The sequence below is a fragment of the Streptomyces cadmiisoli genome (assembly GCF_003261055.1).
Taxonomy (GTDB): Bacteria; Actinomycetota; Actinomycetes; order Streptomycetales; family Streptomycetaceae; genus Streptomyces; species Streptomyces cadmiisoli.
Map to the genome: position 1 here is coordinate 4,361,469 of NZ_CP030073.1, position 56,751 is coordinate 4,418,219.

50 protein-coding genes and 1 pseudogene (1 of these 51 cut by a window edge) are annotated in these 56,751 nt (G+C 72.5%); 15 read left to right on the forward strand and 36 right to left on the reverse strand.

Annotated features, from left to right (window positions below):
* Together DN051_RS18740 and DN051_RS18745 are read left to right on the forward strand one after the other, a co-directional pair.
* Positions 1–1,522 carry the 3' portion of an NAD-binding protein gene (locus DN051_RS18740; RefSeq protein ID WP_053756672.1) on the forward strand. Its footprint begins 401 nt before the window's first position, so 1,522 of the gene's 1,923 nt are visible here — the last part of the coding sequence; its start codon lies off the left edge, out of view; it ends in the stop codon at positions 1,520–1,522.
* A gap of 70 nt (positions 1,523–1,592) precedes the next feature.
* Positions 1,593–1,961: a DUF6191 domain-containing protein gene (locus tag DN051_RS18745; RefSeq protein ID WP_112439119.1), complete on the forward strand. Its 369-nt coding sequence runs from the start codon at positions 1,593–1,595 to the stop codon at positions 1,959–1,961.
* Here the strand turns inward: DN051_RS18745 and DN051_RS18750 are convergent.
* The gene (locus DN051_RS18750; RefSeq protein ID WP_053756555.1) at positions 1,942–3,777 is read right to left on the reverse strand and encodes a S9 family peptidase; all 1,836 of its coding nucleotides are present in this window, start codon (positions 3,775–3,777) and stop codon (positions 1,942–1,944) included. The two genes, DN051_RS18745 and DN051_RS18750, sit on opposite strands and share 20 nt — an antisense overlap.
* A gap of 252 nt (positions 3,778–4,029) precedes the next feature.
* Here DN051_RS18750 and DN051_RS18755 point away from each other — a divergent pair, with 252 nt between their 5' ends.
* Complete coding sequence (locus DN051_RS18755; RefSeq protein WP_053756556.1) at positions 4,030–4,818, forward strand: SURF1 family protein; 789 nt, start codon at positions 4,030–4,032, stop codon at positions 4,816–4,818.
* Between the two features lie 16 nt (positions 4,819–4,834).
* On the opposite strand, the gene DN051_RS18760 is transcribed toward DN051_RS18755, so the two are convergent.
* The 5 genes from DN051_RS18760 to DN051_RS18780 all read right to left on the reverse strand — a co-directional run bounded on the left by DN051_RS18760 (position 4,835) and on the right by DN051_RS18780 (position 10,193).
* A complete protein-coding gene (locus tag DN051_RS18760) occupies positions 4,835–5,887 on the reverse strand; it encodes a hypothetical protein (protein ID WP_053756557.1) in 1,053 nt (350 codons plus the stop codon).
* Between the two features lie 170 nt (positions 5,888–6,057).
* Complete coding sequence (locus DN051_RS18765) at positions 6,058–6,660, reverse strand: SigE family RNA polymerase sigma factor (RefSeq protein WP_079000303.1); 603 nt, start codon at positions 6,658–6,660, stop codon at positions 6,058–6,060.
* Between the two features lie 449 nt (positions 6,661–7,109).
* A complete protein-coding gene (locus tag DN051_RS18770; RefSeq protein WP_053756558.1) occupies positions 7,110–8,162 on the reverse strand; it encodes an aspartate-semialdehyde dehydrogenase in 1,053 nt (350 codons plus the stop codon).
* A 34-nt stretch (positions 8,163–8,196) separates the two neighbouring features.
* Complete coding sequence (locus tag DN051_RS18775) at positions 8,197–9,474, reverse strand: aspartate kinase (RefSeq protein ID WP_053756559.1); 1,278 nt, start codon at positions 9,472–9,474, stop codon at positions 8,197–8,199.
* Positions 9,475–9,737: 263 nt separating this feature from the next.
* Positions 9,738–10,193, reverse strand: a complete 456-nt coding sequence (locus DN051_RS18780) for a hypothetical protein (protein WP_112439120.1) — start codon at positions 10,191–10,193, stop codon at positions 9,738–9,740.
* Here DN051_RS18780 and DN051_RS18785 point away from each other — a divergent pair.
* The gene (locus DN051_RS18785; protein ID WP_112439121.1) at positions 10,192–10,536 is read left to right on the forward strand and encodes a hypothetical protein; all 345 of its coding nucleotides are present in this window, start codon (positions 10,192–10,194) and stop codon (positions 10,534–10,536) included. The two genes, DN051_RS18780 and DN051_RS18785, sit on opposite strands and share 2 nt — an antisense overlap.
* Before the next feature lie 76 nt (positions 10,537–10,612).
* Here DN051_RS18785 and DN051_RS18790 read toward each other — a convergent pair whose 3' ends face one another.
* Genes DN051_RS18790 through DN051_RS18800 form a run of 3 tightly spaced genes read right to left on the reverse strand, consistent with a single transcriptional unit; the run spans position 10,613 to position 12,259 of the window.
* A complete protein-coding gene (locus tag DN051_RS18790) occupies positions 10,613–11,269 on the reverse strand; it encodes a DUF5063 domain-containing protein (RefSeq protein WP_053756562.1) in 657 nt (218 codons plus the stop codon).
* Positions 11,262–11,861, reverse strand: coding sequence for a recombination mediator RecR (recR, locus tag DN051_RS18795; protein WP_053756563.1), 600 nt, complete (start codon positions 11,859–11,861; stop codon positions 11,262–11,264). Before recR ends, DN051_RS18790 begins: the two co-directional genes overlap by 8 nt.
* Before the next feature lie 59 nt (positions 11,862–11,920).
* Positions 11,921–12,259, reverse strand: a complete 339-nt coding sequence (locus tag DN051_RS18800; protein ID WP_079000304.1) for a YbaB/EbfC family nucleoid-associated protein — start codon at positions 12,257–12,259, stop codon at positions 11,921–11,923.
* Between the two features lie 291 nt (positions 12,260–12,550).
* Here DN051_RS18800 and DN051_RS18805 point away from each other — a divergent pair, with 291 nt between their 5' ends.
* On the forward strand, positions 12,551–13,294 hold the full coding sequence (locus tag DN051_RS18805; protein WP_112439122.1) for an SLATT domain-containing protein: 744 nt from the start codon (positions 12,551–12,553) through the stop codon (positions 13,292–13,294).
* A 94-nt stretch (positions 13,295–13,388) separates the two neighbouring features.
* Here the strand turns inward: DN051_RS18805 and DN051_RS18810 are convergent, their stop codons facing one another.
* The 4 genes from DN051_RS18810 to DN051_RS18825 form a co-directional block, all read right to left on the reverse strand.
* On the reverse strand, positions 13,389–14,921 hold the full coding sequence (locus DN051_RS18810) for a substrate-binding domain-containing protein (protein ID WP_112439123.1): 1,533 nt from the start codon (positions 14,919–14,921) through the stop codon (positions 13,389–13,391).
* A 148-nt stretch (positions 14,922–15,069) separates the two neighbouring features.
* Entirely contained in the window at positions 15,070–16,986 is a 1,917-nt protein-coding gene (locus DN051_RS18815; protein WP_112439124.1) for a serine/threonine-protein kinase, read from the reverse strand.
* 104 nt (positions 16,987–17,090) lie between these two features.
* Complete coding sequence (locus DN051_RS18820) at positions 17,091–17,549, reverse strand: MarR family winged helix-turn-helix transcriptional regulator (RefSeq protein WP_053756568.1); 459 nt, start codon at positions 17,547–17,549, stop codon at positions 17,091–17,093.
* Positions 17,546–18,157 (reverse strand): type 1 glutamine amidotransferase family protein, encoded by a 612-nt coding sequence (locus tag DN051_RS18825; protein WP_112439125.1) that lies wholly within the window; start codon positions 18,155–18,157, stop codon positions 17,546–17,548. The genes DN051_RS18820 and DN051_RS18825 overlap by 4 nt, the downstream gene beginning before the upstream one ends.
* 174 nt (positions 18,158–18,331) lie before the next feature.
* On the opposite strand from DN051_RS18825, the gene DN051_RS18830 reads away from it, so the two are divergent.
* The 3 genes from DN051_RS18830 (at position 18,332) to DN051_RS18840 (ending at position 21,342) form a co-directional block, all read left to right on the forward strand.
* Positions 18,332–19,687, forward strand: a complete 1,356-nt coding sequence (locus tag DN051_RS18830; RefSeq protein ID WP_112439126.1) for an aspartate aminotransferase family protein — start codon at positions 18,332–18,334, stop codon at positions 19,685–19,687.
* 89 nt (positions 19,688–19,776) lie between these two features.
* Positions 19,777–20,478 (forward strand): GntR family transcriptional regulator, encoded by a 702-nt coding sequence (locus DN051_RS18835; protein WP_053756571.1) that lies wholly within the window; start codon positions 19,777–19,779, stop codon positions 20,476–20,478.
* A gap of 213 nt (positions 20,479–20,691) precedes the next feature.
* Positions 20,692–21,342, forward strand: coding sequence for a hypothetical protein (locus tag DN051_RS18840; RefSeq protein ID WP_053756572.1), 651 nt, complete (start codon positions 20,692–20,694; stop codon positions 21,340–21,342).
* 117 nt (positions 21,343–21,459) lie between these two features.
* On the opposite strand, the gene DN051_RS18845 is transcribed toward DN051_RS18840, so the two are convergent.
* Entirely contained in the window at positions 21,460–22,743 is a 1,284-nt protein-coding gene (locus DN051_RS18845; RefSeq protein ID WP_053756573.1) for an adenylosuccinate synthase, read from the reverse strand.
* A gap of 186 nt (positions 22,744–22,929) precedes the next feature.
* Between DN051_RS18845 and DN051_RS18850 the strand changes: the two genes are divergently transcribed.
* Positions 22,930–23,790, forward strand: a complete 861-nt coding sequence (locus tag DN051_RS18850) for a hypothetical protein (RefSeq protein WP_053756574.1) — start codon at positions 22,930–22,932, stop codon at positions 23,788–23,790.
* A 127-nt stretch (positions 23,791–23,917) separates the two neighbouring features.
* On the opposite strand, the gene DN051_RS18855 is transcribed toward DN051_RS18850, so the two are convergent.
* The gene (locus DN051_RS18855) at positions 23,918–24,418 is read right to left on the reverse strand and encodes a GbsR/MarR family transcriptional regulator (protein ID WP_053756575.1); all 501 of its coding nucleotides are present in this window, start codon (positions 24,416–24,418) and stop codon (positions 23,918–23,920) included.
* 104 nt (positions 24,419–24,522) lie between these two features.
* Between DN051_RS18855 and DN051_RS18860 the strand changes: the two genes are divergently transcribed.
* Together DN051_RS18860 and DN051_RS18865 are read left to right on the forward strand one after the other, a co-directional pair.
* On the forward strand, positions 24,523–25,428 hold the full coding sequence (locus tag DN051_RS18860; protein WP_053756576.1) for an ABC transporter ATP-binding protein: 906 nt from the start codon (positions 24,523–24,525) through the stop codon (positions 25,426–25,428).
* Positions 25,425–27,029 (forward strand): ABC transporter permease, encoded by a 1,605-nt coding sequence (locus DN051_RS18865; RefSeq protein WP_112439127.1) that lies wholly within the window; start codon positions 25,425–25,427, stop codon positions 27,027–27,029. The genes DN051_RS18860 and DN051_RS18865 overlap by 4 nt, the downstream gene beginning before the upstream one ends.
* Before the next feature lie 454 nt (positions 27,030–27,483).
* Here DN051_RS18865 and DN051_RS18870 read toward each other — a convergent pair whose 3' ends face one another.
* The 8 genes and pseudogenes from DN051_RS18870 to DN051_RS18905 all read right to left on the reverse strand — a co-directional run bounded on the left by DN051_RS18870 (position 27,484) and on the right by DN051_RS18905 (position 37,462).
* Positions 27,484–28,725, reverse strand: coding sequence for a cytochrome P450 (locus DN051_RS18870; protein WP_053756578.1), 1,242 nt, complete (start codon positions 28,723–28,725; stop codon positions 27,484–27,486).
* A gap of 216 nt (positions 28,726–28,941) precedes the next feature.
* A complete protein-coding gene (locus DN051_RS18875) occupies positions 28,942–29,661 on the reverse strand; it encodes a response regulator (RefSeq protein WP_053756579.1) in 720 nt (239 codons plus the stop codon).
* Positions 29,658–31,019 carry a sensor histidine kinase gene (locus DN051_RS18880; RefSeq protein WP_053756674.1) on the reverse strand — a complete coding sequence of 454 codons (1,362 nt, stop codon included), beginning with the start codon at positions 31,017–31,019 and terminating at the stop codon, positions 29,658–29,660. Before DN051_RS18880 ends, DN051_RS18875 begins: the two co-directional genes overlap by 4 nt.
* A 330-nt stretch (positions 31,020–31,349) precedes the next feature.
* The gene (locus DN051_RS18885; protein WP_053756580.1) at positions 31,350–32,024 is read right to left on the reverse strand and encodes a response regulator; all 675 of its coding nucleotides are present in this window, start codon (positions 32,022–32,024) and stop codon (positions 31,350–31,352) included.
* A 356-nt stretch (positions 32,025–32,380) separates the two neighbouring features.
* A pseudogene (locus tag DN051_RS18890) lies at positions 32,381–33,607 on the reverse strand (sensor histidine kinase); the annotation flags it as partial.
* A gap of 172 nt (positions 33,608–33,779) precedes the next feature.
* On the reverse strand, positions 33,780–35,072 hold the full coding sequence (locus DN051_RS18895; protein WP_420709098.1) for an acyltransferase family protein: 1,293 nt from the start codon (positions 35,070–35,072) through the stop codon (positions 33,780–33,782).
* A 40-nt stretch (positions 35,073–35,112) separates the two neighbouring features.
* Positions 35,113–36,096: an alpha/beta hydrolase gene (locus tag DN051_RS18900; RefSeq protein ID WP_112439128.1), complete on the reverse strand. Its 984-nt coding sequence runs from the start codon at positions 36,094–36,096 to the stop codon at positions 35,113–35,115.
* 388 nt (positions 36,097–36,484) lie between these two features.
* The gene (locus tag DN051_RS18905; RefSeq protein WP_053756582.1) at positions 36,485–37,462 is read right to left on the reverse strand and encodes an alpha/beta hydrolase family protein; all 978 of its coding nucleotides are present in this window, start codon (positions 37,460–37,462) and stop codon (positions 36,485–36,487) included.
* A 206-nt stretch (positions 37,463–37,668) separates the two neighbouring features.
* Here DN051_RS18905 and DN051_RS18910 point away from each other — a divergent pair, with 206 nt between their 5' ends.
* Positions 37,669–38,274 carry a TetR/AcrR family transcriptional regulator gene (locus DN051_RS18910; RefSeq protein ID WP_112439129.1) on the forward strand — a complete coding sequence of 202 codons (606 nt, stop codon included), beginning with the start codon at positions 37,669–37,671 and terminating at the stop codon, positions 38,272–38,274.
* Between the two features lie 111 nt (positions 38,275–38,385).
* Here the strand turns inward: DN051_RS18910 and kynU are convergent, their stop codons facing one another.
* The 10 genes from kynU to DN051_RS18960 form a co-directional block, all read right to left on the reverse strand.
* Positions 38,386–39,582 carry a kynureninase gene (kynU, locus tag DN051_RS18915; RefSeq protein WP_053756584.1) on the reverse strand — a complete coding sequence of 399 codons (1,197 nt, stop codon included), beginning with the start codon at positions 39,580–39,582 and terminating at the stop codon, positions 38,386–38,388.
* Entirely contained in the window at positions 39,575–40,405 is an 831-nt protein-coding gene (locus tag DN051_RS18920; RefSeq protein WP_053756585.1) for a tryptophan 2,3-dioxygenase family protein, read from the reverse strand. Before DN051_RS18920 ends, kynU begins: the two co-directional genes overlap by 8 nt.
* Positions 40,406–40,580: 175 nt before the next feature.
* Positions 40,581–40,994: a DUF3151 domain-containing protein gene (locus tag DN051_RS18925; RefSeq protein ID WP_053756586.1), complete on the reverse strand. Its 414-nt coding sequence runs from the start codon at positions 40,992–40,994 to the stop codon at positions 40,581–40,583.
* Between the two features lie 243 nt (positions 40,995–41,237).
* On the reverse strand, positions 41,238–42,734 hold the full coding sequence (locus tag DN051_RS18930; RefSeq protein ID WP_112439130.1) for an MFS transporter: 1,497 nt from the start codon (positions 42,732–42,734) through the stop codon (positions 41,238–41,240).
* A 95-nt stretch (positions 42,735–42,829) separates the two neighbouring features.
* A complete protein-coding gene (gene fbaA, locus DN051_RS18935; RefSeq protein WP_053756588.1) occupies positions 42,830–43,861 on the reverse strand; it encodes a class II fructose-bisphosphate aldolase in 1,032 nt (343 codons plus the stop codon).
* Between the two features lie 122 nt (positions 43,862–43,983).
* Positions 43,984–44,535: an orotate phosphoribosyltransferase gene (gene pyrE, locus DN051_RS18940; RefSeq protein WP_053756589.1), complete on the reverse strand. Its 552-nt coding sequence runs from the start codon at positions 44,533–44,535 to the stop codon at positions 43,984–43,986.
* Positions 44,536–44,545: 10 nt separating this feature from the next.
* Positions 44,546–45,334 (reverse strand): aldose epimerase family protein, encoded by a 789-nt coding sequence (locus DN051_RS18945; RefSeq protein WP_112439131.1) that lies wholly within the window; start codon positions 45,332–45,334, stop codon positions 44,546–44,548.
* A 79-nt stretch (positions 45,335–45,413) separates the two neighbouring features.
* On the reverse strand, positions 45,414–46,331 hold the full coding sequence (locus tag DN051_RS18950) for an SRPBCC family protein (RefSeq protein ID WP_112439132.1): 918 nt from the start codon (positions 46,329–46,331) through the stop codon (positions 45,414–45,416).
* 126 nt (positions 46,332–46,457) lie between these two features.
* Positions 46,458–48,011: a polyamine aminopropyltransferase gene (locus DN051_RS18955; RefSeq protein ID WP_112439133.1), complete on the reverse strand. Its 1,554-nt coding sequence runs from the start codon at positions 48,009–48,011 to the stop codon at positions 46,458–46,460.
* A gap of 155 nt (positions 48,012–48,166) precedes the next feature.
* A complete protein-coding gene (locus tag DN051_RS18960) occupies positions 48,167–48,703 on the reverse strand; it encodes a DUF2617 family protein (RefSeq protein WP_112439134.1) in 537 nt (178 codons plus the stop codon).
* Between the two features lie 803 nt (positions 48,704–49,506).
* Between DN051_RS18960 and DN051_RS18970 the strand changes: the two genes are divergently transcribed.
* Positions 49,507–50,706 carry a pyridoxal phosphate-dependent aminotransferase gene (locus DN051_RS18970; protein WP_053756611.1) on the forward strand — a complete coding sequence of 400 codons (1,200 nt, stop codon included), beginning with the start codon at positions 49,507–49,509 and terminating at the stop codon, positions 50,704–50,706.
* 281 nt (positions 50,707–50,987) lie between these two features.
* Here DN051_RS18970 and DN051_RS18975 read toward each other — a convergent pair whose 3' ends face one another.
* Together DN051_RS18975 and clpB are read right to left on the reverse strand one after the other, a co-directional pair.
* Positions 50,988–51,521 carry a type III secretion system chaperone family protein gene (locus tag DN051_RS18975; RefSeq protein ID WP_053756612.1) on the reverse strand — a complete coding sequence of 178 codons (534 nt, stop codon included), beginning with the start codon at positions 51,519–51,521 and terminating at the stop codon, positions 50,988–50,990.
* Positions 51,522–51,694: 173 nt separating this feature from the next.
* A complete protein-coding gene (clpB, locus tag DN051_RS18980; protein ID WP_112439135.1) occupies positions 51,695–54,301 on the reverse strand; it encodes an ATP-dependent chaperone ClpB in 2,607 nt (868 codons plus the stop codon).
* 142 nt (positions 54,302–54,443) lie between these two features.
* On the opposite strand from clpB, the gene DN051_RS18985 reads away from it, so the two are divergent.
* Positions 54,444–54,860 carry a pyridoxamine 5'-phosphate oxidase family protein gene (locus DN051_RS18985; RefSeq protein ID WP_053756614.1) on the forward strand — a complete coding sequence of 139 codons (417 nt, stop codon included), beginning with the start codon at positions 54,444–54,446 and terminating at the stop codon, positions 54,858–54,860.
* 133 nt (positions 54,861–54,993) lie between these two features.
* Here DN051_RS18985 and DN051_RS18990 read toward each other — a convergent pair whose 3' ends face one another.
* A complete protein-coding gene (locus tag DN051_RS18990) occupies positions 54,994–55,329 on the reverse strand; it encodes a Rieske (2Fe-2S) protein (RefSeq protein WP_053756677.1) in 336 nt (111 codons plus the stop codon).
* Between the two features lie 313 nt (positions 55,330–55,642).
* Between DN051_RS18990 and DN051_RS19000 the strand changes: the two genes are divergently transcribed.
* Positions 55,643–56,653 (forward strand): helix-turn-helix domain-containing protein, encoded by a 1,011-nt coding sequence (locus DN051_RS19000; RefSeq protein WP_112439136.1) that lies wholly within the window; start codon positions 55,643–55,645, stop codon positions 56,651–56,653.
* The last annotated feature ends 98 nt before the right edge of the window (positions 56,654–56,751 follow it).

Here is a 56,751-nt window from a genome sequence, read left to right on the forward strand (position 1 = left end):
GCGGTTGGGGCAGCACATCGAGGAACTCCTCGACCAGGCCGCCGCGTTGGCGCTCGGCGGTTCGGCGTCGGACCACGACGCGTCGACGACCGTGCTGTCCGACGCCGACACCGCCGCACCGGCCCTCGCGGCCACCGCGCTCGCCGAGACCAGCAAGGTCGTCCAGACGGACGGACTGCTGCTGCGGGCGGTGGAGCGGACGCCCCCGACGCCGGGTCAGGTCGCCGACCCCGGGCTGTGCACCCTCGCGCTGCTGTCGGCGACCAGCAGCGATCCGGCGGGCGCGGACGGGTCGGAGGGCAGCGGGGAGCGCGGACCGCGGCTGCTGCCGGACGAGGACGAGGTCGCCGCGGCGACCGGGCGCGGCACGGTCGTACTGGAGCAGGTGGCGTACAGCGGCACGACGCAGTCCACGCGGCGCGGCGTCGGGATCGTGCCGCCGTTCGCCTCGCTGTTCTCCCGGCGGCTGCGCTGGTCCCTCGCGGGACTGGTGGGCGCCGTCATCGCGCTCGCCGTCGCCCTGATGGTGGTCACCGGTGACCACCCGCTGCGCGCGACCTATGTGACGCTGCTCGACATCCTCGGCATCGACGACCCGGCCACCGACGCCGCGACCGGCCGCCAGGTGCTCCAACTCCTCTCCGCCGGAGTGGGGTTGCTGCTGCTGCCGGTGCTGCTGGCCGCCGTCCTGGAAGCGCTCGGCACGTTCCGGAGCGCCTCCGCGCTGCGCAGGCCGCCGCGCGGACTGGCCGGGCACGTCGTGCTGCTCGGGCTCGGCAAGATCGGCACCCGGGTGCTGAACCGGCTGCGGGAGCTGGACATCCCGGTGGTGTGCGTCGAGTCCGACCCCGAGGCGCGGGGCATGGCCACGGCCCGGCGGTTACGGGTGCCGGTGGTGCTCGGGGACGTCACCCAGGAGGGCGTCCTGGAAGCCGCCAAGATCCATCGGGCGCATGCCCTGCTCGCGCTGACCAGCGTGGACACGACGAACCTGGAAGCCGCCCTGACGGCCCGGTCCGTCCGGCCCGATCTGCGGGTCGTGCTCCGGCTGTACGACGACGACTTCGCCGCCGCCGTGTACCGCACGCTGCGGGCCGCGCATCCGCGTGCGCTCACCCGCAGCCGCAGTGTCACGCACCTCGCGGCGCCCTCCTTCGCCGGCGCCATGATGGGCCGGCAGGTGCTGGGGGCGATCCCGGTCGAACGGCGGGTGCTGCTGTTCGCCGCCCTCGACGTGCGCGGGATCCGGCAGTTGGAGGGCCGGACGATCGCCGACGCGTTCCGGGCGGGATCGTGGCGGGTGCTGGCCCTGGACGTGGCCGCGCCCGGGGAACGCCGGCCCGACCTGGCGGCGGACGGCTCCTCCGCGGGCCCCGCCGGCGGCCCGCCCGCCTCCGGCCTCGTGTGGGACCTGCCGCCGACCTACGTCCTGCGCGCCGAGGACCGCGTGGTGCTGGCCGCGACGCGACGAGGTCTCGCGGAGCTCCTCGGCAGGCGCCCGCGCGCCCGGGCGACCTCGTGACCCGAGCGGCGGGGGCGGTGGTGTGCGCGGAGCGGGGTCCTGCCGGGGCGTTCCGGGGGACACTGGCGGCATGCAGTTCGCCGTCTTCGTCACTCTCCCCGGCCTGGTCATCCTGCTGACCGTCGTCGCCTTCGTCGACCAGGCCCTGCTGCGCGCCGGCCGGGCCGGGTGGCTGCCGTGGCGCAATTCCGCCCGGGTCGGGCAGGTGTCCGCCACCGGGTTCGAGCAGTTGCACGGCGCGATCTCGCCGGGCAAGCAGCACGAACTCAAGGAGCGCCGGTCCGCGCTGCTGATGCGGGACGACGAGGAGGACGGCGCGCCGCCGCACCGGACCCGGGTGGATCTGGACGGCGGCGTCGCCGTGGTGCGCCTGCCCTCGGCCCCGGCCGCCGCCACCCGTGGTGACGGCGGCGCGGAGGTCAGTCCCGCGCGGTCTTGAGGTGTCTGTCCGCGAAGTCGAGCTCCAGCCGCACCTGCTTGATGCGCTCGTCGACCACCAGGGAGCCGTGCCCCGCGTCGTAGCGGTAGACCTCGTGGACCGCGCCGTTCGTCTCCAGGCGCTTGACGAAGTTCTCGATCTGGCGGATGGGGCAGCGCGGGTCGTTCACGCCCGCGGAGATGTAGACCGGGGCCTTGACCTGGTCGACGTAGGTCAGCGGGGACGACGCCTCGAAGCGCTCGGGGACCTCCTCCGGGGTGCCGCCCAGCAGCGTCCGGTCCATCGCCTTCAGCGCCTCCATCTCGTCGTGGTACGCGGTGACGTAGTCGGCCACCGGGACCGCCGCGATGCCCATGGTCCAGGCGTCCGGCTGGGTGCCGAGGCCGAGGAGGGTGAGGTACCCGCCCCAGGAGCCGCCGGTCAGGATCAGCCGGTCCGGGTCCGCGAGACCGGAGGAGATCGCCCACTCCCGGACCGCCGCGATGTCCTCCAGCTCGATCAGGCCGACCCGGTGCTTCAGCGCGTCCGTCCAGGCCCGGCCGTAGCCCGTGGAGCCGCGGTAGTTGACCCGCACCACCGCGTAGCCGTGGTCCACCCAGGCCGCCGGGCCCGCCGCGAACGAGTCGCTGTCGTGCCAGGTCGGACCGCCGTGGATGTCGAACACCGTCGGCAGCGGACCGACCGCACCGGCCGGCTTCTGCACCAGGGCGTGGATACGGCCGCCGGGACCCTCCACCCACACGTCCTCCACGGGCACCGAGCCCGGGGACTTCATGCCGGGCGGGTCCAGCACCACCCGGCCGGTCGTCGAGCGCACCGACGACGGCTGCGCCGCCGACGACCACAGGTACTCCACGCTGCCGTCCGGGCGGGCGGTGGCACCGGAGACCGTGCCGCGGGGGGTGGGCACCTTCACCAGCTCACGCGTGCCGAGGTCGAAGCGGAAGAGCTCGCCCCGGGCCTCGTGGCTGTGCCCGATCAGCAGGCCGGAGCCGTCCGGGTACCACTCGGCGCTGACGTCGCCCGGCAGTTCCAGCGCCAGGTCCGTCTCCTCGCCGGTGGCCACGTCCCACACCAGCGGCTCCCAGCGCCCGCGCCTCTGGTGGCCGATGAGCAGCCGGGTGTCGCCCTCGACCGGGGCGAAACCCAGCACCTCCAGGCCCAGCTCGACGGTGCCGCCCTTGGTGTCGTCGAGATCGGCGACCGGCGTGCCGTCGGGGCGCACCACGCGCAGCGCCGAGTGCATCGCGTCGCCGTGCTCGGTGTGCTCCACGGCGATCAGCGAACCGTCGTGGGAGAGGTCGCCGACGCCGGCCGACTCGCGGTGCCGGTAGATCTCCACCGGGGCCTCGCCGGCGCGCGCCACGTGGATCGTGGTGCCGTCCTCGTCCGTGGAGCGGCCCACCACCGCGGTGCGCCCGTCCCGGCCCAGGGCGAGGCCCGCCGGGTACGACGGATCGAGGCCGGGCACCGCCGGCTCGTCCTCGCCGCCGGTGAAGGGCTGGCGGCGCCACACGCCGAACTCGTCGCCGTCCTTGTCGTCGAACCACCAGATCCAGGCGCCGTCCGGGGAGAGCACTCCGTCCGTCGTGCCGTTGGGCCGGTCCGTGACCTGGCGCTGCTCGTCCGTCGACCGGTCCCAGGCGTACAGCTCGTACGTCCCGGTCGCGTTCGACACGAACAGGGCACGGTCCGGCGCGTCCTCCGCCCAGTCGGGCAGTGACACCCGCGGTGCCCGGAAGCGCCTCTCCCAGTCCGGCATGTTCTCGCGCTGATTCCGCTGGCCTCGCGCGGCGGACCCGTTGCTCTCAGTCATGGCCCCATAGTGCCTGGCCCGGGCGACAACGCGCTGCCGAGGCCCCCACAGCCTGTGGAAAACTTCCGGCGATCACGGATCGGGGACCGCCCCGGGCCGCACCCGGCCACCCCGGAGCCGCCCCCCGCACCCTGACACCGCCGCCCCACAGCCGCGCCCCGCACCCCGACACCGCCGCCCATTGCCGCAGCACGCACCCGGCACCACCACCCCGCGGCCGGGCTCCGCGGGGCAGCCCCGTACCGTTGAGGCGTGTACCGGTTTCTCCTGACGCCCCGTTGGTGGGGGATCAACGTCTTCGTACTGCTCGCCATCCCCTTCTGCATCTTCATGGGGTCCTGGCAGCTGAGCCGGTTCGAGTCGCGCATCGAGGACCACCGCGGCGCGCAGGAGCAGGTCACGTCCGACCAGGACCGGGCCGCCCGTCCACTGGCCGACCTGCTGCCCGTGGACAAGGAGACCTCCGGCGACCAGACCACCGCGACCGGTACGTACGGCGAGCAGCTGCTCGTCCCGAACCGTGAGCTGGACGGCAAGCGCGGCTACTACGTGCTGACCTTGCTGCGCACCGGCGAGAAGGCCCTCCCCGTGGTCCGGGGCTGGCTGCCCGGCGACGCCGATCCGGCGCGGGCCCCGGCCCCGCCCGCCGGCGAGGTCACGGTCACCGGGGCGCTCCAGGCCTCCGAGAACCCGGGCGAGAACGGCGTCACCGCGCGCGGCGGCCTGCCGTCCGGCCAGACCGCCGCGATCAGCGCGGCCACACTGGTCAACCTCGTGCCGTACGAGGTGCACGACGCGTGGGTCACCCTCAACCGGGGCGACTCCGGAATGACGGCCGTGCCGGTGATGGCGGCGCCGGACACCGGCCTCGACCTCAGGGCGTTCCAGAACCTCGGCTACACCGGCGAGTGGTTCGTCTTCGCCGGCTTCGTCGTCTTCATGTGGTTCCGGCTCTTCCGCCGCGAGGTCGAGTTCCTGCGCGACGCGGAGCTGGGTCTGGTCACGGAGGACGAGCGCACCCCCAGCCCGACCGGCGTCTGACACCGCGGCCGGGGGTCTACGGGGCGGACAGCACCCCGGTCCGGTAGACCGTGCCCGCGCAGGCGTTGGCCACCGTCACGGACACCGTGGGGGCTCCCGCCTCCGCCGTGTAGGCGACGGCCACGCTGCCGTCGGCCGTGCCGTCCTCGGTGAGCAGCTGGCTGGACATGCCGGTGTCGCTGCCGGTGGAGCTGCCCGCGGTCGTGGTGCCGGGGTCGCCGGAGGGCGAGGGGTCCGGTGACGGGTCGCCCGGTTCGCCACCGGGGCCGCCGCCCTCGACCGGACAGGTCTCCGAGGGCACCCAGGCGAACTTCACCTCGTACGCGGAGCCCGGCCGGAGCACCAGCTGCGGGACCTCGACGGACGGGTCGGGCAGCCCGGCGGCCGCGTCGCCCGCGGTGTGGGCCACCACCGTGATCTTGCTGGGGTCGGCCGCGCCCTGGGCGGTGGGGCCGACCGTGCCGGCGCCGCCGACGGTGCAGTCCGCGGCGGAGACGTTCATGATCCGGAAGGTGCCGTAGACCGTGCCGCCCGCGTCGGGGACGTCGGCCGTCGCGGTGGCCGAGCCGAGCTGGTCGGCCGTGCACACCGGGGCGCCTTCCACGCTGCTCGCCGACGGGTAGGCGTCGGGGTTGTCGGAGCCCGCGCCGGTCTCGGAACCGCGGCCGGGGCCCTTCTCGCCCTCGGCCGGGTCCTCGTTGCCGCCGCTGTTGTGGGCCTGGCCCGTGGACACCGAGCCGTTGTCGGCGCCGTCGGGGCTCTTGCCGGCGCCGACGCCGCCCTGTGCCTGCGAGCCGAGGCCGGCGATGGACGGGTTGGCATTCGGGCCGGTGGAGTTGGAGACGTGCACCAGGGCCGGGACGGCCGTGCACACGAACAGCGCCGCCGCCGCCATGCCGACGGCGGCCTGCCGCTTGCGCGCCCGCCGGGCGGGCACCGCCTGCCGCAGATGGTCCAGCGTGCCGTCGCGCGGCTCGATGTCCTCCACCGCGTGGTGCAGCAGCCGGCGCAGTGCCAGCTCGTCCGAGTCGAGCCGGTCGGGGCCCTGGTCGTCGGGGCCGTGGTTCACAGTTCGGTTCCCAGCGTGCGGTTGCTTCGGCTCTTGCTGATGTGCCTCGGTCGGCTCACGCGGTGTGTCGGGCGGGGCCTCGCCGGACGGGTGCCCCGTCCGGTCGGCCGTAGGCTCGCGTTCCTCGGGTTCGAGCGGCCCTCGGTGGGCCCGCCACCCGTTGTCGCCGGTCATGCGGGCGCCTCCATGGCGATCCGGAGGGCCGCGATGCCGCGCGAGCCGTAGGCCTTCACCGAGCCCAGCGATATCCCGAGCGTCTCGGCGACCTGGGCCTCGGTCATGTCCGCGAAGTAGCGCAGCACCAGCACCTCGCGCTGCCGGCGCTGGAGGCCCTTCATCGCCTTGATCAGGGAGTCGCGCTCCAGCTGGTCGTACGCGCCTTCCTCGGCGCTGGCCATGTCGGGCATGGGCTTCGACAGCAGCTTGAGGCCGAGGATGCGGCGGCGCAGCGCCGAACGCGAGAGGTTCACCACGGTCTGGCGCAGGTACGCGAGGGTCTTCTCCGGGTCGCGGACCCGTTTGCGGGCCGAGTGGACGCGGATGAAGGCCTCCTGCACCACGTCCTCGCAGGAGGCGGTGTCGTCGAGGAGGAGGGCGGCGAGACCCAGCAGAGACCGGTAGTGCGTGCGGTAGGTCTCGGTGAGGTGGTCGACGGTGGTGCCGGCTGCCGCCGTGTCGAGGGCCTCGGCGCCGTCGCGCTGGTTCGGAATGCGGGCGGGCCGCGCTGCGGGCATGGGGGCGATCACCGGCATGCCGCCGGGCGCCCCGGGCATGCGGGTGCGGACGGGTCGCCGGGGCGGCCGAAGGGCCGTACCGCGGGCCGTCGCAGGAAAGTCGAGTACCTCTGCCACGCCAGTTGGACACGTCTGCCCCCGGCAGGGTTGTACGTGCCGGGCGTCACTTTCGCTCTCGCGTCAGGCAGCACGACCGGTTGTGCCCCATATGCCCTCATGCGTCCCGCTCTTCCCCTAGATCAAAACAACGGGCGTCCCCACGCACCGTCATGCGGCGTCCCCACGCCTGGATCACGCGTCTCCACGCCCGGAAGGGCGACCGCATAGACGCTCCCCGCCCTGCACGCAGTTGCGGAGGACGGGGAGGAAATCTTCGAACGCCGGAAGGGCACGGACAAGTGGTCCGGACCACTTGTCCGTCTCACTCGACTTCCACAGCTTCCATGGATCCTACAAACACTTCCGCCCGGCGTCGCGTTTCTTTATCGTCACGACATCTCCGCCGCGACGAGCTCGGCGATCTGTGCGGTATTGAGCGCCGCCCCCTTGCGCAGGTTGTCGCCGCAGACGAACATCTCGAGCGCCGTGGGGTCGTCCAGGGCCCGGCGCAGACGCCCCACCCAGGTCGGATCGGTGCCCACCACGTCGGCGGGGGTGGGGAACTCCCCCGCGGCCGGATCGTCGCAGAGGACCACACCGGGCGCCGTCGCGAGAATCTCCCGCGCCCCGGCCACGGTCACCTCGTCCTCGAAGCGGGCGTGCACCGTCAACGAGTGCGCGGTCACCACCGGCACCCGGACACAGGTCACCGCGACCGGCAGCCGCGGCAGCCCGAGGATCTTGCGGGACTCGTCCCGCACCTTCATCTCCTCGGACGACCAGCCGTCCTCGCGCACGGATCCGGCCCACGGCACCACGTTCAGCGCGACCGGCTCCGGGAACGGCCCGGTGTCGTCCCCCACGGCGCGCCGCACGTCACCGGGGTGCGTCCCCAGCTCCGTACCGGCGACCAGGGACAGCTGCCGGCGCAGGGTCTCCACCCCGGCCCGCCCGGCCCCGCTCACCGCCTGGTACGAGGAGACGACCAGTTCACGCAACCCGAACTCGGCGTGCAGCGCGCCCAGGGCGACGATCATGGACAGGGTGGTGCAGTTGGGATTGGCGATGATCCCGCGGGGGCGTGCCCGGACGGCGTGCGGGTTGACCTCCGGCACGACCAGCGGCACGTCCGGGTCCATCCGGAAGGCACCGGAGTTGTCGACGACCACCGCGCCCTTGGCGGCGGCGATCGGCGCCCACCGCGCGGCCACCTCGTCCGGTACGTCGAACATGGCGACGTCGACCCCGTCGAACGCCTCCTCGGTGAGGGCGGCCACCTCGACCTCCTCACCGCGCACGGTCAGCTTGCGGCCGGCCGAGCGCGGCGAGGCGATCAGGCGGATCTCGCCCCAGATGTCCGCGTGCTGGGACAGGATCTGGAGCATCACCGTGCCGACGGCTCCGGTCGCTCCCACGACCGCGAGCGTCGGTCGGGCGGTCATCGTCGTACGCCTCCGTGCGGGCGGGCGGTCACCGTCACCGTCCGGTGCCGCCGTAGACGACGGCCTCGTCGGTGTCCGAGTCCAGGCCGAAGGCGGTGTGCACGGCGCGGACCGCCTCGTTGACGTCGTCGGCGCGGGTGACGACCGAGATGCGGATCTCGGAGGTGGAGATCAGCTCGATGTTCACGCCCGCGTCGCTCAGCGCCTCGAAGAACGAGGCGGTGACGCCCGGGTTGGTCTTCATGCCGGCGCCGACCAGGGAGATCTTGCCGATCTGGTCGTCGTAGCGCAGTGAGTCGAAGCCGATGCCGCCCTTGTTCTTCTCCAGGGCGTCGATGGCCTTGCGGCCCTCGGTCTTCGGCAGGGTGAACGAGATGTCGGTCAGACCCGTGGAAGCGGCCGACACGTTCTGCACGACCATGTCGATGTTGATCTCGGCATCGGCGATCGTGCGGAAGATGGCGGCGGCCTCGCCGGGCTTGTCCGGCACGCCGACGACCGTGATCTTGGCCTCGGAGGTGTCGTGTGCGACACCCGAGATGATGGCCTGCTCCACCTGCTTGTCCCCTTGCTGAATCGGCTCGCTGCTGACCCACGTGCCCTGGAGTCCGCTGAACGAGGAGCGGACGTGGATCGGGATGTTGTACCGGCGGGCGTACTCCACACAGCGGTGGAGCAACACCTTGGAGCCCGAGGCAGCGAGCTCCAGCATGTCCTCGAAGGAGATCCAGTCGATCTTCCGGGCCTTCTTCACCACCCGCGGGTCGGCGGTGAACACGCCGTCGACGTCGGTGTAGATCTCGCAGACCTCGGCGTCGAGGGCGGCGGCCAGCGCGACGGCCGTCGTGTCGGAGCCACCGCGTCCGAGGGTGGTGATGTCCTTGGTGTCCTGGCTGACGCCCTGGAAACCGGCGACGATGGCGATGTTGCCCTCGTCCAGCGAGTCCCGGATCCGGCCCGGTGTGACATCGATGATCCGGGCTTTGTTGTGGACCGAGTCGGTGATGACACCTGCCTGGCTGCCGGTGAAGGACTGGGCCTGGTGGCCCAGGTTTTTGATCGCCATGGCCAGCAGGGCCATGGAGATCCGCTCTCCGGCGGTCAGCAGCATGTCGAGCTCGCGCCCGGCAGGAATCGGGGAAACCTGCTCGGCGAGATCGATCAGCTCGTCCGTCGTGTCGCCCATCGCGGAAACCACGGCCACCACCTGGTGACCGTTCTTCTTGGCTTCCACGATCCGCTTGGCGACGCGCTTGATGCCCTCGGCATCGGCTACGGAGGAGCCTCCGTACTTCTGCACGACAAGGCCCACGTGCGCTCCTCGCTCAGTCAGTGGTGATGTCCACGGTCCACACATACGCATATGCACCGCGGTCGGCTCAGTCTATCGAGCGGCCGAATTCCACCTTCGCGATATCGCATCGTGAGATGTCGGCCGCCCGTTCCGCAGGAGCACATGCCCGCGCTCACCCGGCAGCACTCGGAAAAGTGCCCCGCATCACAAATGCGACCCGGGAGGCGGGTGCGGACCGGCTTTCGAACCTCGGAACGCCGATCGGGCACAGGACCCGGATCTCAGCCGCGCCCGGCGTTCACCGTGACCATGAGCGAGGCGGTGCGGGGTACGGCCAGGTCCGTGCCGGCGTCCTCGGGGGCGCTCGTGTCGACGAGCTGGACCAGGAGCGGCTGGGAGCCGGCCGGGCCGTCGGCGAGGGCGCGCAGCCGGTAGCGCTCGACCCGGGAGGCCTCCCGGGCCAGCGGGGTGCCGTCCGGGTACAGGTGGTGGGGGTACATGTCGTTGGCCACGCGCAGCTCGGCGCGCCGCCAGGCGCCGGTGGCCGGGTCCCGGCGCTCCAGGACAAGTCCGTTGGCGGCCGGGGCGGCCGCGGTCTGCGCCATCGTCTCCATCTGGAGAACCACCCGCAGCCCGGTGTACGCGCGCGTGTTGCCGTTGTGCACGTCGACCGTGAACTCCTGGGCCGCGCCGCCCCGGTCCAGAGCGATCCGGCCGCCCGCGGTGGAGGCGAACATGCTGATCACGGTGGGCGTGACCGGCTTGACCGGTGACGCGGGAGCGTTCGTCGGCGACGAAGGCGCCGAGGCGGGTGTCCGCGAGGGGGCTGGGGCCGAGCGGGTCGGGCTCGCGTCCGGTGGCTCCGTGCCCGGCCGTGACTCCCGTGCCGACACCGAGGCGGTGACCGGGTCCGTCGCCCCGGCGGGCCGCGCGCCCGTGTCGGCGTCGGCCTCCTTCGGACCGCAGGCCGTGAGCAGTGCCGTCAGGGCGACCGCCGCCGCGGCCGCCGTCGCCCTCGCGGCCCGTCCGCGTACGTGCTCCATCGCCGGTCGCCCCCCGTTGTCGTCCGTGCCGGAATGATCAAGCGCACGTCACGGTAGGGGGCGCACAGCGCGGAACGGCAACACCGGGGTGTCGCTCGGGACACGCCGGTCGGTCACCGGGGGCGCAGCCCCAGCGGCCGGGCGATCTCCTGCTGCATCACCTTGCCGGCCTCGATCTCGAGGGTGTCGTCACCCAGGCCCTGGTCGGTGTCCAGGCCGTCCAGCTCCTCCAGCGGCTGGTTGAGCCGGACGTGCGCGACGACGGACTGCAGGGCGCGCAGCGTCGCCGAGGCCGTCGCCCCCCAGTTCGAGAAGTAGGAGAACTGCCACCACCACAGGGCCTCCGTCGTACGGCCGGCCCGGTAGTGCGCCATGCCGTGGCGCAGGTCGGTGATGACGTCCGCGAGGTCGTCGGAGATCCGGGCCGGGACGGGGGCCTTGCGGGGCTCGTACGGGTCGAAGACCTCGGAGTAGACGTCGATCGGCTCCAGGAGCCGGGCGAGGTTCTCACGCAGTCCGTCGACATCCGGCTCGGGACCGGGGTCGGGCTCGTACCGCTCGTCCGGGACGATGTCCTCGTGCGCGCCCAAGCGACCCCCGGCCAGCAGGAGTTGGGAGACCTCCAGGAGGAGGAAGGGGACGGCCGAGTCCGGCTCGTCGCCCTTTGCGACCTCCGTGACGGCGACCAGGAAACTCTCGACCTGGTCCGCGATCTGGACCGCGAAATCGTCCGGGTCCTGCGTCGTGGAGTGCAGCGTGGCGTCAGACATCTAGGAGTCGTCTCCCCTCGAAGGCGCGGCCGAGAGTCACCTCGTCCGCGTATTCCAGGTCGCCACCCACCGGGAGGCCGCTGGCCAGGCGGGTGACCTTGAGGCCCATGGGCTTGATCATCCGGGCGAGGTACGTCGCCGTCGCCTCGCCCTCGAGGTTCGGGTCCGTGGCCAGGATCAGCTCGGTGACCACACCGTCGGCGAGACGGGCCAGCAGCTCCCTGATGCGCAGGTCGTCGGGGCCGACGCCCTCGATGGGGCTGATCGCGCCACCGAGCACGTGGTAGCGGCCGCGGAACTCGCGGGTGCGCTCGACGGCGACGACGTCCTTGGGCTCCTCCACCACGCAGATGACCGCCGGATCGCGGCGGCTGTCGCGGCAGATGTTGCACAGCTCCTCCTGCGCGACATTGCCGCAGGTCGCGCAGAAGCGGACCTTCGCTTTGACCTCCAGGAGGGCGTGCGCGAGCCGCCGCACGTCGGCGGGTTCCGCCTGAAGCACATGGAAGGCGATCCGCTGCGCGCTCTTGGGACCGACGCCGGGCAGCCGCCCCAACTCGTCGATGAGGTCCTGGACCACGCCTTCGTACAACGGACTGCCGCCCTTCCTGAGTGTCGTGCAGTACGTACGGTAGTTTCCCGCGGCCGGTCTTAGAAGGGCAGGCCGGGGATGCCACCGCCCAGGCCCTGGGCGAGCGGGCCGAGCTTCTGCTGCTGGAGGGTCTGGGCGTTCTCGTTGGCCGCGTGCACGGCCGCGACGATCAGATCGGCGAGGGTCTCGGTGTCGTCCGGGTCCACCGCCTTCGGGTCGATCCGCAGCGCGCGCAGCTCGCCGGAGCCCGTGACGGTGGCCTTGACCAGGCCGCCGCCCGCCTGCCCGTCGACCTCAGTCCGGGCGAGTTCCTCCTGCGCGTTCGCCAGGTCCTGCTGCATCTTCTGGGCCTGCTGCAGCAGCTGCTGCATGTTGGGCTGGCCACCACCGGGGATCACGATCAGCTCCTCTTCCGGGGCTCTGCGGCACGGGGTTTCCCGTTCAGCACGAGCCTACGTGCTCCACGCGGCCGTCGCTCCGGCACTCTTTCGAGTGATACGACCGGATGTCCTATACCTGATCAAGACCCACTTCCGGGCGGAAAAGAGGCGAAACCCGGGGCTTCGCCACCCATTGGGGGGTAGGAAGGGGGCCGGCGCGCCGGCATCGGGCGTCACGTACGACTTGTGGCCGTGCGGCGTACGACATGTCACGCACCGTGATCATCTGTGATCGGTAGGGAGTGCCGGGTGGGTCAGCCGGAGATGCAGCCCGAAGGGCCGCCTCAGGACGGGCGTGGCGAGGGCGGGGCCGGACTGCGGCCGGGTGATCTGACCGGGCGGGCGTTTCCGCTCGGTGACTGGGCCGAACCCGCGGAGCGGCTGGACGAGCTGTACCGCTGGGTGGAGCGCGGGGCGCTGGAGACGGCGGTCTGGTATCTGGCCGACCGGGTGTGGCGGCGGCGGGCGGCGCGGGTGCTGCGGTGCGGGACGGCGCTGGGGGCGGTGACCGGGGCCGCGCTGCCGTTGCTGGACCTGACCCGGGTGCTGGACGGGGCGGCGCCGTGGGGATATCTGGCGCTGCTGATCGCGGTGTCGTGCCTGGCCGTGGACCGGTTCTTCGGGGTGACGTCCGGGTGGATGAGGGACGTCGCCACCGCGCAGGCCGTACAGCGCAGGCTGCTGGCGTTGCAGTTCGACTGGGCGTCGGAGAGCGTGCGGGAGGTGCTGGGGCCGACCGAGGGCACGGCGGGTGAGGCGGCCGAGCGGTGCCTGTCGGTGCTGCGCCGGTTCACCGAGGACGTGACGGAGCTGGTGCGGGCGGAGACGGCCGACTGGATGGTGGAGTTCCGTACCGGGGCCGCTCCGCTGGGGATCCAGTCGGCGATGGCCGTCGGGGGGCGGCCGGACGTGGTGGGGCCGGGGCGGCTGCCCCTCCAGCCGGGCGCGGCACGGCCGAACATGCCGCGCCAGCGCCCGCCGGAGCCGAGGTGAGCGGCGTGCGCCGCCCTGTCGAGCCCGCTCCCGGCGGACGCGCCCGCACCTGACCGGTGACCTCAGCTGTGCCACACGCACAGCCCGCGCCGTGTCACACGCACAGCTCCGGCTCCCGCAGGCAGGGCAGATGCCCCTTGTCCCGGATCACGTGCTGGCTGGTGGACTCGTCGAGGTAGGCGAGGAAACTGGCGGCGAGGGAGCCCGGCCGGGGCGTTCCGTAGGTATAGGCGTACTCGACGTCCTTGTACGGATAGCGGCTGCCGCCCAGCTCGATCTGCCGGTCGTCGGGCCGGTCGCCGCCCAGTGGCACCCTGCGCACGTCGCTCCCGCGCGCCTCGGCGAGGGTGAGTTCGCTGTAGCCGATGGCGCCGGGCGTTTCCGCGACCTTGTCCAGCACCGCCGAGGTGCCGCCCAGTTCGCAGCGGGTCACCGTGCCGCCGGCGGGCTCGGCCGGCTCGCAGTCCAGCGAGGTGCTCGGCGCCCGCTCCCACCCTTCGAGCACCCGGTCCTGGAAGATCTGCCGCGTGCCCGACTCGTCCCCCCGGCTCACCAGGACGATGGGCAGGTCGGCGAGCTCCGCCATCCCGGGGACGACCTCCCCCCAACGCTGGTACCGGCCGGCGTAGATGTCCCGCACCTCGCGCAGGGACAGTCCGTGCGAGCCGAGTTCGACGCCCCGGTGGACGACGAGGGTGAAGACGGACAGCGCGACCCGCTTGCCCTCCAGGCTCCAGCGCTCGCCCATCGGGCCGTCCGAGAACGCGATCACGGAGCGGGCCGCGTTCTGCGACTGCCCGCCCAGGGCGGCGAGTTCGGCGACGCCGTCCTCGCTGCCGCGGGTCTGCACGGAGATGTCGGCGCCCTCGCACTTGTTCTCGTACTGCCTCGCCAGCGTCTCGACGACGGGCTCGAAGGCGGTGGAGCCGGTCACGGTCAGCTCGCCCTGCTCGCACTCGATCGGGTTGCCGTCGCGCAGCAGGATGATCCCGGCCAGGCCCAGCACGGCGAGCGTGAGCACCACGCTGACCAGCCGCGCCGGGAGGCTGAACGTGCGCAGTTTGTCGTCCGGCCGGGGAGCGCTGTTGCGGTGCACCCGGCCGTCCCGCAGGCCTCCGATCAGCTTGACCTCGCCCTCCGCGGGACCGCCGGAGAGCAGTACGAGCAGTTTGAAGTGGTCGCCCGGATTGAGCGGCACCCGCGGGATGTACACCTTGCCGCGCTCGTACTCGAACCCGTTGACGTCCGTGAAGTGGCTGGTGAGGTGCTCGATTCCGGACGGCTGGGTGACCGACACGGCCTGCACCGTGCGCCGGGTGAACTCGGCGGTCAGACCGTGCACTTCGGACGCGGTGTAGTCGCCGCCCGCGATGCTCTGCGCCCCGTCGTTCTCGATGCGCAGCAGGACGAGCGACGCGTCGGCCATGTTCGGGACGTCGAACTCGCCGAGGCGCGGGTTGGGATCGGAGGACGCGCCGTCGCCTATGGGGCTGTCCATCTGCACGCGGTAGCCGATCAGCTTGCGGCGCGGCACCCGGCGGTCGTACAGCAGCATCCCGAGGGACGCGAGGATGCCGAGGGCGGATGTGCCCACGGCGACGACGTTCTCGATGCTCAGCCACTCCACCGGTGGTCCCCCGCCGCTCCAGAGCCGGATGGTGGGGTCACCGTACGTCCGCCCGAACGCCCCGTCAGGCCCGGGACCGGGAAGTTCGCCGACCGTTCAACCGCCGCACGGCTGCGGCCTTCTCACCCTCACACGCGGGTACGCCACCTCACTGCTTGCGGTAGGTCAGTTTCTCCCCGGTGCTCGTGTTCACGCGTTGCAGCGTGCCGTCCGGCAGCAGGGTGATCTCGGTCGCCGCGCCGGGTGTGCAGGCGGTCGCCGGTTCGCCGACGGTGACCGTGGACGGGCCGATCCGCATCGGGCCTTCGTCGCCGGGCCGCCCGGTGAGTTCGGCGGCGAAGACGCAGTGGTAGTCGCTGCCGCCCGCGACGGGGCCGTCCGCGGTCAGGGACAGGACGGTGTCGCCGACCTCGCCCTGCCGGAGGGTGAGCTGCCGGGTGTGCCGTCCCGCCGTGTTGTCGATCGTGGTCGCCCAAGTGCCCAGGTACGCGGCCGGGACCGCCCCGTCGGCGGGCGTGGACGCGGCCGTGTCCGACGGTGTCGGGGACGGGGGGTCGGAGGTGGTCGGCTGCGACGGGGCGGAGGCCGTGGGACCGGCGGCGGTGCCGGCGATCGTCGGGTCGGGGTCGGGGCTGCTGCCGCCGCCGTCCAGGAGCGCGTACACCGACCCTCCGGCGGCGAGCGCCACGACCACCGCCACCGCGACGAGCGCCGCGGTGGTGCGCCCGCTGCGCCGCGCAGGCGGTCCGGGCGGGCCGTAGGGCGGGGTCGCGGTGGAACCCGGCGGGTACGGGCCGTAGGGCGGGGTGGCGCCGAGCCCGGGGTGGGCGCCGCCGTGCGCCGGGGCGCCGTACGCAGCGGGTCCGGCGGGGACGCCGTACGGGTGGGGGCCCGCCGGGGTGGCGTACGGGTTGGCGGCGGCCGGGGTGCCGGGGTGCGCCCCGGGTGGCGGCTGGGGATGCCCGTGTCCCTGCTGCGGGTAGCCGTACGCCGGATGTGCCGGGGCGGGCGGCGGACCGGCGGCCACCGTGGGGAGGCGGTCCGGCGGGGTGGGGGCCGGGTCGTTCGCCGGGGCCGTCTCGTCGGCGGCCGGCGCGTGCTCGGGTGAGCCGTCGGCGCGCCCGTCGCCCTCGGCGGCCGGCCCCTCGGGGTCCTCCGTGTCCAGCAACCGCACCGCGTGCCGCCCGAGTTGGGCCACCAGCGCGCCGGGCAGCCACGGATCCCGGGACCGCCCGCCGGTGACGGTGTCCTCCGCCCCGGTCCGCTCCAGGACGCCGTCCAGCGACGGCCGGGCGCCGGGGTCCTTCCTCAGGCAGTCGCGCACGAGGTCGGCGAGGCCCTCGGGCACGCCCTCCAGGTCGGGCTCCTCCTGCGCGATGCGGAACATCAGGGCGTGCACGCCGCTGTCGGCGCCGCCGAAGGGCAGCCGGCCGGTGGCGGCGTAGGCGAGCACCGAGCCGAGGCAGAACACGTCGCAGGCGGGGGTGATGCGGTCGCCGCGCACCTGCTCGGGTGCCATGAACCCGGGCGAGCCGACGAGGGCGCCGGTCCGGGTCAGCCCGCCGTCGGTGACGGTCTCCAGCGCCCGGGCGATCCCGAAGTCGATGACCTTGGGTCCGTCGATCGTCACGAGCACGTTGGACGGCTTCAGGTCCCGGTGGACGATACCGGCGGCGTGGATCTCCCGGAGCGCGTGCGCGAGCCCGGCGCCGAGGATCCGCACCGAACGCTCGGGCAGCGCCCCGTGGTCGTGTCCGACGACCTGCTGGAGGCTGGGCCCGGCGACGTAACCGGTGGCCACCCACGGCACCGCCGCCTCCGTGTCGGCGTCGAGCACGGGCGCCGTCCAGTGCCCGCCGACCCGCCGGGCGGCCTGCACCTCCTGCCGGAACCGGGCGCGGAACTCCTCCTGCGCGGCCAGTTCCGCGCGGACCAGTTTCACGGCGACGGTCCGGCCCCGGTCCGACCGGGCGAGGTACACCTGCCCCATACCGCCGGCGCCGAGCCGCGCGACCAGCCGGTACGCGCCGATCCGGGGTGGGTCCCCGGGCCCCAGTTTCTGCATGGCCGCGCCCGCCCCTCCCCCAGGTACGCAAGTACACGCCAGTGCGACGGACCGAGAATAGTGCGGGGCCGGCCACCGCGGGCGGCACGGCCCACACGGTTCCTCTACGGTTCCGTAACGGGCGGTCCCACCTGTTCCAGGGCCACGGACAGTCGCTCCAGCACCCGTACGACCTCCGCGAGACCGTCGTCCCCGAGGGCCTCGGCGAGCCGGTCGGCACGGGCGGCGTGGCCGGGGTCGATCCGGGAGACGGCGGCCAGTCCGTCGGCCGTGGGCGCGAGCAGCTTGGCCCGCCGGTGGGCAGGGTTGGTCCGGTACTCGGCGAGGCCGCGCGCGACCAGCAGATCGGCGATGCGCTGCACGCTCTGCCGGGTGATGCCCATGGCGCGGGCGACGGCGGAGACGGGCAGCGGCTCGCGCAGCACCGCGCCGAGGACCTGCCACCAGGCCGCCGTCAGACCCGCGGGCCGGGCCAGTTCGTCGGCCACCGCAAGGAGTTGGCCGTTCAGCCGGAACACGCCGAGCGCGGTACGGCTGAACAGGTCCTGGCGTTCCCGGCTCACTGCGCTCCCGCCGCTTCCAGGACGGCGAACGCCTCGGCGTCGGAGTCGTGGAACAGCCGGTACCAGGCGTCGAGCACCTCGCCCTCGTACACCCCGAGCAGCCGCAGGATCTCCCGGGCAAAGGCGACCGGTTCGGTGGGTCCGGCCGTGATCAGACCGCGGTCGGTGATCGCGTCGGCCTCGACGTAGCGGTCGCCGCCCTGGTAGCCGGTGACCGCCAGATAGAAGCAGACCGCGCTGGTGTGCCCGCGGTCGTCGAGCAGCCCCTCGCGGGCGAGTCCGGCGGTGGCCCCGCAGATCGCGGCGACGGGGATCCCGGCGGCCAGGAACGCGCGCGCCGTGCGGGCGAACGGCGCGAGGTCCTCGCCCGCGTCCCACAGGTCGGCGCCCGGCAGGATCAGCAGGGAGCTGTCCTCGGGGCGCAGGTCCGCCAGCGCGAGGTCGGGCTGGACGCGCAGTCCGCCGATGCTGGTGACCGGGTCGGTGGTGGGGCCGACCGTGCGGATCGGGTACCCGGCGCGGGCGAGGTGCGCCGTGGCGTGGCCGGTCTCCCAGTCGGCGAAGGTGTCGTAGACGGCGAGGTGGACGGGCTTGCGGCCGGCGTTCATGGCTCCTCCACGGGTCGGGCGGGCTCCCTATGACAGAATCCTGTCATCACGACAGCATGCTGTCAACAATCGGGCGGTCTCTTCCCCCGCGTCGACAACCTGTCGTGGAATGCGCCGGACCGCAGACAGGACGCCGATGTCGCGCCCGTGTCCCGGACACCTACCCTCGGCCGCATGACCCCTCAGCCCAACCCCCAGGCCGGCGCCGCCGTGAAGGCCGCGGACCGTGCGCACGTCTTCCACTCGTGGTCCGCGCAGGAGCTCATCGACCCGCTCGCCGTCGCCGGCGCCGAGGGGTCGTACTTCTGGGACTACGACGGCAAGCGCTACCTCGACCTCACGAGCGGGCTCGTCTACACCAACATCGGCTACCAGCACCCGAAGGTCGTCGCCGCGATCCAGGAGCAGGCCGCGACCCTGACCACGTTCGCACCGGCCTTCGCCGTCGAGGCCCGCTCCGAAGCCGCCCGGCTGATAGCCGAGCGCACGCCCGGCGACCTGGACAAGATCTTCTTCACCAACGGCGGCGCCGACGCCGTGGAGCACGCGGTGCGCATGGCGCGGCTGCACACCGGCCGCCCCAAGGTGCTCTCCGCCTACCGCTCCTACCACGGCGGCACCCAGCAGGCCGTGAACCTCACCGGCGACCCGCGCCGCTGGGCCTCCGACCACGCCTCGGCCGGTGTCGTGCACTTCTGGGCCCCCTTCCTGTACCGCTCCCGCTTCTACGCGGAGACCGAGGAGCAGGAGTGCGCGCGGGCGCTGGAGCACCTGGAGACGACGATCGTCTTCGAGGGGCCGGCGACGATCGCCGCGATCGTCCTGGAGACCGTCCCGGGCACCGCGGGAATCATGGTGCCGCCGCCGGGCTATCTGGCCGGGGTCCGTGAGCTGTGCGACCAGTACGGCATCGTCTTCGTGCTGGACGAGGTCATGGCCGGCTTCGGGCGGACCGGCGAGTGGTTCGCGGCGGACCTGTCCGGCGTCGTACCGGACCTGATGACCTTCGCCAAGGGCGTGAACTCCGGGTATGTGCCGCTGGGCGGGGTCGCCATCTCCGGGCGCATCGCGGAGACCTTCGGCAAGCGGCCCTACCCCGGCGGGCTCACCTACTCCGGACACCCGCTGGCCTGCGCCGCCACCGTCGCGACGATCGGCGTGATGGCCGAGGAGGGCATCGTCGACAACGCCGCCCGGCTCGGCGCCTCCGTGCTGGAGCCCGGCCTGCGCGAGCTGGCCGACCGGCACCCCAGCGTCGGCGACGTACGCGGCGTCGGCATGTTCTGGGCGCTGGAACTGGTGCGGGACAGGGAGACCCGCGAGCCCCTCGTGCCCTACAACGCGGCCGGGGAGGCGAACGCCCCGATGGCCGCGTTCGGCGCCGCCGCCAAGGCGCACGGCGTCTGGCCCTTCATCAACATGAACCGCACCCATGTCGTGCCGCCGTGCAACGTGACCGAGGCGGAACTGAAGGAAGGACTGGCGGCCCTGGACGCCGCCCTGTCCGTGGCCGACGAGTACACGGCGTAAAAACGGCCCGGCTTCCGAACGCGTAAGGTGGCGTGCTCGTAGAACTGTACGAGCACGCCACTTCCGTACCGAGAGGAAGCCCCCCGCCCATGCCCGGCACCAGCGGCAACGGCGCCGTGACCCGTAGCACCCTGCGGCAGCAGATCGCGGACGCGCTGCGCGACGAGGTGCTGTCCGGGCGGCTGCAACCGGGACAGGCCTTCACGGTGAAGGAGATCGCCGACCAGTACGGCGTCTCGGCGACACCGGTGCGCGAGGCTCTGGTCGATCTGTCCGCGCAGGGCCTGCTGGAGGCCGACCAGCACCGCGGCTTCCACGTCCGCGAGTACTCCGTCGCCGACTTCCGCGGCCTCGTCGAGGCCCGCAGCCTGGTCATCGACGGGATGTTCCACGCTCTCGACCACGGCCGCCCGGCCTTCCGCGACCCCACGGAGCCGCGCACCGCCGCCGCGCTCGCGGGCGTACGCCGACGCGGCGAGGAGGCCCGGCGGGCCGCCAACGCCGGCGACCTCACCGTCCTGATCGGCTACGACCTGCGCTTCTGGCGCGAGCTCAGCAGCCTGTTCGGCAACCCCTACCTCGTGGACTTCCTGCACCGGCTGCGGGTGCAGACCTGGGTGTGCACCGTGCAGCATCTGCGCCGGGTGACCGATCTGCGCGGCCACCTCTGGGCCGACCACACCGAACTCATCGACGCCCTGGTGCGCCGCGACACCGTCGAGGCCCGTTCGATCGTCGCCGCCCACCACGCGCACTCCCTCTCGCTGATCGAGAACCTCACCACCGGTTGACCGGCCTCCGCCGCGGACGGGTACCGCGGTGCACGGCCGCCTCGGTGGACTGATGGCTCGGTGGACTGATGCCGCGCTGAGCGAAAGCCACGGTGGGCGGGTGCCCGGCCCGGGTATGGGACTCGCACGGGAGGGGACCCGTGCGGCCCCCACGCATTACGCTTCCCTGACACCGTGCAACGTCGTGCTACGCGCTTTGCGAGGAGCCCTCTTTTGGCCTGTGACCTGTGGCTGGTACCGCTCGTCGACGTGTTGTGCCACACCCCCGACAACCCCTTCGCCGAGGAACTCGCGCAATACAACAAGGTGCTCGCCGAGGCCGGCCTGCCACCGGTGCCGGTGTACCAGTACATGCCGGGACTCTCCGGCGAGGTCGCCCCGGTGGCCGGCTTCGACTACGACGCGCTGCACTTCCTGCGCCGCGCCCATCTGCTCCAGACGTGCGGGCTGCCGGTGACACCGGTCGACGAGCTCGGCGGCGACTACGAACAGCTCCTGGAGATGTTCGACACGACGGCCCGCCAGTCGCACCTCGTATGGCACTACGACCACGCCGGGGCGTACGTCCCCGTCGACTTCCCGCACCCCCTCTCCGACGACGAACTCCTCGCCGGCGGCGGCCCGTTGGGATCCTCCCAGGCACTCCTGCGGGAGCTGGAGTCCGTCGCCCCGGCGATCGGCATCGACCCGGCCAACCCCCCGGCGACGCCCCGACCGCCGCTCGCCCCCACGGAGTTGGAGGAGCCGGCCGTGCCCGCGCCGTACGACCCCAGCCCGTTCGCCCGGGAGCGGCACGTCTGGCTCGGCCTGCACGCGGCGGCCACCCGGAGCCTCGCCCAGGGCTCCATGATCGTCTTCAGCTGAGCGGGCCGTCCGGCCCACCCGGCTCCCCCGCCGCCCCTCACCGCACACGGCGGCGCCCCGGCCCGCGAAGGCGGACCGGGGCGCCGGCGAAGGTGCGCGAACCCGGGGATCAGGGGATCAGAGGAACGAGTTGATCTCGATCGTCTCGTCCCGGCCCGGTCCCACGCCGATCGCGGAGATCGGGGCGCCGGACATCTCCTCCAGCGCCTTGACGTACGCCTGCGCGTTCTTGGGCAGCTCGGAGAAGGACTTCGCCCTGCTGATGTCCTCGCTCCAGCCGGGCAGCATCTCGTACACCGGCTTCGCGTGGTGGAAGTCCGACTGGGAGTACGGAAGCTCCTCGACCCGCTTGCCGTCGATCTCGTAGGCGACGCAGACCGGGATCTGCTCCCAGCCGGTCAGCACGTCCAGCTTGGTGAGGAAGAAGTCGGTCAGGCCGTTCACGCGGGTGGCGTACCGCGCGATCACCGCGTCGAACCAGCCGCAGCGCCGGTCACGGCCGGTGGTGACGCCCCGCTCGCCGCCGATGCGGCGCAGCGCCGCGCCGTCCTCGTCGAACAGCTCCGTCGGGAACGGTCCGGCACCGACCCGGGTCGTGTAGGCCTTGAGGATGCCGATGACCCGGCTGATCTTCGTCGGGCCCACGCCGGAGCCGGTGCACGCGCCGCCCGCGGTCGGGTTGGAGGACGTGACGAAGGGGTACGTGCCGTGGTCGATGTCCAGCAGCGTGCCCTGGCCGCCCTCGAAGAGGACCACCTTGTCGTCCTCGAGCGCCTGGTTGAGGACCAGGACCGTGTCGGTGACGAACGGCTCGAGCTTCTCCGCGTAGCCCACCAGTTCCTCGACCACCTGCTCCGCCGTGATGGCGCGGCGGTTGTAGAGCTTGGTGAGGATCTGGTTCTTGACGTCGAGGGCCGCCTCGACCTTCTGGGTCAGGATCGACTCGTCGTACAGGTCCTGGACCCGGATGCCGACGCGGTTGATCTTGTCGGCGTAGGTCGGGCCGATGCCGCGGCCGGTCGTCCCGATCTTGCGCTTGCCGAGGAAGCGTTCCGTCACCTTGTCGACGGTGACGTTGTACGGCGTGATGATGTGCGCGTTGCCGCTGATCAGGAGCTTCGACGTGTCGACGCCGCGCTCGTTGAGCCCGCTCAGCTCGGAGAGCAGGACCGAGGGGTCGATGACCACGCCGTTGCCGATGACCGGCGTGCAACCGGGAGAAAGGATTCCGGAAGGGAGCAGGTGCAGTGCATACTTCTGGTCACCCACGATGACCGTGTGACCGGCGTTGTTGCCGCCCTGGTAACGCACCACATAGTCGACGGATCCGCCAAGCAGGTCAGTCGCCTTTCCCTTGCCTTCGTCACCCCACTGAGCACCGAGCAGCACAAGTGCGGGCACGCGCGTACACCCCTTCCGGGCGGGGCATGTCCAAGGTCAGGGGCGCACGCGACACGGCTGTGCCTCGTACACCGGCGGACTGCGTCGGCCGCGACTCGTAGGACCGGATGCCCCGGAATAGACGAAGCCCCTGGCGCAATAGCGCAAGGGGCTCTTGCACAAAGATGCTACCCGAGGAAGCGAGGCATGACCGAGGTGGCGACTTCTCCGACGTCCGATCACCTGCTGGTGATCATCGATCCGGTCGCCCGGCGGACGGACGGGGAGTCCGCACGGATCGCGAAAGACGTGCTCAGCGCGGGTGCGTCGACGAAGGTGTGCCTGCCGGACGGGCCGGAGGAATTCGCCCGGGCGCTGCGGCGCAGGGGCTCGCGGCGGCCCGTCCTGGTCGGCGACGACCGTGCCCTGGTGCGGGCCGTGTCCCTGCTGCACCGGCAGCGGGAGCTGGCCGGATGTGTGCTGTCGGTCGTCCCGGTGGGGCCCGCCGTCGGGCTCGCCGCCGCGCTCGGCGTGCCGACCGGGGCGGTGGCGGCGGCGCGGGCCGTGCTGGAGGGTGTCGAGCGGCGGCGGGATCTGCTCGTCGACGACAGCGACGGGGTGGTGCTGGGCACGCTGCGGATTCCCCCGGTCTCCGCGCGGGAGGCCGACGCGGAGACGGGGGCGGGTGCCCGGCCCTGGCTGCGGACGTGCCAGTCGCTGGTCCGGACGCTGGTGCCGGCCCGGTCCTCCCGGCCGGCGGTGCCGGAGCCGGGCGACGTCGCCAGGCCCTCCCGGCTGCGGGTCGAGGTCGACGGCGTGACGCTGGTGGACGTCGGCCAGCCGCTGGAGGCGGTGTCCGTGACACCGAACGGCTCGGGCGCGGCGGACGTGGAGGTGCGGCCGGTGTCGGTGGGCGCCGAGGCGGCCCCGCTGTGGGTGGCGGGGCGGAGCGTGACGGTGTCCGGCGCGGACTTCCGCTACCGGGCGGACGCGGTGGTCTCCGGTCCGGTGCGCCGCCGGACGTGGACGGTGTGGGAAGCGGCACTGGGTCTGACACTCCCGGGCTGAGCCCCGTACGGACCGCCGGGGTCGGGAATCGCACGGCCCCGCTGGGCCACGACCACGACCAGCGAGGTCAGGCCGTACGGACCACCGGGGCACGACTGCCGGGAGAGCCCGCGTACGGATCGATCGCCTACGCGCCGTCGCCGAACATCCTGGCCCGGTGCGCGCGCCAGCGTTCCATCATCGTCTCCAGCTCGCCCTCGATGAACTCGAAGAAGGCGAGGGTCTCGGCGAGGCGCCGGCCCGCGGGGGTGTCGGGACCGAGCGTGGTGACGCCCTCGCGCAGGGCGTCCTCCCAGCGCTTGATGATCGTCTCGCGGTTCGTGAGGGCCTCGTACCACTGGTCGCTGTGCACCCGGTAACGCTCGCGGCGCGAGCCGGGCTCCCGTTCGCGTGAGACCAGGTGGACCTGCGCCAGATAGCGCACGGCACCGGAGACGGCGGCGGGGCTGATCCTCAGCTGGTCGCCCAGCTCCGCCGAGGTCAGCATGCCCGTGTCGGAGGCGAGGAGCGCGGCGAAGACCCGGGCCGGCATGCGGGGCACGCCCGCCTCCACCAGCTGCGCCGCGAAGTGCTCCACGAACCGGGAGACCGTCTCCGGATCCCGCTCCTCCGCCGACCGTTCCGTCATCCCTGGATCATCTCCCCTGGTCGGACACCGTTCCGAAGTGTACTCGCGGTTTATACACTTCCTTAACTTCACAAATTTCTGAAGTAAGCGTACGTTCTGAAACCATGACTCAGGCAATCACCGTCTCCGGACTGCACAAGTCGTTCGGCCGGACCCATGCGCTCGACGGCCTCGACCTGGACGTCGAAGCCGGTGAGGTCCACGGATTCCTCGGCCCGAACGGCGCCGGCAAGTCCACCACCATCCGGGTCCTCCTCGGCCTGCTGCGCGCCGACTCCGGCGCCGCGCAGGTGCTCGGCCGCGACCCCTGGGCGGACGCGGTCGAACTGCACCGCCGGGTCGCCTACGTCCCCGGTGACGTGACCCTGTGGCGCAACCTCTCCGGCGGCGAGGTCATCGACCTCTACGGACGGCTGCGCGGCGGACTCGACCAGCGGCGGCGGGCGGACCTGATCGAGCGGTTCGAACTCGACCCGACGAAGAAGGGCCGGACCTACTCCAAGGGCAACCGGCAGAAGGTCGCCCTCGTCGCCGCCTTCGCCGCTGACGTCGATCTGCTCATCCTGGACGAGCCGACCTCGGGACTCGACCCGCTGATGGAGGAGGTCTTCCAGCGCTGTGTGGCCGAGGAACGCGACCGCGGCCGGACGGTCCTGCTGTCCTCGCACATCCTCAGCGAGGTCGAGGAACTCTGCGACCGCGTCAGCATCATCCGCAAGGGCGTCACCGTCGAGACCGGTTCACTCGCCGAACTGCGCCATCTGACCCGCACCAGCGTCACCGCCGAACTCGTCGGACCGCCCAACGGGCTGTCCCGCCTGCCCGGTGTGCACGGCCTCGACGTCCAGGGCCGGCACGTACGCCTCCAGGTGGACACGGACAAGCTGGACGCCGTCCTGAGATCGCTCAGCGAGTCCGGTGTCCGGTCCCTGACGTCGACGCCGCCCACCCTGGAGGAACTGTTCCTGCGTCACTACCAGGACGAGACCGGCGAGGTGGCCGCACGATGACCACCGCGACCTTCGCCGCACGGTCCGGCGGCTCCCGCCCGCTCGCCGGCACCGGCACCCTGCTGCGCTTCGCGTTGCGCCGCGACCGAACCCTGATCCCGATCTGGGTCGGCGTGAACGCGCTGATGGTGCTGTCCATGCCGAACACCCTCACCAGCCTGTACGGCACCGCCGAGGCCCGCGCCGACCTGATCCGGCAGATGGAGACCAACTCCTCCCTGCGCGCCCTCATCGGCCCGGTCTTCGACGACTCGCTCGGCGCGCTGACGGCCTGGCGCATCGGTGTGTACGCCAGTGTGCTCGCCGCCGTGATGAGCCTGCTCGTCATCGTCCGCCACACCCGCGACGAGGAGGAGAGCGGCCGGCAGGAGATGATCTCGTCCGCCATGGTGGGCCGCCGCGCCCCGCTGACCTCCGCGCTGCTCGCCGCGGCGGTGGCCAACGCGCTGCTCGCGTTGCTGGTCGCGGGGGGTCTCGCCGGTCAGGGCGTGTCCGGGGCCCTCGCTCTCGGGCTCGGTCTGGCGGGCCTCGGCATGGTGTTCGCGACGATGGCGGCGATCGTCGCCCAGTTCACGGAGAGCGCGCGGCTGGCCCGCGGACTGACGGCCGCGCTGCTCGGCGCCGCGTTCGTGCTGCGCGCGGCGGGCGACTCCGGGACCAGCGACGGCTCCTCGGTCCTGACCTGGGTGTCGCCGATCGGCTGGCTGGAGAACCTGCGGCCCTTCGCGGGCGAACGCTGGTGGGTGCTGCTGCTGTTCGCGGCCGCCGCCGTCGTCCAGGGAGCCGTCGCATACGAGCTCGCCGGGCGCCGTGACGTCGGGATGAGCTTCCTGCCGAGCCGCCCCGGACCCGCGCACGGCAGGCTGGGCACCGCCGCCGCGCTGGCCTGGCGGCTGCAACGGGGCAACGTCCTCGGCTGGAGCACCGGCTTCCTGCTCGCCGGGGTCGTCTTCGGCGGCATGACCGAGGGCGCGGCCGATGTGGTCGCCGACAACGAACGGGCCCGCGAGATCTTCCAGCGCATGGGCGGCGAGTCCGCCCTCACGGACTCCTTCCTCGCGTCGATGGTCGGCATCCTCGGACTGGTCGCCGCCCTGTACGTCGTCGGGTCCGTACTGCGGCTGCACGGCGAGGAGACCTCCGGGCGGGCCGAACCGGTGCTGGCGGGCGCGGTCGGGCGACTGCGCTGGGCCGGCGGGCATCTGGCCGTCGCCTTCGGCGGCAGCGCGCTGATCATGCTGCTCGCCGGGCTCGGCCTCGCCGCCGGCTACGGCAGGCACACCGGGCCGGTGCTCGGCGCCGCCCTGGTGCAACTGCCCGCGATCTGGCTGATCGGCGGGCTCGCCGTACTGCTCCATGGACTGTCGCCCCGGTTCGCGGCGACCGCCTGGGGTGTTGCCGGGGCGGTGCTGCTCATCGGCTGGATCGGGCCCGCGCTGGATGTTCCGCAGGCGGTGCTGGACGTGTCGCCGTTCGCGCATCTGCCGAAACTTCCGGGCGGGGAGATGGAGTGGGCGCCGGTGCTGGCCCTGACCGCGCTCGCCGCGCTGCTCACGGCCGCCGGTCTGACGGCACTGCGGCGCCGGGACATCACGACGTGAACGAGTCTGTGTAACGCGTCGGCCGGCACACCGCCCTGACGAGGCCCCGCGGCCGGCACACCGCACCACCGAAGCCCTACGGCCGACACCACCCCACACGACCGGAAGCCCCACGGCCGACACCACCCCACACGACCAGAAGCCCCACGGCCGACACCACCCCACACGACCAGAAGCCCTACGACCGACACCACCCCACACGACCAGAAGCCCCACGGCCGACACCATCAGCCCTACGGCCGGCACACCGCATCCACCGGGGCTCTACGGCGGTCAGGACACCCGCCGGGGTGGCCCTTCGGCCGGGGCCGCCGCCCCGGCGGGTGGGGTGGCCCTTCGGCCGGGGGCCGTTCGGTGTCGGCCCGGTCGCGAAGGGCGCACGACCACGTGGCGCGCCGCCGGGTCCGACGACGTGCCGGCCCCGATGCCGCGCAGAAGACCGGCCGACGACTGGTCAGCCCACCTCCACGCTCAGCCCTTGCAACCCGCGGATCACGAAGTTCGGCTTGCGTTCCGGCCGGCCCGCCGGCCGCAGGCCCGGGGCCTTCTCCAGCAGCGCCCTCATCGACGCGGCGAGCTCCACACGGGCCAGCGGCGCGCCGATGCAGTAGTGGATGCCGGCGCTGAAGGAGATATGGGGGTTGTCCCGGCGGGTCAGGTCCAGCGTCCCGGGGTCGGAGAACACCGCCGGGTCATGGTTCGCGGAGCCGAACAGCATCGCGATCTCCGCGCCCCTCGGGATCACCGTGCCGTCCACCTCGATCTCGTCCAGCACCCAGCGCTCGAACAACTGGAGCGGGGTGTCGTACCGCATCAGCTCCTCCACCGCGGACGGGACGAGCGAGTGGTCGGCACGCAGCGCCGCCAGCTGTCCGGGGTTGCGGAACAGCGCCCACCAGCCGTTGACCGTGGCGTTGACCGTCGCCTCGTGACCCGCGTTCAGCAGCAGGACACAGGTGGAGATCATCTCCTGTTCGGTCAGCCGGTCGCCCTCGTCGTGCGCCGCGATCAGTCCGGAGATCAGGTCCTCGCCGGGCTCCTTGCGCCGCTGGGCGATCAGCTCACGCAGGTAGTCGGAGAATTCGACCGACGCCCGCACCGCCTTCGCCGCCGTCTCCTCGGACGGGTTCAGCTCGTACATCCCGCAGATGTCCGCCGACCAGGGCCGCAGCGGGCCGCGGTCCGACTCGGGGATCCCCAGCATCTCGGCGATCACCGCCACCGGCAGCGGCTCCGCGACATCCGTCAGCAGATCCCCGCCCCCCGCCTCGACCAGCGCGGACACCAGGTCGTCGGCCAGACCGTCCACATACGGCTTCAGCCGCTCCACCGTGCGCGGGGTGAACGCCTTCGACACCAGCCGCCTGATCCGCGTGTGGTCCGGCGGCTCCAGGTCCAGCATCCCGTGATCGTTGAGCGTGTGGAACGGCTCGTGCTCGGGCGGGGGCGGTGTGCGCCCGAAGTCCTCGTGGCTGAACCGGTGCTGATACGTCCGGCCCAGACGCCGGTCCCGCAGCAGGGCCGAGACGTCCGCGTGGTGCGGGATCAGCCACTGGTCGGTGCGCTCGTAGTAGAGCACCCGGCCCCTGGCCCGCAGCTCGGCGTAGGCCGGGTACGGGTCGGCGAGGAACGCCGGGTCCCACGGATCGAACGCCGACGGGGGCTGCGCCACGTGCGCGGAGTCGTTGACTGCCATGGGCCGGACGCTAGCCCGGCATCCCCCACTCTGACCAGGGTCGTCCCCACACCCCGGCCACCTGCCCTCCACGGCCCCCACCCCCGAGTCCCCGGCCCCGCTGGTCTCCGGGCCCCGCTGGTCCCCAGGTCTCCGCTCACCTCGGCCTCGGCCTCGGCCTCGGTTCGGTCCGGCCTCGGGTCTCAGCCCGGGCGCCTGCTCCTGCCCGGCCTCGGCTCAGCCCGGCGTCACCAGTCGTGCCTCGTAGGCGAACACCGCCGCCTGTGTACGGTCCCGCAGGCCCAGTTTCACCAGGATCCTGCTCACATGCGTCTTGATCGTCGACTCGGCGACCACGAGCCGCTGCGCGATCTCCGCGTTCGACAGGCCCTGGGCGATCAGCACCAGCACCTCCGTCTCCCGTTCGGTCAGATCCCCGTAGGCCGCCTGCGCGGTGGCCGTGATCCGCGGCCCGTCGGACAGCTTCGAGAACTCGGTGATCAGCCGCTTGGTGACGGACGGAGCCAGCAGCGCCTCTCCCGACGCCACCACCCGCACTCCGTCGGCCAGTTGCCGAGCCGAGGCGTCCTTGAGCAGGAACCCGGAGGCTCCGGCCCGCAGCGCCTGGTACACGTACTCGTCCAGGTCGAAGGTGGTGAGCACCAGCACCTTGGCCGCGCCGTCCGCGGCGACGATCTCCCGGGTCGCCTCGATGCCGTTCAGCTCCGGCATGCGGATGTCCATCAGCACCACGTCGGGGGCGAGCTCGCGCACCCGGTCCACCGCCTCGCGGCCGTTGACGGCCTCGCCGACGACCTCGATGTCCGGCATCGCGTTGAGCAGGACCGAGAAGCCCTCACGCACCATCATCTGGTCGTCCGCGACCAGCACCCGGATCGGCCGCCCGGCCCCGGTGTCCTCACTCGTCCCGGCAGCGCCGGTCGGACCTGTGGTCATGCCTCACCCCCGCGGTCCTCGTCGGGCTCGACCACCGAGGCCACCGGCAGGAACACGGTCACCTCGTAGCCGCTGTCGTCCGTGCGGCCCGCCGTCATCTCGCCGTTCAGCATGGAGACGCGCTCCCGCATCCCGGTGATGCCGTGCCCCGCGCCCGGGGAGGGCTTGACCAGGGCGGGATGCGGCGGCGGGCCGTTGACTATGCGCAGGCCCAGACCGCCCAGGACGTACCCGATCTCGACCCGGGCGTCCGCGCCGGGCGCGTGCCGCAGCGTGTTGCTCAGCGCCTCCTGCACGATCCGGTACGCCGACAGCTCCACGCCCTGCGGCAGTTCGCGCACCGCGCCGGTCACCGCCTTCTCCACGGTCAGGCCCGCGTCCCGCACATTGGCCAGGAGCGCGTCGAGGTCGGCGAGCGTGGGCTGCGGCGCTTCCGGCGCCTCGTAGTCCTCGGCGCGGACGACACCCAGGACGCGGCGCAGCTCGGTGAGCGCGGCGACCGCGTTCTCCCGGATCGTGGCGAAGGCCCGCTCCAGCTCCGGCGGCGGGTTCTCCACGCGGTACGGCGCGGCTTCCGCCTGGATCGCGACGACCGACATGTGGTGGGCGACGACGTCGTGCAGCTCACGGGCGATCGTCGTGCGCTCCTCCAGCAGCGTGCGGCGCGAGCGCTCGTGCTCGGTGACCGTCTGCTGGGCCGTCACCACCTGCTCGGCGTCCCGTCTGATGTGCCAGACGGTCACCAGGAGCAGGATCAGCGCGGAGACGACCAGCATCGGAGCGGTGTTGTTGTAGTAGTGGCCCCCGCCGAAGAGGGTGTCGGAGAACGCACCGTACGCCCCGGTCAGCAGCCACATCCATGCCGCCGTGCGCGGCCGGGTCCGCAGGGCGACGACGGTCAGCACGATCAGGTGGGAGAAGAAGCTGCCGGGCAGCCACGGCCAGTCGTCCCAGGAACTGCCGAAAATGGCGGCGACCGGGGTCGCCGCGAGCGAGACCCAGAACGCTCCGACCGGCCTGATCAGCGTCAGCAGCACCGGGATCATGCACAGGAGACCGCACAGCAGGGCCTCCAGGCCCAGCGCTCCGTCGCTGAAGAATCCCATCAGCATGGCCAGCACGGCGGCGCCGACCACCACGGCGTGCGGCAGCAGGCCCGCGTACTCCCGCGGCCGGCCGCGCAGCCGCCGCGTCACCCGGCCGTCCGTGCTCCGACGGGACAGCGGCCGGTAGGCGAACGCGTCGTGGAAGAGGTCCTGCCGCAGCCCCTGCAAGGCGTTCATGGCCAGCCGGAACTCGGGGCTGCGCTCCTTGGCTCCGCCCGGCGGCGTGGTGTGGGTCTGGGTCGTCTCGGTCACAAGAAGACGGTATGCCTCGACCGGTGTCGCGGTCGTCACCAGTGAGGGGGGTGCTCGGGGGTCCCTCTCAGGTACTACGGGGTACTTCAGGGCATCGGCGCAGGCGTCGGGGGCGGGAGACGGGTATGCCGGATTCCGGGTGCTCCGGGTGTTTCGGGTGCTCAAGTGCCCAGGGTTTCGGGTGCTCCGAGCGGCGGGTGCCCCGAACGGTGGGCGCTCCGGGTTCCGGGTGCTTTGGGCTTCGAGTGCTGGGTGCTCCGGGTTCCGGGTGCTGGGTGTTCCGAGCGGCGGGCTCCGGGCTTCGGGTGGTTGCGGCTCGTGCCGCGCCGGTCAGTATCCGGACGGGCGGACCAGCCCCGACTCGTACGCGAACACCGCGGCCTGTGTGCGGTCGCGCAGGCCCAGCTTGACCAGGATGCGGCCGACATGGGTCTTCACGGTCTGCTCCGCCACGACCAGTTGCCGGGCGATCTCCGCGTTCGACAGGCCCCGGGCGATGAGGGCCAGTACCTCCGTCTCCCGCTCGGTCAGATCCCCCACCCGCTGCTTGAGCGGGGCGCGGGGCGCACCGTCCAGCCGGGAGAACTCGGCGATCAGCCGCCTGGTGATGCCCGGCGCGAGCAGCGCGTCGCCGGCCGCCACCACCCGGACCGCCTCGGCCAGTTGCTCCGCGGACGCGTCCTTCAGCAGGAACCCGGACGCGCCCGCGCGCAGCGCCTCGTACACGTACTCGTCGAGATCGAAGGTGGTCAGCACCAGCACCCTGATCTCCGGCGTCGCCTCGGTGATCCGCCGGGTCGCCTCGATGCCGCCGAGTTCGGGCATGCGGATGTCCATGAGCACGACGTCGGGCGCCAGCTCGGCGACCTTGGCGACCGCGTCCAGGCCGTCGACCGCCTGCCCGATCACCTCGATGTCCGGCTGGGTGTTGAGCAGCACGGTGAATCCCTGCCGGACCATCTGCTGGTCGTCGGCGATGAGTACGCGGATGGCGCCGCTCGTCATGGCGTTCCTTCTCCTGGCGCGTCGGTGGGTGGGGGTTCGGCGGGGGCGGCGGAGTCGCCCATGTGATCGCGGCGGTCAGGGCCGTCGGAGCGGTCGGAGTGGTCGGAGCGGTCCGGGCCGTCGGAGCGCTCGGAGTGATGAGGGCCGTCGAAGCGCTCGGAGCGATGGGGACCGTCGGGGTGGTCGGGGCCGTCGGAATTCCGCTGGACGGCGGGAGTCTCGGAGGAATCCGGGGACTCATCCGGGCATGCCACGAGCAGGGCGTCCGGCTCCGAGCCAGGGGGCGGGAAGTGCAGCTCCGGTACGGGGTGCCGGGCATCGGCAGTGGTGCCGTCGCCCGCTCTCCGAAAGCCTTCCGGCGGTCGGCGGCCGTCTCGTGGGAGGAACGCCGACACCGCGAAGCCGCCGTGCAGGGTTCTGGCCGCCGTGACGTGGCCGCCGAGCATGCCCGCGCGTTCGCGCATGCCGAGCAGGCCGTGGCCGGCGCCGGGCGAGGGCTGGACCGGGTGCCGGGGACGGGAGTTGATCACCCCGAGGTACAGGCCCTCGGTGAAGTGGGTGAGCTCGACCCGTACATCGGAGCCCGGAGCGTGCCGCAGGGCGTTGCTCAGAGCTTCCTGGACTATCCGGTACGCCGACAGCTCGACACCCGGCGAATAGGGCGGCTCGGGCTCGCCGCGGATGTCGGTGACGACGTGCAGTCCGGCGGCGCGGGTGTTCTCGATGAGGGCGTCGAGCCGGTCGAGCGTGGGCTGCGGGGCGTTGGGGGCGAAGCCGGTGCCGGCCGCGCCCAGCCCGTAGGGGTCCTCGGGGTTCTCGGAGCGCAGGACGCCGAGGACGCGGCGCAGTTCGGTGAGGGCGTCCAGCGCGTTCTGCCGGATACCCGCGAGGTTGTCCTTCAACTCCTCGGGCGGGTCCTTCACCAGGTGCGGGGCGACCTGGGCCTGGATGGAGATCACCGACATGTGGTGCGCGACCACGTCGTGCAGTTCGCGCGCGATCCGGTTGCGCTCCTCCAGCAGCGTGCGGCGGGCGCGTTCGTCCGCGGTGATGCCGGCCTGCTCCACGAGTTGGTTCCTGGCAACCCTGCGGCCCCTGATCGCGGTACCGAGCAGGACGACACCGGTGAACAGCGCCACGGCGAGTGTGCCCGTCGGCGTGTACTCGGCGGCCCCGACGACCCCCTGGAGCACCCAGGTCACCAGAGCCGTCAGGGCCAGCGCGGTGGCGGACGCGCGGGTGGGCACGCGCAGCGCGAGCAGGAACAGCACCGCGCAGTGCGCGATCATGCTGGTCACGCCCCACGGCCACTCCGGTTCGGTCGGGAGGTCACCGGCGAGCAGATGCATCCGGCCGCCCATCGCCGCGACGGCCGTGACCCACAGGGACAGCCACCAGGCGGGAACCGGCCACCACGCCGCCAGCGCCACCGCCAGGCCCTGGCCCGCCGCGCAGAGCAGACCGAAGTCCGTACCCAGTCCGTAGCCGGTGGCCATCTGCTCCGCGTTGACGAGCAGACTTCCGACGCCGCCGAGGACGAACAGGCTGTGCGGCAGCCAGCGCAGCCACACCGACGGCGGCATGGGATCGGGCGTGGTGGTCCACAACTCGTCGCGCAGTCCGCGCAGCCAGTGCGGGACGCCGCGCGTCAGAAAGCGGCGGAGCGTGGTTCGGTCCGTGGATCCCGGTGAACCCACCGCCCCTCGCCGCCACTTCGGCTCCTCCGGTGCGCCCCTGCCCTTCATGCCGCTCACCCTAGACAGAGGGTGTCGCCGGCCGGGCACGGTGCGGCTCCTCGGTGGTGGGGTGATCGGGACGGCCACGGTTCAGACGGATCACCCGGGAGCGGGTGGCTCGTCCGGTTCGAGTGCCGCGTACGGAGCGCGTGCCGCGTACGGGTCGAGTCGCTCTTCCGGGTCGGGCGGGGTCCGGTCCGCGGGAGCGGAACGCTCCCTGGCACAGCACGAGGGCGAGTACGAAGACCGGGAGCCAGACGAGGCGGGCCGCGACCCAGGTCAGGTCGTCGGGGAGGGTGTGCAGGCCGGGCAGGCGGCCGGCGAGCAGTCCCGTCGCCGTGGTCGCCATCAGGGCGGTCTGGTGCCACAGGAACACCGTCATCGCGGAGAGGTTGAGCAGGGCGACCGCGGCCCAGGCCGACGGCCGGCACATCACCCGGCGCAGCCGCTCGCGCAGCAGCAGGGCGAGACCGCACTGGGCCAGCCCGAAGGCGACGGCTGCCAGGGTCGGCGGGTTGAGGTTGGAGACCGCTTCGCCCGGCACTCCGACCATCGACGCGGGATACCCGGCCCAGGCCACCAGCACCACGGCCGCCCCCGCCCCGCCGACCAGCAGGATCCACCCGGCCCGGCGACGCTCCAGCTCGCCCCGGGTCCAGGCCGCGCCCAGGGTGTACGGCACGAGCCAGCCCGCGACCACGTTCACCCAGCCCAGCCAGGAGGGGCCGCCGAAGCCGAAGCGCACCAGGTCCACATGGAGCACGACGGCCAGTGGCCAGAGCGGATTGACCCGGGTGAGCAGCGGCGTCGCGGCGGTCAGCGCGGCGAGCACCAGCAGGAACCACAAGGGCGACAGGGCGAGCTTCACCAGGGTGCGCACGGTGGTGAACTCGGCCTCCGTGAGCAGGAGCCCGACCGTGGCCGACGCCCACAGGGCGATGACCGCGGCCACCGGCACGAAGAGTCTGGCGAGCCGATCGGCCAGCCACCGGCCGTACGTCGTACCGCGTGCTCGCGCCGAGGCGTGGCTCCGGGTGGCTACGTGCCCACCCACCAGGAAGAACACGGCGAGAGTCTGGAAGACCCAGGAGATCGGGGCGAGCCACGGCATGTACCGCAACGGGCTGGACGCGCGCAGCACGCCGCCGTCCGCCACCAGCGCGGTCACCAGCCAGTGGCCGAGCACCACGCCGAGGATCGCGAAGGCCCGCAGGGCGTCGACCGCGCGGTCCCGGTCGACGGGCGTGGCCGAGTCGATCCGGTCGGCGGCCGAGCCGATCCGGTCGGCTCCCTTCCGCACGACGTGCAGCACGACATCGGGCGGCCCGGCTAGTGGCGGGCGTGCAATGGGGTCAGCCACGGGTCACCTCCGAGGTGTCGCCGAGGACGATCCGGGCGAGGTTGGTCAGCGAGACGGAGCCCGGTGAGAAGTAGTCGCTGTGCCCGCCGTCGCCGGCCGCGAAGACCCGCGCGCCGAAGGCCGGTGACACCGGATCGGTACCGAAGCCGACCTTCGTTCCGAAGAAGTCGGCGCTGACGTGCGGGACGTGGGCGATCCAGTCGTCGGTGCCGCGTGCCGCCCAGACACGGGCGGTGGTGCGCAGGGCCGCCGCCGATCGCGCACCCGTGCCGGGGCTGCCGATCAGGGCGATGTCGTCGATGTCGTCCACGGCGGCGGCGGACGCGGCGCCCGCGCAGACCACCGAGCCGTAGGAGTGGCACACCAGCGTGACGCGGGTGCCCGGGCCCGCGATGGTGTGCAGCCCGCGGATGAACCGCCTGAGGTCGGGCGCGGCGCGGTCGGCTTCGGTCGTGGTGAGGGCGGTGGTGCTGACGGTGCCCGGTGTCTCGTACCCGAGCCAGGCGACCACGGCCGTGCGGATGCCGTCGGCGGCCTCGCGGGCGAGCCGTTCGTGCAGGGCGGCGGCCGCCGCGCGGAAACGGGCGTACGTGTCGAGGCCGGTGTCGGAGCCCGGGACGAGGACAGCGACGCGCTCGGCGCGGGCGAGGTCGCCGAGGACCTCGGTGACGCGGCCCGTGCCACCGCCGTCGAAGGCGAGCAGGGTGCGGGAGGGTTCGGCCATCGCGCGGTCGGCGGCGGCGCGGCGGTGATGGCCGTGGGCCTCGGCCGTCCGCGCCGCTTCCGCCGCGTTGGCCCGGTTGGCGGCGTACGCCTCGTCGAGGGTGGATGCCGTCAGCGGGGCGAGGCGTGCGGGCGCCGGGGCCGGGATCCGGGGCTGGGCAGCGGCGGACAGCGGGAGCACCACCGCGGCGGTGACGAGCAGGGCGAGGAACGGCCGACGCCACCGCCCGCGCCGACGACCCGACGGGCGCATCCACTGAACCGCAGCCGCACCTCGACCGCCGGCCGCACCCCCGCAGAAGGCCCCAGCCACCCGCCCGCCCTCAGCCGCACCCCCGGCGACACCCGCAGCCACGCACCGAGCCCCAGCCCCAACGCCCGACTCAGCCCTAGCCCCCGCCCCAGCCCCCGCCCGAGCAGCCCCAAAGCCCATGGTCCGTCCCCCAGTCCGCCCGTCCATCGGGCCCTTCCGGACTGGAAGTTACGGATCGGCGCTCGTCACTCGCGTCCCGCCAGGGAGCTCACCTGCGCCGTAGCTCCGAGGTATTACGGGTACGACCACCCACCGCAACACGACCACTCACCACAGGCCGCGCCTGCGCCACGCACCTTCGCCTTCACCTTCACCTTCATCTTCGCCTTCACCACGCCAGCTGCGCGATCTCCTCCGCCACCACGGCGCACGCGTCGGCCGCCGGGTCGATCAACGGGAAGTGGCCGACGTCCTCCAGCAGGGTCAGGCCGACGACCTCGCCCGCCTTCGCCGCAGCGTCCGCGTACGACTCGGCGACCGCCTGCGGGACGTCCTCATCGGCGCGGCCCTGGACCAGCGTGGTCGCGATGCCCGTGGGCAGCAGGAGCGCCGGATCGGCGAACGGCCGGCGCTCGGCGAACTCCCCGCCGGAACCGGTCCCGGACAGCAGTTGCCGTACCGCCCCGCCGCAGACCTCCAGCTTGTCGGCCACCGCGAGGTCGGCGATCGGCGCGAGCGCGACCACGCCGCGCAGCGGTGCCGGCCGGTCGGTCCGCCACGGCGAGCCGGCCGGCAGTACGTGCCGGGCCGCCGCCCACAGCGCCAGGTGGCCGCCCGCCGAGTGGCCCGTGATCACCGTGCGGCGCGGGTCCGCCTGCGGCAGGACCTCCCTCAGGAGCGCGGGGAGGGCGTCGAGCGCGGCGGCGACATCATCGAACGTTTCCGGCCACCTCCCGGCGATCGGACCCGTCCCGCCCGGAGCCGATCCGGAACCCGTCTCCGCCTCCCCGGGAGCCCCGGGAGCCTCCCCCGGGCCCGGCACTGCCGCCCCGCGCCGGTACTCGACACTGGCCACGGCGAACCCGCGCCGGGCCAGGAAGCTCGCGAAGGGGCTGATGTGCCGGCGGTCGTAGGGCGCACGCCAGGCGCCGCCGTGCAGGACCACCACGAGCGGGGCTGACGCCGGCCCGGCGGGCTCGGCGCCGCACGGGGCGTAGAAGTCGATCACCTGGTCGGGGTGGTCGCCGTACGCGGCGGTGGAGTCCGGGTCGACGGGCGCGTGCGAGAAGGCCGACTCCTCTTCCGCGGCGGCACGGGCGGCCGCGTCCCTGGCAGGGACGTTCTCCGGTTCTGCGGCGTCCGGCATGCTCCAACCTTTCTGCTACGAAACGGATTTGGCGGACCAGGTGCGAAATTCGGCCGTTGGCGGGGACGGTATCAGCACGGTGACATGGGCCAACATGGGGATGTCACGCTCGGTGAGGGGTAAACGGTTCTGCAGTTTCGTTACGCTCACGGGGTACCCGGCGGGTGGCTCGTACGGGAGTCCCCGGCCTCGGTGAGGAGCCCGCCATGCCCGTGGAACCCGGCACCGTGCGTCCCGGCGGTCGCACCGCACGCGTGCGTGCGGCCGTGCTGCGGGCGGCCGAAGACGTGCTGGCCGAGCGGGGGTTCGCCCGTCTCGACCTCGCGGATGTCGCCCGCCGGGCGGAGGTCGGCAAGACCACCGTGTACCGGCGGTGGGGGTCCGTGACGGGGCTGGTGGCGGATCTGCTGGCGGACATGGCCGAGCGGCCGCTGCCGCGACAGGACACCGGAACCGTGCTGGGGGACCTGCGGGCCGAGGCGCTGCTGGTGCAGCGGACGCTGGCGGATCCTCGGCAGGAGGCGCTGCTCCGGGCGGTGATCGCGGCGGCCGCGTGCGACGAGCGGACGGCCGCGGCGCTGCGGCACCTCCACGACGTACGGGTGGCGGAGTGGGCGCCGTGCGTCGAACAGGGGCTGGCCCGCGGTGAGTTGCCGCGGGGGACGGACCCGCACGCGGTGGTGCGGGCCGTGTCGGCGCCGCTCTGCTACGGAGTGCTGACGAGCGGCCTGGTCCCCGACGTCCCCGCCGCGGAGCGCGCGGCGCAAGCCGCGTACACGGCCGCCGCGGCGGGGGTGTACGTCGTCGAGTGAGGCCCGCCCGACGGCCCCGCCCCACCCGGACAAGGCCACCGGCACCCCACCAAAGGGGAGGGCACCGGCCCCCGGAGGAACCGGCACCCACCCAAGCGGACCCCGCCGCCGTTACCCCTCCAGCACCTCCGCCAGCACTCGCGCCGCCCGCTGCACATCCGTGAAGCCCATGTACAGCGGCGTGAAGCCGAAGCGCAGGACGTCGGGGTGGCGGAAGTCGCCGACCACACCGCGCTCGATCAGGCGCTCCATCACCTCTCCCGCGTCCGCGCAGCGCAGCGCCACCTGGCTGCCGCGTTCCTCGTGCGCGACCGGTGTCAGTGACTCGACGCGGCCCTCGGGGACGTACTCCCGCACGCACTCCAGGAAGAAGTCCGTCAGCGCGAGGGACTTGGCCCGCACCGCCTCGACGCGAACGCCGTCCCACACCTCCAGCGCGGCCTCCAGGGCGAGCATCGACAGGATGTCGGGGGTGCCCACGCGCCCGCGTACCGCGCCGGTGCCCGGCTCGTACTCGCTGCGCATGCCGAACGGCTCGGCGTGCGAGTTCCAGCCCGGCAGGGGCGAGTCGAAGCGGTCGTGGAGACCGGCCCGTACGTAGAGGTACGCGGGCGAACCCGGGCCCCCGTTGAGGTACTTGTACGTGCAGCCGACCGCCAGGTCCACGCCGTGCTCGTCCAGCCCGACCGGCAGCGCGCCCGCGCTGTGGCACAGGTCCCACACCGACACCGCGCCGGCCGCGCGCACGGCGGCCGTCAGACCGGGCAGGTCGTGCAGCCGGCCCGTGCGGTAGTCGACATGGTTCAGCAGGACCGCGGCCGTCCGCCCGGACAGGGCCGCGGGCACCTCGTCGGGCGCCACCGGCCGCAGCGTGCTGCCGGTCAGCCGGGCCGCGGACTCGGCGATGTAGCCGTCCGTGGGGAACGTGGTCGCGTCGACGAGGATCTCGTCGCGGCCGTCACCGGCCATGCGGACCGCCGCCACCAGCGCCTTGAAGACGTTGACGCTGGTCGAGTCGCCGACCACGATCTGCCCGGGTGCCGCGCCGACCAGCGGGGCGATCCGGTCGCCGATCCGCTCGGGCGCCGTCCACCAGCCGCTCTCGGTCCAGGAGCGGATCCGCAGCTCGCCCCACTGGCGGCGGACGACGTCCTCGACCCGGCCCGGCACACCCACCGGCAGCGCGCCGAGCGAGTTGCCGTCCAGGTAGACCGCGTCGTCACGGTCGTCGAGCACGAACTCTGCGCGCTTGGCGCCCAGTTCGTCCTCGGCGTCCAGCTTCTTCGCGCGCGTCTCCGGATCAGACATGCGACCTCGCCGTCCACAGCTCAGGGAAAACGTTCTTGCGGGCTCGCTTCTCCAGCCAGGCGACCCCGGCGGAGCCGCCCGTGCCCGGCTTGGCGCCCATCGCGCGCCGGGTGGCGACCAGGTGGTCGTTGCGCCAGCGCCAGACCAGCTCCCCGACGTCGGTCAGCGCCTCGCCGAGGCGGGCGAGTTCGTCGTTCTGGTCGCCGGAGTAGACGGCGGTCCACGCCGCCTCCACCTCCGCCGACGGCTCGTGGCGCTGCGCGAGGTCGCGCAACAGCACGGAGTCCGGGATGGGGTGCCCGCGCCGGGCGAGCAGCCGCACCACCTCGTCGTACAGGCTCGGCTCGTGCAGCGCCTTCTCCAGTTCGGCGTACACGCGCGGGGCGCCGCGGTGCGGGACCAGCATGGAGGCGGACTTCTCGCCGAGCAGGAACTCCATCCGGCGGTACATCGCCGACTGGAAGCCGGAACCGTCACCCAGGGCGGCGCGGTACGAGTTGAACTGCGCCGGGGTGAGCTGTCCGAGTGGCTTCCAGGAGGCGTTCAGTGCCTCCAGCTCCCGTACGGAACGTTTCAGCGCGGCCAGCGCGACCGGTACCCGGTCCTCGCGCAGCGCCTTCGCGGCGGTCTCCCACTCATGGACGACTACGGTGAACCACAGCTCCATGACCTGGGTGGTGACCAGGAAGACCATCTCTCCGGGATCGTCCGAGAGGGTGTGCTGGAGGTGGGTGAGCACGTCCGCCTTGACGTAGTCCTCGTAAGGCGTGGTGCCGGCGAAGTCGAGATGCGGGGTCTCGGGCTCGTGAGCCTCGTGGGACATCGCTGTCTCCTGTTGTTACTCCGGGTAGCGGTCCGCCCCTGCCATTGTCGACACGGGGGCCCCGGTCCCCACCCGAATCCTGGGGGATCTCCCCGGACCCCGCAAGGCCCACCCGGTCACAGGCGGACCCCGCAAGGCCCGCCCGGTCACAGGCGGGCCTCCCCCGGACCGGAACTCAGCCGAGGGTCTGCGCGGCCGTCGGCGAGGAGTCCTTCAGGAACTGCGAGCAGCGCTCGTACTCGTCCTGCTCACCGATCTCCCCCGCCGCACGGGCGAGCGCGTGCAGGGCGCGCAGGAAGCCACGGTTGGGCTCGTGCTCCCACGGCACCGGGCCGTGGCCCTTCCAGCCGTTGCGGCGCAGCGCGTCCAGGCCGCGGTGGTAGCCCGTACGGGCGTAGGCGTACGACTCCACGACGCTGCCCCGCTCGTACGCGTCGTCGGCGAGCTGGGCCCAGGCCAGCGACGACGTCGGGTACTGCCGCGCGACGTCGGCGGGCGCCGAACCGCCCGCGAGCAGCTCGCGCGGCTCGGGGTCGTCGGGGAGGTGGGTCGGGGGCGGTCCCCCGAGGAGGTTCTCGTGAATCGTCATGGGTCCCAGTCTGGTGCATCCCCCGAGATCGCGGACCGTGCCCCAGGCATGTGAGCCGGAGGCCACCGTTCCGAAGGCACACGCTCCGCCGGCACGCGGCCGGCATGCCCGAACCCGCGCCACGACGTGCGCTCCGGCGGCACCTGATCCGGCGACCCGCGCTCCGAAGGCACGCGCTCGCGCACGAGCGGGTGGCTACGCCACCGACCGCCCCGGCTCCGGCGCTCGCGCACGAGCGGGTGACTACGCCCCGGACCGCCCCGGCTCCGGCTCCGGCCGCTCCAGCGGCGGTGACGTCATGTTTCCGTGCGTACGGCACTGCGGACGCCGGCAGTCCGGGGCCGGCCGCCGTACGAAGGCGAAGGCCAGCACCGCACCCACCACCAGCATCGCCGCGCACAGCGGCATCGCCCGCCGGAACGACGCGTCGAAGGCCTCCGCCGAGCGGTACGCCTCCGGTCCCATCCCGGCGAGCAGCGGCAGCGCCGCCACCGCCACCAGGCCCGCGGCCCGCGCGGCGGCGTTGTTGATGCCGCTGGCCACCCCCGCCCGCGAGGTGTCGACCGACGCGAGGACGGTGGCGGTCAGCGGGGCGACCAGGGTGACCATGCCGAGGCCCTGCACCAGCACCGCGGGCAGCACGTCGCGCGGGTAGGAGGCGTCCTCGCCGACGCGCAGCATCAGCAGCATGCCCACCGCGCACACCAGCGGGCCGACGGTGAGCGGGATGCGCGGCCCGATGCGCTCGCTGAGTGCACCGGAGCGGGCGGACAGCAGCAGCATCAGCACGGTCGTGGGCAGCAGGGCGGTACCCGCGGCGAGGGCCGAGTAGCCCGAGACGACCTGGAGCTGGAGCGAGACCAGGAAGAAGAAGCCGCCGAAAGCCGCGTACACACACAGGGTGACCAGGTTGACCGCCGTGAACTGGCGCGACGCGAAGATGTCCGGCGGCATCATCGGGTCGCGCCGGTGCTTCTCGACGTACACGAAGGCCACGCCCGCGGCGACGCCCGCGAAGGCGGTCAGGGCGACGACCAGGGAACCCTCGGTGGCCTCGATCAGCGCGTAGGTGACCAGGGCCAGGGACAGCGCGCCGAGGACCGCGCCGAGCACGTCGAAATGGCCCTGCCGGCCTCCCGCCTCGGCCGAGACGGCGAGGGAGGTGTCGCGCGACTCGGGGACGTGCCGCAGCGCGACCGGTACGCAGACCAGGGCGAGCGGCACGTTGAGCAGGAACACCCAGCGCCAGCCCGGCCCGTCCACCAGCCAGCCGCCCACGAACGGCCCCACGGCCGCGCCGATGCCCCCGAACCCGGACCACAGGCCGACCGCCCTGGCCCGGTCGTCGGGGTGGAAGGAGGCCTGGATGAGAGCGAGCGAGCCCGGCGTGAGCAGGGCGCCGCCGATGCCCTGGAGGGCGCGGGCGGCGATGAGGATCTCGGCGGTCGGGGCGAGACCGCACAGCAGGGAGGCCAGCGCGAACCAGACGACCCCGATCACGAACACCTTGCGGCGCCCGTAGTGGTCGCCGAGCGAGCCGCCGAGCAGGATCAGCCCGGCCAGCGTCAGCATGTAGGCGTTGACCGTCCACTGGAGCGCGGCCAGGTCGGCGTTCAGGTCCTCGCCGATGCGCGGCAGGGCCACGTTGACCACGGTCGAGTCCAGCAGCGCCATGCTGGAACCGAGGATCGTGGTGAAGAGGATCCACTTCCCCTGCGGGGTGGCGAGCCGCACGGACATGCGTCGATCATCCCCCGTCATCGGATCCCCAGCCAGACGTGCGACGAGCCCGGCACCGCACGGGTGCCGGGCTCGCCGGGGAGCGACGAAGCCGGTTACTTGAGCTTCTGGCCGGCCGAGCGCAGGTGCCGGCAGGCCTCCAGAACGCGCGCGGCCATCGACGCCTCGGCCGCCTTGCCCCAGGTCCGCGGGTCGTAGGTCTTCTTCGAGCCGACCTCGCCGTCGACCTTCAGGACACCGTCGTAGTTCTTGAACATGTGGTCCGCGACCGGACGCGTGAAGGCGTACTGCGTGTCCGTGTCGATGTTCATCTTCACGACGCCGTTCTCCAGCGCGGTGAGGATCTCCTGCTCGGAGGAGCCGGAGCCGCCGTGGAAGACGAAGTCGAACACCTTGCTGCCGGCCGCGCGGCCGAACTTGGCGGCGACGCCGTCGTTGAGCTCCTTCAGCAGCTCGGGGCGCAGGACCACGTTGCCGGGCTTGTACACACCGTGCACGTTGCCGAACGAGGCGGCCAGCAGGTAGCGGCCCTTGTCGCCCAGGCCCAGCGCCTCGGCCGTGCGGATGGCGTCGTCGACGGTGGTGTACAGCTCGTCGTTGATCTCGTGGGTGACGCCGTCCTCCTCACCACCGGTGGGGGTGATCTCCACCTCGAGGATGATCTTGGCGGCGGCGGCGCGGGCGAGCAGCTCCTGCGCGATGCTCAGGTTGTCGGCGAGGGTCTCGGCCGAACCGTCCCACATGTGCGACTGGAACAGCGGGTTCTCACCGCGGGCGACCCGCTCCTCGGAGACCGCCAGCAGCGGGCGCACGTAGCCGTCGAGCTTGTCCTTCGGGCAGTGGTCCGTGTGCAGGGCCACGGTCACGTCGTACTTCGCGGCGACGATGTGCGCGAACTCGGCCAGGGCGACCGCGCCGATGACCATGTCCTTGTTGTGCTGGCCGCCCAGGAACTCGGCGCCGCCGGTCGAGATCTGGATGATGCCGTCGCTCTCGGCCTCGGCGAAGCCGCGCAGTGCCGCGTGCAGGGTCTGGGACGAGGTGACGTTGATGGCCGGGTAGGCGAACTTGCCTGCCTTCGCCCGGTCGAGCATCTCGTTGTAGACCTCGGGGGTTGCGATGGGCATCTGTCCGCTCCTTGTATGTGCGGGTCGGTGTTCTGCGTGCTTACGGCCCTGACCTAGACCTGGGGTGCGACGTCATCGTCGGCCCCATCCTTCCAGACGAACCGGGATGCTCCGAGGGGCCCTCAGTCCAGGCCCAGCTCGTCCTTCCCGTACGCGTACAGGTACGGCACGCCCGCACCGTCCTGGATCTTCTCGGCGGCTCCGGTGGCCCGGTCGACGATGGTCGCGACGGCCACCACCTCGGCGCCGGCCTCGCGCACCGCCTCGACCGCGGCCAGCGGGGAACCGCCGGTGGTGGAGGTGTCCTCGACGACCAGCACGCGCCGGCCCCGGATGTCCGGGCCCTCGACGCGCCGCTGCAGCCCGTGCGCCTTGGCGGCCTTGCGGACGACGAAGGCGTCCAGGCGCCTGCCGCGCGCGGCGGCGGCGTGCAGCATGGCGGCGCCGACCGGGTCGGCTCCCATGGTGAGGCCGCCGACGGCGTCGAAGTCCAGCTCGGCGGTCAGGTCCAGCAGCACCTGCCCGACCAGCGGCGCCGCCTCCCCGTCCAGGGTGATACGGCGCAGGTCGACGTAGTAGTCGGCCTCCAGGCCCGAGGAGAGGGTCACCTTGCCGTGCACCACGGCCTTGTTCTTGATCTGTTCCAGCAGCGCGCCACGTACGTCCGTCGTCATACCGGCCAGCTTAAGGGCGGCTCCAGCGCCAGGTGGTCGTCGCCTCCAGCGGCTCCAGGGGCGTGACCAGGCGCGGAAGGGTGTTCAGACCGTTGGGCGGACCGGTCTGCGGCTCCACGCACACGGCCGCCTCCTGCTCGTCGTAGACGACGACCCACTCCTCGGGGCTGGTCACCGTCAGCTCCAGCACTCCGGGCCAGGTGAGCGTGACGTCGACCCCGCCCGGCATGCCGAAGCAGTCGTCCCAGGGGCCCGGCAACGGGTCGATCCGCTTGCCGGTGGGCAGATGGTCCTCGCCGCGCTCCTCCTGCCAGGCGGGAGCGAAGCCGAGTTGGACGGCGCTCTCCCCGAGGGTGCGGTTGAACCACGGGTGCCAGCCGATCTGCGCCGGGAAGGACGACTCGTACGTCTCCACCGACATGGTGAGCGTCAGGGAGTCCGGTGTGAGCCCGACGACCTGGGTGATTCGGCCCGGGTAGGGCCACGGCTCCACCAGGTCGTACGTCAGCACCGCCTCGTCGGCGGTGACGCGGGCGGTCCGCCATGCGCCGTCCCGGGCGGTGCCGTGGATGGCGTGCGGCGGGGCGTTGAGCGGCATGTGGTGCGTGGTGGCGCCGTCCCGGAACCGGCCGTCGCGGATCCGTCCGCACCAGGGCACCATCGGGAAGCACCCGAAGCGCTCGCCCTGCCGCAGGAGCTCCGTCCCGCCGACGCGCAGTCCCTTGACCCGGCCGCCGTTGTCCGGCCCCAGGGTCACCTCCGCGTCGCCCGCGGTCAGCGTGATGTCTTCGTTACTCACGGGACGACCCTACTGGGCCGATCAAGACGATCCGCCCGCGACCGGGCGCGGGAGGTACGGCCGGCACCGGGCGGACGCCTCAGCGACGGCGGCGAAGGGCCCGGCCCAGGACGATGGCCGAGGCCAGGACCACGGCCGCGGCGGGGGCCGCCCAGCGCAGGGCACTGCTCGGGGCGACGGTCTGGGGGGCCGGCACGGGGGCGTAGCGGCCCCGCGGCGGCGCGTGGTCCACTTCCTCCGCGCTGCGGCCGATCATCGTGCGGCGGGCGTGGGCCGCTTCGGCGGGCGGTTCGGAGTCCTCGGCGAAGCCCTCGTCCGCGGCGGCGGCCTCACCCCGGTCGTCCACAGCCGTGTCGTCCTCCTCCGGAGCGAGGGAGGGCGGCGGGACCTCGGTGTCGAAGACGGACGCCCGCTCCTCGGCGGACCCGGCGTCCACGGACTCGGTAGTCCCCGCCTCGGCCGTCCCGTCCTCCACCGCCTCGGGCGCCTCCGCCGCCACCTCGGCCGTCCCGGTCCCCGCGGACTCGGGCGCCTCCGCTTCCTTCTGCTTCGCCGTCTCGTGACCGGTCGTGGCCGTCGCCTCGGTGCCCAGTCCCTCCGCCGTGCGGTCGAGCAGCCGTGTGACGGCGGAGGCCACGGTGTCGGCCGGCAGCTCGGTGACCCGGCCGTCCGCCGACGCGGTGCCGTCGACGACGAGAACGGAGCCGCCTTCGGCCGCGCGCACCCGCAGGGTCAGGGCGATCTTGACGGAACCGGTGCCGCGGGTCTCGGTGGCGTCGCCCTCGACGGCGTACGAGCCGTCCTCCCGCTCGGCGACGCGGACGGCGCCCCGGTAGGTGATGGTGGTGTTCCCGAGCCGCACCTTCAGCCGCCCGGCGAGAGGTCCGGCCCCCGCGTCCTGCTGGAGCCCGGGGACGGCACGGGCGACCCGCGCGGGATCCGCGAGCACCGCGCCGAGCAGGTCGGAGGGAACCGGAACGAACACCTCATGCTCCATGTCGTCGGAGCCTACCCGCGGGTGCGCGGTCCTACCCTCCGCTCGACGGCAACTCCTGAAGTGTTGGCAGCGGTGCCGCCGCGGTGCCCGCGCACACGCGACGCGCGGCCGGTGCGCGCCGGAGCGTCAGTACCGCGGGTGCATCAGCGTCGACGCGGGCAGCCCCGTGATCCGCGGGGTGGGCGCGGGCCAGTCGGGACGTACGGGCGGGGGGAATTCGGGGGCGGCCAGGACGAATCCCCAGTCGGAGGCGGACTCGTGGCCGGCGTCGGGGACGCCGGAGGCGCTGTAAGGGCTGGTGCGCAGGCCGGCGGCCCGGATCGTCGTGTCGACCGTCCAGAAGGCGCGGGGGCGGGCGGCGGCCTGCCCGGCGTGCACGGCGAGACGGCCGCCGTCGTCCAGGGCGCGGCTCGCGAGGCCGTAGAACTCCTGCGAGTACAGCTTCGAACTGGCCGTGCCGCCGGGATCGGGCAGATCGGAGATCACCACGTCGTACGTCGCCGCCGGCGCCTCGCGCAGCCAGCGGAACGCGTCGGCCGTGGTCACCCGCACGCGCGGGTCGTCGTAGACCCGCCCGTTGAGGGTGGACAGGGCCGGGTCCCGGTCGGCCAACCGCAGCAGCTCCGCGTCGAGTTCCACGACGTCGACCCGCCGCACACCGGGATGCCGCAGCACCTCCCGGGCGGCCATGCCGTCCCCGCCGCCGAGGATCAGCACACGCGCGTGCGGGCCCTTCATCGCCGGTCGCACCAGCGCCTGGTGGTAGCGGCGCTCGTCGTGGCCGCTGATCCGGAGCCTGCCGTTGAGGAAGAGGTGCAGGGGGCGGCCGTCCGCGTCACCGGTGAGGACGACTTCCTGGACGCCGGTGTGCACCGCGACGCGCACCTCACCGCCGTACACGGCCTGGCGCGCGGCCCGTTCGAAGTCGTCGACGTGGGCGGCGGCGCCGGCGAGCAGGCCGAGGACCACGAGGTTGGCGACCAGCAGCAGACGGCGGGCGCGGCAGGTCAGATCGCGGCGGAACAGGCCGAGCACGAGCACCCCGCCGGCGACGACGTTGACCGCGCCGGTGAGCAGCGCGCCGGTCAGCTGGCCGAGGAAGGGCAGGAGCAGGAAGGGGAAGGCGAGGCCGCCCACGAGGGCGCCGACGTAGTCCGCGGCGAACAGGTCGGCCACCGCGCCGCCCGCGTCCTGCCGGCGGATGCGCTGGATCAGCTCCATCAGCAAGGGGATCTCGGCGCCGATCAGCAGGCCGATGGCGAGCGAGAACGCGACCAGCAGCCAGCGCGGTCCGTCGGCGCACAGACCGCCCCAGTCGCCGGTCCAGGCGAACACGGCGTAGAGCGCCATCGCGCTGCCGCCGCCGACCAGGGCGAGGGTGGCCTCGACGGCGCCGAAGGCGGCGGCCGCGTGCCGGCGCAGGCGTTTCGCGACGAGGGAGCCGATGCCCATCGCGAACACCATCACGGACAGGACGACGGAGGCCTGGGTGACCGAGTCCCCGATCAAGTACGAGGCGAGGGCGACCAGTTCGAGTTCGTACACCAGTCCGCAGGCCGCGCACACGAAGACGCCCGCGAGGACCAGGAACCGTCCGGTCGCCTGCCGCACGGGGATCCGCGCAGGGGCCCGCCACGGGGGCGGGGTGCCGGGCGGGGCCGGTGCGTGCGGGTCGATCACGACTGCGACGTTACGTCACAGGTACGGCACGCTTCGTCACCCACACGTGTGGAACTGGCGGTCGTATTGGCACTCCGGGTTTGCGTCGGCTGTGTCCGCTGTGCCGGTCGGGTCGGTTCCGCCCGGCTGCGCCGGTCGGGTCGGTCGTGGCGTTCTCAGACGCCGGACGGGCTGAACCTGCGTGCCGGCGCCCTGACGCCCACCCTCGTCCGGGTCGCGACGAGTTGGCCGTCCTGCGGGTAGGCGTGCCAGGTGCGCCAGTGGATCTGGCCCTCGTGGCGCTGGGCCAGCAGGGCGGTGAAGGCGTGCGGACTGCCGGGGAAGACCCCGGCGAGGCCGTGCGGGTGGTCGGACACCAGCGCCAGTAACTCCTGGGCACGGCCCGCGAAGGAGCCCGGCGAGAGGACCTCGACGCGTGCCGCGAACTCGTACTCCCAGTCCCCGACGCGCTTGGCGACGCCGAGCGGCAGGGGCGTGCTGCTGCCGGGGATGCAGGCCACCGTCTCCGAGCAGTCGACCTCCCCTTCCTCCAGGAGCACCTGGTGGGACGCCCCGAGGAGTCGCAACTGGAGCTGTGTTCCGCCCAGTTCGAGATCGAGAGTGGCGAGGGCGGGCAGTGGTTCACGGCCCAGGGCCCAGGCGAGGTCGGCCGCACGCGTATCGGTGTAGGAGGTGTTCAGAGTCGTGAGCATGGGGTCGGCTCCGCTAGCACGCAAGAAAGGCGGGTGGGGCCGGCGCGCCCCGGACGACACCGGGGGATCGGCCCGGTCAGCCCAGTCAGGAACGGTGTCCACAGGACGTCCGAGGGCTGCGGTGGTGATTTAGAGGGAATCATGAACTGTGGCGCCGCCACAGCGTTTTTACCCAACTTCGTGGGGTTTCCATCCCTCAGGGGGCTCCTCAGCTCAATTGTTCAACCATGGCGTACGCCTCTGCCCCGGCGGCGTACGCCGGAGCGCGGCCCGCGGTGTGTGGCGCTCCTCCGCGTCATGGCTGTTCCCCGTGGTGACGGAGGTGCGGGGGAGAACGCAGCGGCGCCTGCCGGAACCCTTGTTTCCGGCAGGCGCCCCTGTGTGGATGCACTTCCCCCTACGGGCTCAGCTGCCCCGTGTCAGCTGCCTCCGCCGCATCCACCGCCGCCGCCTCCGCAGGACGAGCCGCCCCCGCAGGACGAACCGCCCCCGGAGTCGCCGGACGACCCCGAGTCTCCGCCGCCGGACCACCAGCTGTCGCCGCTGCTCCCGCCGCCGCTCCTGCCCCGCCCCCGCGCGGACCCGCTCCGCGTGCGCGACGCACTCCGGCGTGCGCCCGCCACCAACGCCGCGACCACGATCGCGATCACGGCCAGGATGATGCCGATGACCATGGCGTCACCCTCCTTCCGATTCCCCCGAAGCGGCCCCCCGTGGGCGCCTCGTGTGGTGCGTGACCGTGGGATGCCCACCTCCCGCCGCCGCCAAAGCAGAGTTGAGGAACTCCAGAGCTTGGGCGCAGGATGACGGCCATGACCTCCACCTCGCGCCCCTTCCTCAACCGCCGCCTCGCCGAGTTCGGGACGACGATCTTCGCGGAGATGTCCGCGCTGGCCGTGCGCACCGGTGCCATCAACCTGGGCCAGGGCTTCCCCGACACGGACGGCCCCGAGGAGGTCCGCGAGGCGGCCGTACGGGCGCTGCGCGACGGCCGCGGCAACCAGTACCCGCCGGGGCCGGGCGTCCCCGAGCTGCGCGGCGCGGTCGCCGCGCACCAGCTGCGGCGCTACGGGCTGTCCTACGACCCCGACACCGAGGTCCTGGTCACTGCGGGCGCGACCGAGGCGATCGCCGCGGCCCTGCTGGCGCTGGTCGAGCCCGGCGACGAGGTCGTCGCGCTGGAGCCGTACTACGACTCCTACGCGGCCTGCATCGCCATGGCGGGCGGCACCCGGGTGCCCGTCACCCTGCGGCCGCACGTCGAGGGTGAGGCCTCGTTCCGGCTGGACCTGGACGAGCTGCGCGACGCGGTCACCGACCGCACCCGGCTGCTGCTGATCAACACCCCGCACAACCCGACGGGCACCGTCCTCACCCGCGCCGAGCTGGCCGCGATCGCCGAGCTGGCCGTCGAGCGGGACCTGCTGGTCGTGACCGACGAGGTGTACGAGCACCTGGTCTTCGATGCGGCCGAGCACGTGCCGCTCGCGACGTTCCCGGGGATGCGGGAGCGGACGGTGACGATCGGCTCGGCCGGCAAGACGTTCTCGTTCACCGGCTGGAAGGTCGGCTGGATCACCTCCACGCCCACGCTGGTCGCGGCGGTCCGCTCGGCGAAGCAGTTCCTGACGTACGTCTCGTCGGGGCCGTTCCAGTACGCGGTGGCCGAGGCCCTCGCTCTGCCGGACGAGTACTTCAGCGCCTTCCGGGACGACCTGCTGGCGAAGCGGGACCTGCTGTCGGCGGGACTGGCGGCGGCGGGTTTCACGGTCTTCCGGCCGGCCGGCACGTACTTCGTCACCACCGACATCCGCCCCCTCGGCGAGAGCGACGGCTTCGCCTTCTGCCGGGCCCTGCCGGAACGCGCGGGTGTCGTCGCCATCCCGAACGCCGTGTTCTACGACCATCGCGAGGCGGGTGCGCCGTTCGTACGGTTCACGTTCTGCAAGCAGACGGGGGTGCTGGAAGAGGCGGTACGGCGCCTGAAGGCGGCGGCCGGCTGACCGCCGGAGGAGGGGGGACGGCGGGGGGCTGACGGCACACGGGTGACAGCGGACGGGTGCGAGTGGGCCGCGGGCGCCGATGCGCGGTGTGCGGGGTTTTCCACAGGCTGTGGACGGACGTGGGACCGTACGACCCGGCTCGGCGTCCGGGAAGCCCCTGGAAAGAACGAAGCCCGGTCCGGGCGCGTGACCGCACTGGTCCTGCCCCCTGACCGGGCTCTCCTTCGCCCGCCGTGCGGGTCCGGCGTCGCTCGCCGTCCCGCATCGGCGGTCGTGGACGCCTAGGCGTCGTCGCCGTCCTCGGGCTTCTCCGCGTCGTCGATCTCCTTCTCCAGACCGAGCTGCTCTACCAGCCAGCGGTCGAACTCGATGGCCGCGCGAACCCAGCTGACCGTCGACGAGACGAAGTGCTCCAGGTTCACCCCGGTACCGATCAGCATCTGCGCCTCGCCGATCAGGCGGACGGTGCCGTCATCGTGCGTGTGGCTGTAGACCTTGGGCCACAGCGTCCGCCGGTTCCAGTCGTCGATGGACTCCAGCAGCTGCGCCTTGTCATCGATCGGGTGGGGGCGGTCGTAGAACGTCCGAACGGAGAAGACCTGCTGGTCACCCTCCCCGCGGAACATGAAATACGTACGGAACTGCTCCCACGGCGCCGCGAGGTCACCCTCTTCGTCGACGACGTACTTCAGCTCCATCTGGTCGAGGAGCTGCTTCACAAGGTCCTGATCCGGGACGACGGGGCCCGCCGGTCCTTGGGGCTGCGGCTCGGGCTGGCCCCCGAAGTTCGGAATCGAGGACGGGTCGATGGTCACCGTGAATTTCCCTTCGTACGGATTCCGCCATCCTCCCCCATGCGGGGAGGGGGGTGGCAACCCCTGGCCGGGCCTGTCAGCCCTCGGCGGAAGGGATCCGGCCCGGTCGGGCGGGCAGGCCGGGCCGGTGTGCCTCCCGGCGCCGGTGGTGCGGCGCCGGGAGGCGGCGGCCGCTACAGGGTCTTCCGCCCGGCCGGGCCGACGATCAGCCCGTCCCCGAAGGTGTCCACCCGGACGGTGTCGCCGTCCTTGATCTCGCCGGCCAGGATCTCCTTGGCGAGCCGGTCGCCGATGGCGGTCTGCACCAGGCGGCGCAGCGGCCGGGCGCCGTAGGCCGGGTCGTTGCCCTCGTCGGCGAGCCACGCCAGCGCGTCGTCGGTGATCTCCAGCGACAGCCGGCGCTCGGCGAGCCGCTTGGCCAGCCGGTCGATCTGGAGCCGCGCGATCCGGCCCAGCTCGTCCTTGGACAGCGCGGAGAAGACGACCAGGTCGTCGAGGCGGTTGAGGAACTCGGGCTTGAAGGAGACCCGGACCACCTCGAGGACCTGCTCCTTCTTCTCCTCGCCCGCGATCGGGTCGACCAGGAACTGGCTGCCCAGGTTCGAGGTGAGCACCAGGATCGTGTTGCGGAAGTCCACCGTTCGGCCCTGGCCGTCGGTGAGGCGGCCGTCGTCCAGCACCTGGAGCAGGATGTCGAAGACCTCCGGGTGGGCCTTCTCCACCTCGTCGAGCAGCACCACGGAGTACGGCCGCCTGCGCACCGCCTCGGTGAGCTGGCCGCCCTCCTCGTAGCCGACGTAGCCGGGCGGGGCGCCGACCAGGCGGGCCACGCTGTGCTTCTCGCCGTACTCCGACATGTCGATGCGCACCATCGCCCGCTCGTCGTCGAAGAGGAAGTCGGCGAGCGCCTTGGCCAGCTCGGTCTTGCCGACGCCGGTCGGGCCGAGGAAGAGGAAGGAGCCGGTGGGCCGGTCCGGATCCGAGATCCCGGCACGTGAGCGCCGTACGGCGTCGGACACCGCGCGGACCGCCTCGGTCTGGCCGATCAGCCGCCTGCCCAGCTCGTCCTCCATGCGCAGCAGCTTCTGCGTCTCCCCCTCCATCAGCCGTCCGGCCGGGATGCCGGTCCAGGAGGCGACGACGTCGGCGATGTCGTCGGAGCCGACCTCCTCCTTGACCATGGTGTCGCGGGCGACCTCCTCCTCGGCCTCGGAGGCGGCCTCCAGGTCTCGTTCGAGGGCCGGGATCTCGCCGTAGAGCAGCTTGGAGGCGGTGTCGAAGTCACCGTCGCGCTGGGCGCGTTCGGCCTGTCCGCGCAGATCGTCGAGCTTCTCCTTGAGCGCGCCGACCCGGTTGAGGGACTCCTTCTCCTTCTCCCAGCGGGCGGTCAGGCCGCGCAGTTCCTCCTCCTTGTCGGCGAGGTCGCGGCGCAGCTTGTCCAGCCGATCGCGGGAGGCCGCGTCGGTCTCCTTGCTGAGGGCCAGCTCCTCCATCTTGAGCCGGTCGACGGCGCGCTGGAGTTCGTCGATCTCGACCGGCGAGGAGTCGATCTCCATCCGCAGCCGGGAGGCCGCCTCGTCGACCAGGTCGATGGCCTTGTCGGGGAGGAAGCGGGAGGTGATGTACCGGTCGGACAGGGTCGCGGCGGCGACCAGCGCGCTGTCCGCGATCTGCACCTTGTGGTGGGCCTCGTAGCGGCCCTTGAGCCCGCGCAGGATGGCGATGGTGTCCTCGACCGACGGTTCGGCGACCAGCACCTGCTGGAAGCGCCGCTCCAGAGCGGGGTCCTTCTCGATCCGCTCGCGGTACTCGTCGAGGGTGGTGGCGCCGACCATGCGCAGCTCACCGCGGGCGAGCATGGGCTTGAGCATGTTGCCGGCGTCCATGGCGGAGTCCCCGCCGGCGCCCGCCCCCACGACGGTGTGCAGCTCGTCGATGAAGGTGATGATCTGCCCGTCGGAGTCCTTGATCTCGGCGAGCACGGTCTTCAGCCGCTCCTCGAACTCACCGCGGTACTTGGCTCCGGCGACCATGGCGCCGAGGTCGAGCGCGACGAGCCGCTTGTTGCGCAGGGACTCGGGGACGTCGCCCTTGACGATCCGCTGGGCGAGCCCTTCGACGACGGCGGTCTTGCCGACGCCGGGCTCGCCGATGAGGACGGGGTTGTTCTTGGTGCGCCGGCTGAGCACCTGCACGACGCGCCGGATCTCCTGGTCCCGCCCGATGACCGGGTCGAGCTTGCCCTCGCGTGCGGCGGCGGTGAAGTCGGTGCCGAACTTCTCCAGGGCCTTGTACTGCCCCTCGGGGTCGGCGGTGGTCACCCGGCGTCCGCCGCGCGCCTTGCGGAACGCCTCCATCAGCCGCTTGGCGTCGGCGCCGTGCCGGGTCAGGACGTCCCCGGCCTGGCCGCCCTTGGCGGCGATGCCGATAAGAAGGTGTTCGGTGGAGACGTACTCGTCGCCGAGGTCGGCGGCCCGCGACTGGGCGTCGGCGATGACGGCGAGCATGTCGCGGTTGGGCTGCGGCGGCGCGACCGTGGACCCGGTCACGCTGGGCAGCTGGGCGAGGGCCTTCTCGGCGCCGGCCCGCACCGCGGCCTGATCGGCGTCGACGGCCGCCAGCAGGTCGGTGATGTTCGCGGTGTCCTGCCCTCGGCCTTGCCCCTGGAGCAGAGAAAGCAGCAGGTGAGCCGGGGTGAGGTCGGCGTGCCCCTCGGTCACGGCACGGCTGCCGGCGGCGTTGATCGCGTCCCGGCTCCGGTTGGTCAGCTCGGCGTCCACGTATCCGTTCTCCTCCTTGCGTGAGCCTGTGTGTGTCCCGTCTCCCGTGCCGACGGTGGACTGACTCAGGCAACGTACACAAAGTTGAGTCTATTCCACTCAAGGATGGCGGTGGGAGAGCCGAGCGACTAGGTTCCGGCACATGTCCACCACTTACTCCGTGGATCCGGGCGATCCGGACCCGTCGTACCTCACCTTCTGGCGGGAGCGGCATCTGTGCACGCTGACGACCCTGCGCCCGGACGGGACACCGCACGTGGTTCCCGTCGGGGTGACATACGATCCCGCCGCCCGGCTGGCTCGGGTGATCACGAACAAGTCGAGCGCGAAGGTGCGGCACCTGCTGACGGCGGGGCCCGCGGGGGCACCGGTCGCCGTGTGCCAGGTGGCCGGGAAGCGCTGGGCGACGCTGGAGGGCAGGGCCTTCGTCCGCACCGAACGGGAGCGGGTCGCGGAGGCGGAACGGCGCTACGCGGAGCGCTACGAGCGGACACCGGCGCCGAACCCGTCCCGCGTGGTGATCGAGATCGAGCTGACGCGGGCGCTGGGAAGGGGCTGAATTCAGCCATGCGGCGCGGGGACGATGTCTCCACATGTCCCGTAAAACTGCAGCGGCGTCACCGTGTTCAGGTCACGGTGACGCCGCTGCGGGGGGAAGCACCTGAGCGATCTGTTACGACGGGGGAATCGCGTCAGGCACTGCGGGGGGTGGCCGAAATGGTCATGGGGTCGGAAGGCTCCGGCTCCGCCAGCGTGTGGTCGCGCTGGTCCAGGTTCACAAAAATCATTCCGTACCGGATGGCACATCGAACGGGCTGCGGCGCCCCCCGAGGCCGCCGCAGACACCGGTACGCCCGTACGTCGTCGTCCTCGTCGCGGGTCACCACGACCGGCTCGCCGAACACTGTCACCATGAGCGAGTCACCGTTGTGGGGGATGGCGGTGACCAGGTCGATGAAGTGCCAGCCAGAGCGGTACGCGGTGGCCATTTCTCGCCGGAAGGAGCGGTCGTCGGGTGGAGTCGTCATCGTCAACCCCAACTGCTGTCATCGGCAGTCATGGGAGACGTCGGTCCCCAACTACTGTCCGGAACGATGCCGGCGGATGCCCGCACCGAGCCCCAGCTGCTGTCCGCCCAAGCGTCGCTCTTCGCACCGGAGAGGCCACTCAGTGCACCGAAGGCCACCACGGCGGAGAAGGCGGCGACAAGCACCGAGCGAAGCGTTCTCTTGCGCATAGTCGGCTTCGTCCTCACTTGAAGGTCCCCTCTTCCCCCGTCGGATAAGACGATGGCTCATTCGGGCACGTAGTGGCCACACAATCGATGCATCATGTTCCTGCATGTTCAGGACCCTGGGGGGTGGAGATTTGGCAACAAATGGGACTAAGCAGATACATCCCCATGCGGTGACCGAACTGTGTGAGGATGGTGGCCGCATTTACGCCCACGCCCTGCGCGCGGGACGCGTCTCCCGGGCGGATGCGGAAGCGGCGCCCTGCCTGATGGAGTTCGCCCTGCTCCACCCCGATCCGGACGACGCCGACTGGCTGCGCCCGGTCCCGCCGGCGGTGGCGCTGGCACAGCGGCTCCACCCCCTCGAACGCGAGATCGCGGAGCGCAGGCGGGTGTCGATCGAACTCGCCGACGTCTTCGAGCCCTTCCTGGCACTCAGCGCCAGGGCGACGACGCCCACGCACTCCATCACGGTGCTGGAGGGCTTCGACCGGATCAACGCCGCCCTCGACCTGGCCACCGCGCAGTGCCAGTCGGAGATGCTGACGGTCCAGCCCAGCGGGCGCCGGCTGGAGCACACCCTCGTACAGGCCCTGGAGCGCGACAAGCCCCTCACCGACCGCGGTGTCCGTATCCGGACCCTCTATCAGCACACGGCCCGGCACAGCCCCGAAACGCTCGCCTACGTCGCTCAGTTCTCCGACGGCAAGGTGGAGTACCGCACCATCGACGAACTCGTGGAGCGGCTGATCATCTGCGACGAGACGGTGGCCTTCATCCCCACCCGCGACGACCGCCAGGTCGCCCTGGAGCTGCGCCACGCCGGCCTCGTCCGCTACCTGATCAAGGTCTTCGAGTTCATGTGGAACCGCGCGGTCCCGCTGAGCACCGGCGCCCCCTACGAGACCGCCCCCGACGGCATCACGGACATCCAGCACTCGATAGCGAAGCTGCTGGTGGAGGGCCATGTGGACGAGGCGATCGCGCGCCGTCTGGGCATGAACGTACGCACCTGCCGGGCGCACATAGCGAAGTTGGCCACCGCTCTCGGCAGCGGCAGCCGGGCGCAGCTCGGCTATCTGATCGCCCAGTCGGGCATCCTGAAGCAGGAACCCTGACCGGCCCGCCGCACCGCCCGGACGCGGACTCATGAGTGACACCGGATCAGGGCGGCACGGACCGGCCCGGGTCGGACTGGGCGGTACGAGCGGACAGG

What these genes read in the sequence shown, in the direction of transcription:
- DN051_RS18745 (WP_112439119.1), top strand. Translation starts at nt 1,593, where the DNA reads ATGCAGTTCGCCGTCTTCGTCACTCTCCCCGGCCTGGTCATCCTGCTG.
- DN051_RS18750 (WP_053756555.1), bottom strand. Translation starts at nt 3,777, where the DNA reads ATGACTGAGAGCAACGGGTCCGCCGCGCGAGGCCAGCGGAATCAGCGC.
- DN051_RS18765 (WP_079000303.1), bottom strand. Translation starts at nt 6,660, where the DNA reads ATGCCCGGGGCGCCCGGCGGCATGCCGGTGATCGCCCCCATGCCCGCA.
- DN051_RS18770 (WP_053756558.1), bottom strand. Translation starts at nt 8,162, where the DNA reads ATGACCGCCCGACCGACGCTCGCGGTCGTGGGAGCGACCGGAGCCGTC.
- DN051_RS18785 (WP_112439121.1), top strand. Translation starts at nt 10,192, where the DNA reads ATGCTGATCACGGTGGGCGTGACCGGCTTGACCGGTGACGCGGGAGCG.
- DN051_RS18780 (WP_112439120.1), bottom strand. Translation starts at nt 10,193, where the DNA reads ATGTTCGCCTCCACCGCGGGCGGCCGGATCGCTCTGGACCGGGGCGGC.
- DN051_RS18790 (WP_053756562.1), bottom strand. Translation starts at nt 11,269, where the DNA reads ATGTCTGACGCCACGCTGCACTCCACGACGCAGGACCCGGACGATTTC.
- DN051_RS18815 (WP_112439124.1), bottom strand. Translation starts at nt 16,986, where the DNA reads ATGCAGAAACTGGGGCCCGGGGACCCACCCCGGATCGGCGCGTACCGG.
- DN051_RS18825 (WP_112439125.1), bottom strand. Translation starts at nt 18,157, where the DNA reads ATGAACGCCGGCCGCAAGCCCGTCCACCTCGCCGTCTACGACACCTTC.
- DN051_RS18830 (WP_112439126.1), top strand. Translation starts at nt 18,332, where the DNA reads ATGACCCCTCAGCCCAACCCCCAGGCCGGCGCCGCCGTGAAGGCCGCG.
- DN051_RS18835 (WP_053756571.1), top strand. Translation starts at nt 19,777, where the DNA reads ATGCCCGGCACCAGCGGCAACGGCGCCGTGACCCGTAGCACCCTGCGG.
- DN051_RS18850 (WP_053756574.1), top strand. Translation starts at nt 22,930, where the DNA reads ATGACCGAGGTGGCGACTTCTCCGACGTCCGATCACCTGCTGGTGATC.
- DN051_RS18855 (WP_053756575.1), bottom strand. Translation starts at nt 24,418, where the DNA reads ATGACGGAACGGTCGGCGGAGGAGCGGGATCCGGAGACGGTCTCCCGG.
- DN051_RS18860 (WP_053756576.1), top strand. Translation starts at nt 24,523, where the DNA reads ATGACTCAGGCAATCACCGTCTCCGGACTGCACAAGTCGTTCGGCCGG.
- DN051_RS18865 (WP_112439127.1), top strand. Translation starts at nt 25,425, where the DNA reads ATGACCACCGCGACCTTCGCCGCACGGTCCGGCGGCTCCCGCCCGCTC.
- DN051_RS18870 (WP_053756578.1), bottom strand. Translation starts at nt 28,725, where the DNA reads ATGGCAGTCAACGACTCCGCGCACGTGGCGCAGCCCCCGTCGGCGTTC.
- DN051_RS18875 (WP_053756579.1), bottom strand. Translation starts at nt 29,661, where the DNA reads ATGACCACAGGTCCGACCGGCGCTGCCGGGACGAGTGAGGACACCGGG.
- DN051_RS18885 (WP_053756580.1), bottom strand. Translation starts at nt 32,024, where the DNA reads ATGACGAGCGGCGCCATCCGCGTACTCATCGCCGACGACCAGCAGATG.
- DN051_RS18900 (WP_112439128.1), bottom strand. Translation starts at nt 36,096, where the DNA reads ATGCGCCCGTCGGGTCGTCGGCGCGGGCGGTGGCGTCGGCCGTTCCTC.
- DN051_RS18905 (WP_053756582.1), bottom strand. Translation starts at nt 37,462, where the DNA reads ATGCCGGACGCCGCAGAACCGGAGAACGTCCCTGCCAGGGACGCGGCC.
- DN051_RS18910 (WP_112439129.1), top strand. Translation starts at nt 37,669, where the DNA reads ATGCCCGTGGAACCCGGCACCGTGCGTCCCGGCGGTCGCACCGCACGC.
- kynU (WP_053756584.1), bottom strand. Translation starts at nt 39,582, where the DNA reads ATGTCTGATCCGGAGACGCGCGCGAAGAAGCTGGACGCCGAGGACGAA.
- DN051_RS18920 (WP_053756585.1), bottom strand. Translation starts at nt 40,405, where the DNA reads ATGTCCCACGAGGCTCACGAGCCCGAGACCCCGCATCTCGACTTCGCC.
- DN051_RS18925 (WP_053756586.1), bottom strand. Translation starts at nt 40,994, where the DNA reads ATGACGATTCACGAGAACCTCCTCGGGGGACCGCCCCCGACCCACCTC.
- DN051_RS18930 (WP_112439130.1), bottom strand. Translation starts at nt 42,734, where the DNA reads ATGTCCGTGCGGCTCGCCACCCCGCAGGGGAAGTGGATCCTCTTCACC.
- fbaA (WP_053756588.1), bottom strand. Translation starts at nt 43,861, where the DNA reads ATGCCCATCGCAACCCCCGAGGTCTACAACGAGATGCTCGACCGGGCG.
- pyrE (WP_053756589.1), bottom strand. Translation starts at nt 44,535, where the DNA reads ATGACGACGGACGTACGTGGCGCGCTGCTGGAACAGATCAAGAACAAG.
- DN051_RS18950 (WP_112439132.1), bottom strand. Translation starts at nt 46,331, where the DNA reads ATGGAGCATGAGGTGTTCGTTCCGGTTCCCTCCGACCTGCTCGGCGCG.
- DN051_RS18960 (WP_112439134.1), bottom strand. Translation starts at nt 48,703, where the DNA reads ATGCTCACGACTCTGAACACCTCCTACACCGATACGCGTGCGGCCGAC.
- DN051_RS18970 (WP_053756611.1), top strand. Translation starts at nt 49,507, where the DNA reads ATGACGGCCATGACCTCCACCTCGCGCCCCTTCCTCAACCGCCGCCTC.
- DN051_RS18985 (WP_053756614.1), top strand. Translation starts at nt 54,444, where the DNA reads ATGTCCACCACTTACTCCGTGGATCCGGGCGATCCGGACCCGTCGTAC.
- DN051_RS18990 (WP_053756677.1), bottom strand. Translation starts at nt 55,329, where the DNA reads ATGACGACTCCACCCGACGACCGCTCCTTCCGGCGAGAAATGGCCACC.
- DN051_RS19000 (WP_112439136.1), top strand. Translation starts at nt 55,643, where the DNA reads ATGTTCAGGACCCTGGGGGGTGGAGATTTGGCAACAAATGGGACTAAG.